Source organism: Rhizobium sp. P2_G9 (assembly GCF_056403475.1).
The window spans coordinates 55,441-111,477 of the sequence record NZ_JBFUFK010000020.1; the positions used below are offsets into that span (position 1 = coordinate 55,441).

General features: G+C 60.8%; 55 protein-coding genes and 1 pseudogene (1 of these 56 only partly in view). 27 read left to right on the plus strand and 29 right to left on the minus strand.

The window, feature by feature from the left end:
• A protein-coding gene (locus AC1DYF_RS18015; protein WP_477878120.1) for a LysR family transcriptional regulator crosses the window boundary here: on the plus strand, positions 1-655 show its 3' portion. It extends 329 nt beyond the left edge of the window; only the last 655 of its 984 coding nucleotides appear in the window; its start codon lies beyond the left edge, outside the window; the stop codon is at positions 653-655.
• A gap of 289 nt (positions 656-944) precedes the next feature.
• Here the strand turns inward: AC1DYF_RS18015 and AC1DYF_RS18020 are convergent, their stop codons facing one another.
• Together AC1DYF_RS18020 and AC1DYF_RS18025 are read right to left on the minus strand one after the other, a co-directional pair.
• On the minus strand, positions 945-2,177 hold the full coding sequence (locus AC1DYF_RS18020) for an ATP-dependent helicase (protein ID WP_477878121.1): 1,233 nt from the start codon (positions 2,175-2,177) through the stop codon (positions 945-947).
• 50 nt (positions 2,178-2,227) lie between these two features.
• On the minus strand, positions 2,228-4,045 hold the full coding sequence (locus AC1DYF_RS18025; RefSeq protein WP_477878122.1) for an ATP-dependent nuclease: 1,818 nt from the start codon (positions 4,043-4,045) through the stop codon (positions 2,228-2,230).
• 369 nt (positions 4,046-4,414) lie between these two features.
• Here AC1DYF_RS18025 and AC1DYF_RS18030 point away from each other — a divergent pair, with 369 nt between their 5' ends.
• A complete protein-coding gene (locus AC1DYF_RS18030) occupies positions 4,415-5,047 on the plus strand; it encodes a tyrosine-type recombinase/integrase (RefSeq protein WP_477878123.1) in 633 nt (210 codons plus the stop codon).
• A 318-nt stretch (positions 5,048-5,365) separates the two neighbouring features.
• The gene (locus AC1DYF_RS18035) at positions 5,366-7,735 is read left to right on the plus strand and encodes a YecA family protein (RefSeq protein ID WP_477878124.1); all 2,370 of its coding nucleotides are present in this window, start codon (positions 5,366-5,368) and stop codon (positions 7,733-7,735) included.
• A 371-nt stretch (positions 7,736-8,106) separates the two neighbouring features.
• Here the strand turns inward: AC1DYF_RS18035 and AC1DYF_RS18040 are convergent.
• The 4 genes and pseudogenes from AC1DYF_RS18040 to AC1DYF_RS18055 all read right to left on the minus strand — a co-directional run.
• A pseudogene (locus AC1DYF_RS18040) lies at positions 8,107-8,224 on the minus strand (GFA family protein); the annotation flags it as partial.
• Between the two features lie 238 nt (positions 8,225-8,462).
• Positions 8,463-10,076 carry an IS66 family transposase gene (tnpC, locus tag AC1DYF_RS18045; RefSeq protein ID WP_477878125.1) on the minus strand — a complete coding sequence of 538 codons (1,614 nt, stop codon included), beginning with the start codon at positions 10,074-10,076 and terminating at the stop codon, positions 8,463-8,465.
• 75 nt (positions 10,077-10,151) lie between these two features.
• A complete protein-coding gene (tnpB, locus tag AC1DYF_RS18050; protein WP_477878126.1) occupies positions 10,152-10,496 on the minus strand; it encodes an IS66 family insertion sequence element accessory protein TnpB in 345 nt (114 codons plus the stop codon).
• On the minus strand, positions 10,493-10,900 hold the full coding sequence (locus AC1DYF_RS18055) for a transposase (protein WP_477878127.1): 408 nt from the start codon (positions 10,898-10,900) through the stop codon (positions 10,493-10,495). Before AC1DYF_RS18055 ends, tnpB begins: the two co-directional genes overlap by 4 nt.
• Positions 10,901-10,939: 39 nt before the next feature.
• On the opposite strand from AC1DYF_RS18055, the gene AC1DYF_RS18060 reads away from it, so the two are divergent.
• From AC1DYF_RS18060 to AC1DYF_RS18085, 6 genes are all read left to right on the plus strand, one after another.
• Positions 10,940-11,449, plus strand: a complete 510-nt coding sequence (locus AC1DYF_RS18060; RefSeq protein ID WP_477878128.1) for a 2'-5' RNA ligase family protein — start codon at positions 10,940-10,942, stop codon at positions 11,447-11,449.
• 455 nt (positions 11,450-11,904) lie between these two features.
• Complete coding sequence (locus tag AC1DYF_RS18065) at positions 11,905-13,305, plus strand: gluzincin family metallopeptidase (protein WP_477878129.1); 1,401 nt, start codon at positions 11,905-11,907, stop codon at positions 13,303-13,305.
• 26 nt (positions 13,306-13,331) lie between these two features.
• On the plus strand, positions 13,332-13,937 hold the full coding sequence (locus tag AC1DYF_RS18070; RefSeq protein ID WP_477878130.1) for a nuclear transport factor 2 family protein: 606 nt from the start codon (positions 13,332-13,334) through the stop codon (positions 13,935-13,937).
• Entirely contained in the window at positions 13,874-16,036 is a 2,163-nt protein-coding gene (locus tag AC1DYF_RS18075; protein ID WP_477878131.1) for a hypothetical protein, read from the plus strand. The genes AC1DYF_RS18070 and AC1DYF_RS18075 overlap by 64 nt, the downstream gene beginning before the upstream one ends.
• Before the next feature lie 233 nt (positions 16,037-16,269).
• Positions 16,270-19,434, plus strand: coding sequence for an adenylate/guanylate cyclase domain-containing protein (locus AC1DYF_RS18080; protein WP_477878132.1), 3,165 nt, complete (start codon positions 16,270-16,272; stop codon positions 19,432-19,434).
• 146 nt (positions 19,435-19,580) lie between these two features.
• A complete protein-coding gene (locus tag AC1DYF_RS18085) occupies positions 19,581-20,339 on the plus strand; it encodes an SDR family oxidoreductase (protein WP_477878133.1) in 759 nt (252 codons plus the stop codon).
• Positions 20,340-20,417: 78 nt separating this feature from the next.
• On the opposite strand, the gene AC1DYF_RS18090 is transcribed toward AC1DYF_RS18085, so the two are convergent.
• The 4 genes from AC1DYF_RS18090 to AC1DYF_RS18105 all read right to left on the minus strand — a co-directional run bounded on the left by AC1DYF_RS18090 (position 20,418) and on the right by AC1DYF_RS18105 (position 24,286).
• Positions 20,418-21,368, minus strand: coding sequence for a GlxA family transcriptional regulator (locus tag AC1DYF_RS18090; RefSeq protein ID WP_477878134.1), 951 nt, complete (start codon positions 21,366-21,368; stop codon positions 20,418-20,420).
• 55 nt (positions 21,369-21,423) lie between these two features.
• Positions 21,424-22,650 carry an MFS transporter gene (locus AC1DYF_RS18095; protein ID WP_477878135.1) on the minus strand — a complete coding sequence of 409 codons (1,227 nt, stop codon included), beginning with the start codon at positions 22,648-22,650 and terminating at the stop codon, positions 21,424-21,426.
• 11 nt (positions 22,651-22,661) lie between these two features.
• Positions 22,662-23,696 (minus strand): type I glyceraldehyde-3-phosphate dehydrogenase, encoded by a 1,035-nt coding sequence (gene gap / locus AC1DYF_RS18100; protein WP_477878136.1) that lies wholly within the window; start codon positions 23,694-23,696, stop codon positions 22,662-22,664.
• 191 nt (positions 23,697-23,887) lie between these two features.
• Positions 23,888-24,286: a RidA family protein gene (locus tag AC1DYF_RS18105; RefSeq protein ID WP_477878137.1), complete on the minus strand. Its 399-nt coding sequence runs from the start codon at positions 24,284-24,286 to the stop codon at positions 23,888-23,890.
• A gap of 156 nt (positions 24,287-24,442) precedes the next feature.
• Here AC1DYF_RS18105 and AC1DYF_RS18110 point away from each other — a divergent pair, with 156 nt between their 5' ends.
• Positions 24,443-25,036: a TetR/AcrR family transcriptional regulator gene (locus AC1DYF_RS18110; RefSeq protein WP_477878138.1), complete on the plus strand. Its 594-nt coding sequence runs from the start codon at positions 24,443-24,445 to the stop codon at positions 25,034-25,036.
• 91 nt (positions 25,037-25,127) lie between these two features.
• Here the strand turns inward: AC1DYF_RS18110 and AC1DYF_RS18115 are convergent, their stop codons facing one another.
• The gene (locus tag AC1DYF_RS18115; RefSeq protein WP_477878139.1) at positions 25,128-25,985 is read right to left on the minus strand and encodes a helix-turn-helix domain-containing protein; all 858 of its coding nucleotides are present in this window, start codon (positions 25,983-25,985) and stop codon (positions 25,128-25,130) included.
• A 127-nt stretch (positions 25,986-26,112) separates the two neighbouring features.
• On the opposite strand from AC1DYF_RS18115, the gene AC1DYF_RS18120 reads away from it, so the two are divergent.
• Positions 26,113-27,051 carry a phytanoyl-CoA dioxygenase family protein gene (locus tag AC1DYF_RS18120; RefSeq protein ID WP_477878140.1) on the plus strand — a complete coding sequence of 313 codons (939 nt, stop codon included), beginning with the start codon at positions 26,113-26,115 and terminating at the stop codon, positions 27,049-27,051.
• Between the two features lie 307 nt (positions 27,052-27,358).
• Here the strand turns inward: AC1DYF_RS18120 and AC1DYF_RS18125 are convergent, their stop codons facing one another.
• On the minus strand, positions 27,359-28,063 hold the full coding sequence (locus AC1DYF_RS18125) for an SDR family oxidoreductase (RefSeq protein WP_477878141.1): 705 nt from the start codon (positions 28,061-28,063) through the stop codon (positions 27,359-27,361).
• Positions 28,064-28,189: 126 nt separating this feature from the next.
• On the opposite strand from AC1DYF_RS18125, the gene gcvA reads away from it, so the two are divergent.
• Positions 28,190-29,068, plus strand: coding sequence for a transcriptional regulator GcvA (gene gcvA / locus AC1DYF_RS18130; protein WP_477878142.1), 879 nt, complete (start codon positions 28,190-28,192; stop codon positions 29,066-29,068).
• Positions 29,069-29,074: 6 nt separating this feature from the next.
• Here gcvA and AC1DYF_RS18135 read toward each other — a convergent pair whose 3' ends face one another.
• On the minus strand, positions 29,075-29,644 hold the full coding sequence (locus tag AC1DYF_RS18135; RefSeq protein ID WP_477878143.1) for a pyridoxamine 5'-phosphate oxidase family protein: 570 nt from the start codon (positions 29,642-29,644) through the stop codon (positions 29,075-29,077).
• A gap of 279 nt (positions 29,645-29,923) precedes the next feature.
• Here AC1DYF_RS18135 and AC1DYF_RS18140 point away from each other — a divergent pair, with 279 nt between their 5' ends.
• Both AC1DYF_RS18140 and AC1DYF_RS18145 read left to right on the plus strand, forming a co-directional pair.
• A complete protein-coding gene (locus AC1DYF_RS18140) occupies positions 29,924-30,160 on the plus strand; it encodes a hypothetical protein (RefSeq protein ID WP_477878182.1) in 237 nt (78 codons plus the stop codon).
• Between the two features lie 228 nt (positions 30,161-30,388).
• Positions 30,389-30,934: an isochorismatase family protein gene (locus AC1DYF_RS18145; protein WP_477878144.1), complete on the plus strand. Its 546-nt coding sequence runs from the start codon at positions 30,389-30,391 to the stop codon at positions 30,932-30,934.
• 93 nt (positions 30,935-31,027) lie between these two features.
• Here the strand turns inward: AC1DYF_RS18145 and AC1DYF_RS18150 are convergent, their stop codons facing one another.
• Together AC1DYF_RS18150 and AC1DYF_RS18155 are read right to left on the minus strand one after the other, a co-directional pair.
• Entirely contained in the window at positions 31,028-31,504 is a 477-nt protein-coding gene (locus AC1DYF_RS18150) for an SRPBCC family protein (protein ID WP_477878145.1), read from the minus strand.
• A complete protein-coding gene (locus AC1DYF_RS18155; RefSeq protein WP_477878146.1) occupies positions 31,488-31,859 on the minus strand; it encodes an ArsR/SmtB family transcription factor in 372 nt (123 codons plus the stop codon). The genes AC1DYF_RS18150 and AC1DYF_RS18155 overlap by 17 nt, the downstream gene beginning before the upstream one ends.
• A gap of 146 nt (positions 31,860-32,005) precedes the next feature.
• Between AC1DYF_RS18155 and AC1DYF_RS18160 the strand changes: the two genes are divergently transcribed.
• Positions 32,006-32,647, plus strand: a complete 642-nt coding sequence (locus tag AC1DYF_RS18160) for a dihydrofolate reductase family protein (protein ID WP_477878147.1) — start codon at positions 32,006-32,008, stop codon at positions 32,645-32,647.
• Positions 32,648-32,696: 49 nt separating this feature from the next.
• Here the strand turns inward: AC1DYF_RS18160 and AC1DYF_RS18165 are convergent, their stop codons facing one another.
• From AC1DYF_RS18165 to AC1DYF_RS18190, 6 genes are all read right to left on the minus strand, one after another.
• Entirely contained in the window at positions 32,697-32,987 is a 291-nt protein-coding gene (locus AC1DYF_RS18165) for a hypothetical protein (RefSeq protein WP_477878148.1), read from the minus strand.
• A 116-nt stretch (positions 32,988-33,103) separates the two neighbouring features.
• Positions 33,104-34,318 (minus strand): arsenite efflux MFS transporter ArsK, encoded by a 1,215-nt coding sequence (gene arsK, locus AC1DYF_RS18170; protein ID WP_477878149.1) that lies wholly within the window; start codon positions 34,316-34,318, stop codon positions 33,104-33,106.
• Between the two features lie 4 nt (positions 34,319-34,322).
• Positions 34,323-34,754, minus strand: coding sequence for an arsenate reductase (glutaredoxin) (gene arsC / locus AC1DYF_RS18175; RefSeq protein ID WP_477878150.1), 432 nt, complete (start codon positions 34,752-34,754; stop codon positions 34,323-34,325).
• Complete coding sequence (locus AC1DYF_RS18180; RefSeq protein WP_477878151.1) at positions 34,751-35,452, minus strand: aquaporin; 702 nt, start codon at positions 35,450-35,452, stop codon at positions 34,751-34,753. The genes arsC and AC1DYF_RS18180 overlap by 4 nt, the downstream gene beginning before the upstream one ends.
• The gene (gene arsN2 / locus AC1DYF_RS18185; protein ID WP_477878152.1) at positions 35,449-35,889 is read right to left on the minus strand and encodes an arsenic resistance N-acetyltransferase ArsN2; all 441 of its coding nucleotides are present in this window, start codon (positions 35,887-35,889) and stop codon (positions 35,449-35,451) included. Before arsN2 ends, AC1DYF_RS18180 begins: the two co-directional genes overlap by 4 nt.
• Positions 35,890-35,966: 77 nt before the next feature.
• Positions 35,967-36,323 (minus strand): ArsR/SmtB family transcription factor, encoded by a 357-nt coding sequence (locus AC1DYF_RS18190; RefSeq protein WP_477878153.1) that lies wholly within the window; start codon positions 36,321-36,323, stop codon positions 35,967-35,969.
• 42 nt (positions 36,324-36,365) lie between these two features.
• On the opposite strand from AC1DYF_RS18190, the gene AC1DYF_RS18195 reads away from it, so the two are divergent.
• Positions 36,366-36,911 (plus strand): DUF6428 family protein, encoded by a 546-nt coding sequence (locus tag AC1DYF_RS18195; RefSeq protein ID WP_477878154.1) that lies wholly within the window; start codon positions 36,366-36,368, stop codon positions 36,909-36,911.
• 143 nt (positions 36,912-37,054) lie between these two features.
• Here the strand turns inward: AC1DYF_RS18195 and AC1DYF_RS18200 are convergent, their stop codons facing one another.
• Both AC1DYF_RS18200 and AC1DYF_RS18205 read right to left on the minus strand, forming a co-directional pair.
• Entirely contained in the window at positions 37,055-37,723 is a 669-nt protein-coding gene (locus AC1DYF_RS18200; RefSeq protein WP_477878155.1) for a GNAT family N-acetyltransferase, read from the minus strand.
• A 112-nt stretch (positions 37,724-37,835) separates the two neighbouring features.
• Positions 37,836-38,633 (minus strand): AraC family transcriptional regulator, encoded by a 798-nt coding sequence (locus AC1DYF_RS18205; RefSeq protein ID WP_477878156.1) that lies wholly within the window; start codon positions 38,631-38,633, stop codon positions 37,836-37,838.
• A gap of 86 nt (positions 38,634-38,719) precedes the next feature.
• Here AC1DYF_RS18205 and AC1DYF_RS18210 point away from each other — a divergent pair, with 86 nt between their 5' ends.
• Positions 38,720-39,148 carry a cupin domain-containing protein gene (locus AC1DYF_RS18210; protein WP_477878157.1) on the plus strand — a complete coding sequence of 143 codons (429 nt, stop codon included), beginning with the start codon at positions 38,720-38,722 and terminating at the stop codon, positions 39,146-39,148.
• A 43-nt stretch (positions 39,149-39,191) separates the two neighbouring features.
• Here AC1DYF_RS18210 and AC1DYF_RS18215 read toward each other — a convergent pair whose 3' ends face one another.
• On the minus strand, positions 39,192-39,920 hold the full coding sequence (locus AC1DYF_RS18215) for an SDR family oxidoreductase (protein WP_477878158.1): 729 nt from the start codon (positions 39,918-39,920) through the stop codon (positions 39,192-39,194).
• 124 nt (positions 39,921-40,044) lie between these two features.
• Positions 40,045-40,671, minus strand: a complete 627-nt coding sequence (locus tag AC1DYF_RS18220; protein ID WP_477878159.1) for a TetR/AcrR family transcriptional regulator — start codon at positions 40,669-40,671, stop codon at positions 40,045-40,047.
• Between the two features lie 163 nt (positions 40,672-40,834).
• On the opposite strand from AC1DYF_RS18220, the gene AC1DYF_RS18225 reads away from it, so the two are divergent.
• The 3 genes from AC1DYF_RS18225 to AC1DYF_RS18235 all read left to right on the plus strand — a co-directional run bounded on the left by AC1DYF_RS18225 (position 40,835) and on the right by AC1DYF_RS18235 (position 44,771).
• Entirely contained in the window at positions 40,835-42,505 is a 1,671-nt protein-coding gene (locus AC1DYF_RS18225; protein ID WP_477878160.1) for a choline dehydrogenase, read from the plus strand.
• A gap of 67 nt (positions 42,506-42,572) precedes the next feature.
• Positions 42,573-43,514 (plus strand): choline ABC transporter substrate-binding protein, encoded by a 942-nt coding sequence (choX, locus tag AC1DYF_RS18230; protein WP_477878161.1) that lies wholly within the window; start codon positions 42,573-42,575, stop codon positions 43,512-43,514.
• Positions 43,515-43,706: 192 nt separating this feature from the next.
• Positions 43,707-44,771 carry an FAD-binding oxidoreductase gene (locus AC1DYF_RS18235; RefSeq protein ID WP_477878162.1) on the plus strand — a complete coding sequence of 355 codons (1,065 nt, stop codon included), beginning with the start codon at positions 43,707-43,709 and terminating at the stop codon, positions 44,769-44,771.
• 8 nt (positions 44,772-44,779) lie between these two features.
• Here AC1DYF_RS18235 and AC1DYF_RS18240 read toward each other — a convergent pair whose 3' ends face one another.
• A complete protein-coding gene (locus tag AC1DYF_RS18240; protein ID WP_477878163.1) occupies positions 44,780-45,631 on the minus strand; it encodes a LysR family transcriptional regulator in 852 nt (283 codons plus the stop codon).
• A 172-nt stretch (positions 45,632-45,803) separates the two neighbouring features.
• On the opposite strand from AC1DYF_RS18240, the gene AC1DYF_RS18245 reads away from it, so the two are divergent.
• Genes AC1DYF_RS18245 through AC1DYF_RS18255 form a run of 3 tightly spaced genes read left to right on the plus strand, consistent with a single transcriptional unit; the run spans position 45,804 to position 47,924 of the window.
• Positions 45,804-46,889, plus strand: a complete 1,086-nt coding sequence (locus AC1DYF_RS18245) for an amidohydrolase family protein (protein ID WP_477878164.1) — start codon at positions 45,804-45,806, stop codon at positions 46,887-46,889.
• Positions 46,889-47,260 carry a Rieske (2Fe-2S) protein gene (locus tag AC1DYF_RS18250; protein WP_477878165.1) on the plus strand — a complete coding sequence of 124 codons (372 nt, stop codon included), beginning with the start codon at positions 46,889-46,891 and terminating at the stop codon, positions 47,258-47,260. Before AC1DYF_RS18245 ends, AC1DYF_RS18250 begins: the two co-directional genes overlap by 1 nt.
• Before the next feature lie 28 nt (positions 47,261-47,288).
• On the plus strand, positions 47,289-47,924 hold the full coding sequence (locus AC1DYF_RS18255) for an HD domain-containing protein (RefSeq protein WP_477878166.1): 636 nt from the start codon (positions 47,289-47,291) through the stop codon (positions 47,922-47,924).
• A 203-nt stretch (positions 47,925-48,127) separates the two neighbouring features.
• Here the strand turns inward: AC1DYF_RS18255 and AC1DYF_RS18260 are convergent, their stop codons facing one another.
• Both AC1DYF_RS18260 and plsY read right to left on the minus strand, forming a co-directional pair.
• Positions 48,128-49,681, minus strand: a complete 1,554-nt coding sequence (locus tag AC1DYF_RS18260; RefSeq protein WP_477878183.1) for a methionine--tRNA ligase — start codon at positions 49,679-49,681, stop codon at positions 48,128-48,130.
• Between the two features lie 321 nt (positions 49,682-50,002).
• Positions 50,003-50,683 (minus strand): glycerol-3-phosphate 1-O-acyltransferase PlsY, encoded by a 681-nt coding sequence (gene plsY, locus AC1DYF_RS18265; RefSeq protein WP_477878184.1) that lies wholly within the window; start codon positions 50,681-50,683, stop codon positions 50,003-50,005.
• A 200-nt stretch (positions 50,684-50,883) separates the two neighbouring features.
• Here plsY and AC1DYF_RS18270 point away from each other — a divergent pair, with 200 nt between their 5' ends.
• Positions 50,884-51,423: a P-loop NTPase family protein gene (locus AC1DYF_RS18270; RefSeq protein ID WP_477878167.1), complete on the plus strand. Its 540-nt coding sequence runs from the start codon at positions 50,884-50,886 to the stop codon at positions 51,421-51,423.
• Positions 51,424-51,600: 177 nt separating this feature from the next.
• Here the strand turns inward: AC1DYF_RS18270 and AC1DYF_RS18275 are convergent, their stop codons facing one another.
• Entirely contained in the window at positions 51,601-52,770 is a 1,170-nt protein-coding gene (locus AC1DYF_RS18275; RefSeq protein WP_477878168.1) for a calcium-binding protein, read from the minus strand.
• A gap of 311 nt (positions 52,771-53,081) precedes the next feature.
• On the opposite strand from AC1DYF_RS18275, the gene AC1DYF_RS18280 reads away from it, so the two are divergent.
• The 3 genes from AC1DYF_RS18280 to AC1DYF_RS18290 all read left to right on the plus strand — a co-directional run bounded on the left by AC1DYF_RS18280 (position 53,082) and on the right by AC1DYF_RS18290 (position 55,982).
• Positions 53,082-54,347, plus strand: coding sequence for an adenylate/guanylate cyclase domain-containing protein (locus tag AC1DYF_RS18280; RefSeq protein ID WP_477878169.1), 1,266 nt, complete (start codon positions 53,082-53,084; stop codon positions 54,345-54,347).
• A gap of 151 nt (positions 54,348-54,498) precedes the next feature.
• The gene (locus AC1DYF_RS18285; RefSeq protein WP_477878170.1) at positions 54,499-54,807 is read left to right on the plus strand and encodes a hypothetical protein; all 309 of its coding nucleotides are present in this window, start codon (positions 54,499-54,501) and stop codon (positions 54,805-54,807) included.
• Between the two features lie 155 nt (positions 54,808-54,962).
• Entirely contained in the window at positions 54,963-55,982 is a 1,020-nt protein-coding gene (locus AC1DYF_RS18290) for an NAD(P)H-dependent flavin oxidoreductase (RefSeq protein ID WP_477878171.1), read from the plus strand.
• Positions 55,983-56,037 lie beyond the last annotated feature (55 nt).

The following is a 56,037-nucleotide window of genomic DNA, read 5'->3' on the forward strand; positions in this document are numbered from 1 at the left end:
GCTTCCCGGCCTGCTGGCTAACCTGGAACAGCGGGCGCCGGGCATCTCGCTGCGCTATACGGACTCGCTCAATCCTCAGACCATGGACGACCTGCGAGAAGCCAGGCTGGATCTGATCTTGTTGCCTGTGGGCAATTTTCCGCCCTGGGCCGATTGGCGATCGATTTTTCATGCCAGTTACGTTGTCGTTGCGCGGCAGGACCATCCGGTTCTACGCCAGCACGATGTTACGCCAGCGGCGGCGATGCCCGTTGAATTGTATTGCAGTCTGCGTCACGCCGCGTTCCGCGTCATCGAGACGGTACCCGATCGAGAAACTGCCGCACTTGCTGCACTGGGCCTGCAACGCGAGGTCGTCCTGTCGGTGCCGACCTTTGCGGCCGTCTGGCGGTCCGTGGCCGCGACAAACCTCGTCGGGATTGTACCGCGCCGGATGGCCCAGAAAGTGGCCGCCGCAGAAGGTCTTGCCATTCACCCACTGCCCTTTGCCTTGCCGCCAACGCTGTTGGCAATGACTTGGCACCGGCGCAATTCCGCCTCTCGTGCACACGCCTGGCTGCGCGATCAGCTCTGCGAAATACTCGCACCGCTTGATGATCTTGAACAGGCCAGCGTCGGCAGCGCGGTTTTGGAAAGCGCTGGTAATCTCGATTGATGACGGGCGGGGTTTGCGTCCCGTAACCGGCGCTTTGGAACGGTCGCTCTCAACGCTTGGAAACCGAAAACCGGCCGTCAGTTTCCGGCCATTCGGGCCTTCAGACCGTTTCTGGCCCATTGCGGACATAGAAGGTTGAATCACTCAAAGACTGCTTCGCGCCTCCTTGTCAGCCGTTCAGCGAAATCGTTCCCGATCCCGTAAGCTGCCGTTCATTGATGCGCTCAACGAACTCGACTTAAACCGCCGATTCGGAAACCCAGTTCGAAAAGCAGCAAGTCCTTGCGCGTTAGACAGCCGGCGGCGTCGGCGCGAATGGGGCACCGTCCAGCAACTGCTGCGCTTGGACGAGAACGGTGCAGCTGCGACGTGCCCGCGTGATTGCATTATAGAGCAGCCGTCGCCGTTGATCATCACCGTTAGGGACTCGATGCGGCCAGATCACGACCACATGATCAAACTCACGGTTCTTGGCCTGATGGATTGTCATCGCGGATAATAGTGGATCGCGCCGACCACCGAACTGCCGTCGCCGCGTTACCAATCGTTCGACCTGAGCACGGACTTCGGCTGCTGCTATGTGCGTAATGCCCGAACTGCGCTCTTTGTGCTTGAGCCAATCCCTCGCCCGCAGGAGTATTGGATCGTCACGACACTCATGCAGCGTAGCGATCGCCTCGTGAATCTGACACTGGCCAGCAAGGGCAACGCGGTTCCAAATGTCGTCGAGATCCTCGGCGTCGCTATTTTCCCAACGGATGGTGAAGGGGCCGCTTTGCTGACGCCCAATCGGTCCCGCAGCAACGCGGGCTACGGCGGCTGCGGCAGGTCCACCACGGGACGGCGTCAGGACTGCTAGAGTTCCACCATTTCGCCGAAACCGCACAGCATTGGCTAACCACGTGGCCATTAATGACAAGCTTGGCGCTGCAGTGAGACGAAATTCACGACCTCCATCTGGAATGGACAATCCTTGTCGGACAGCGTCGGCAGCGGCAAGCAACTGAGCAATGTTCGTCCGTCGATTCCCTTGCAGCGCTATAGGCGGCGCGTTCTCGGCCAGCCATGCTTGAATAGGAACGGGACGAAGCTCAGGCGCTAGACACTGGAATTCGTCAAACGCTAGGATCACGGTAACCGTGGCCGAAAGGGCTGAAACGATAGCACTACGGTTGACGCACAGGTCCTGTGCCTCGTCGACAATCATGATCGGGAAGGAAGATTTCACCCATTGCGCCACGATTGGGATAGCGACGAGCCTCGCGGCGATCGCGCAGCAGGCATCAAAATCATGTTCCGGAGGCACGGGAAACCCCAGATGGGCGATCAACCTGCGCCAGCGTTGGATCAGGCGCCAGGCAAATCCATCCAAGACGACCGCTTCGTAGCGCCCCCGGAGCGGCTCGATGATCGAGAGGCGGCTTTCCAGCCTACGCCGGGAGCCGTGCATAAACGTTACCGCAAGCACGCGCTGATGAGATTTTAGCGGTTCGCGTTCAAGGGTACCGACAAGTTCGTCCATGAGCCGATGCGTCTTGCCGCAACCTGCCGGTCCCTCAAAAGCGTTCATCGTCACGGCACGAACACCATGATCGGCACCGCCTGCCCCTGGTTTTGACGGATGAAGTGGGCAGTAGGATTTCCACAGGCTACGTCGGCAATGCTCTGAAGGATTTGCGCTGCTCGATTTCTGCAGGCAACCCGGCGGGCCAGCGCGTTGGCGATCGACTCGTGAGCGATCCGATCGTCTTTCAGTCCGTTTGGCTCAGCGCCGCTTCGTTTTGCCTTTAGGCGAGTGATCAGCGTTAAGAGGTCACCGGGAGCAGCTGGGAGATCGGCATTGAGAATGGCTAGCACCGCCGCTTCGTCCGCCTGTATTGTCAACGCGATAGCATCCTCAATCGTCCAGCCATCGGGCCAGCGCAGGATCGCCCCGCAGGTTTGATCCCGAACGAGAGCGGCCGAATAACCGTGTCCAGCATGGTCCCCGTCGACGAGGGCGATGACGTGGGGATGCGCGCGAGACAGGCAGGCGCATGTCACTTCGACGCACGAGTCATGGGTCGGGATGACGCCGATGTGGCTTCCGAAGGAGCAATTGATTTCACCGCCGTCGCCCAGTTCGACCACTCGCAAGAGCAGATCAAGCCATTCGAAATCGAAGCGGCCTTCTGGCACAAGCACCCGGTCGCTCATCATCGCTGCGACCGTTTCGATTCGATTGATCTGAAAAAGCTTACGAACGCCGTTGGAGGCGTCGGCGACGAGGGGCGCCTTGAGAAGAGGCTTTGCACCGAGGGAACCTGCATCATTGCGAACCATGAGAAGCGAGGTCGGCTCGCAGTAAGCAGAGATGAGAGGCGAATGGGTCGTGACGATCGTCTGGGTGGAAAGTGCTTGGAGCCGGGCCAGGATTCTGCGCTGCACGCTTGGTGGCAAATGCAACTCCGGCTCCTCGAGCGCCATCATGAAACTGCCACCCTCTTCAATTCGCTTTTGCGCGAAATGGAGGAGGAGAAAGAGGCTTTGCAGCGAGATAAGCCCATTTCCTTGCCGCTTCGATGGAACCGGCAACTGGGCCGCATTCGAGAAATGTGGTACGGTCGCTTCGAGGACGCCGACGCTGTCAGTTGATGTGAGGCGGAGGCGCAGTGCGGAGACGCCATCACCCATGAGGCGGGACATTTCGTCGTTGACCGCATCGACGATTGGCTTGAAACGCGGATCCTCGTCGAGCTTGTTTTCAGGATCGCGTAAGCGATCGCGCTCCTCCAGGACGGTATCCGATGGCATACCATCGGCTGATCGAACAACCCGTCGGAACAGTTCGGAGCCGAACGACAGCATCCGGTCCCACGTCCGGCTAGCGGGCATGATGAACAGCCCGAGTTCCCGAATGAGTTTGGGTGAAACAGAAACAAAGCTTTCTTCGCCGAACACGTCGATATCGTCCGCATCGGCAAAATGCCGCGCGGTCTCAACCTCAAGGGAGTCACGATCGAAACGAGCTGAAAAGATGATTTGGCACGCCAGAGTCTGAGCGTCGTTCGCCCGCTCCGGGACGATGCCTTCCGTCGTAGGGTCAAACCAGAAAGGCACCCCACGCCCATCGCGAAACCAGTCCGGATGATTGGCGGGGTCTTCGGTTCCAAATCCGATAACCGTTGCCACTATCTTGAGACGGTCGTTCGCGGCAGGATCGGAGCCAAAGAAATCGTGCTCCGTTAACGACCGGACCAGGCGGTCTCGTCCGAGGACTAAGGCCAGTGCCTCTACTACGGTCGTCTTGCCGCTGTTGTTGGCACCGATCAAAACCGAGTGGTCCCCGAAAACCACCTTTCCCGACCTGATCCCCCTAAAATTTTCAATTTCGAGAAGCGCTATTCTCATAATGCCCCTTCCCCGTATGGCGAACAGCTGTTTGCTCGGACGGCCTCGATGCTCTCTCCACGCGGCAAGTTGCTGAATAGATCGTCGGACATCACGTAAGTCTATCCGGGTTCTTCATGCTTGGGTATCAAATGTTGCTTTTGCTCCACTAAGCGAGTTGTCGCCGAGGCGGAAGTGCTGCTATCTTGTCTCTGTCCATTTCAGATGGTCGGCACCGGATAGCCACATCTCACTTCATACGCAGCCGAACTGCTGCTGATGTCCGCTTTTGGCTATCCTCCATAGGAATTCAGACTTGCGGCTAGCGGCGCCCTGACCTTGAATTTGCGCGTTCTTCCAGCGGCCAATTGTGGTCAAAGGAGAACTCAAATGGGTATCGCACAATATGATCCTGCTGCAATGGGGCGGCCCGCGTGGAACGCCGGCAGGAAGGTCGGCGTGAAGAAGCCGTTGAAACAGCGGCAGATTTGGGCAATTCGTTTCTTTCTCGATAGAGAGGGGCGCATGCGAGACCGAGCGTTGTTCGATCTCGCGATCGACAGCAAACTACGAGGCTGTGATCTTGTAAAAATCAAGATTGGAACCCTCGTTACGGGCCAGGAGGTCCGAACACGAGCAATGGTCACCCAGCAGAAGACCGGACGCCCTGTACAGTTCGAGATTACGGCGGAGGTCAGGGCAAGTCTGCTCGCATGGCTCCAGCGAAGAGGCGGTACGATAGATGACTTCGCATTTCCGAGCCGCGTCGATCATGATGATCATCTCAGCACCCGCCAGTACGCTAGGCTGGTCGATGAGTGGGTCACCGCGGTTGGGTTGCGTTGTGAAGACTACGGCACACACTCTCTTCGACGCACGAAGGCTGCAATGATCTACAAGGCCACCGGAAATCTTCGTGCGATCCAGATCTTGCTCGGTCATACCAAAATTGAGAACACAGTCAGGTACCTGGGTGTTGACATCGAGGATGCGCTGGAACTGGCGGAGCACACTGAAATTTGAAAGTACGCGGCTTCGTGCCAACGGGGCCGCGCATTTTCCCATAAACAGCATTGCGCGCCCTCATTTCTGTTGCTTGCGCTGCACTCGACTGTTCCGGAAAGCGGAATCTGAGAACGAAAGCACGTAGCCCGTCGGCTTGTGGTCACGCCTTCTATCGAGACCTAAATTTGTTCGTCGCGCAAGGCGATGGGTTGAGTCCTGAGCAAGTGCAAGGCTGCGAAGGCAAACGCTGTTAGACAGCACTTCTAGAAATCGCCCATTTCAATGTGAGAGGCCCGAGTAGGCCCGAAGTGTACCTGTTGGGGAGTAGTCAACGTTTTGGGCAACATCATGATACAAAACCAAGCCGACGAAGAGAAGCGTAGGGAACTCGCAGCGTCCTTAGTGAAGGATATGGAAGCTACTGCCGCACGCATGCGCGAACTTATTGTCGGCATGCCCCCGCACGACCTTCTTGGCTACATTTATGCGCAGCACATGATGAAGGCGATGTCGGAGCAGAACGTCACGAAGGAGGAGCGTGAGACCCAGGGGCCGGATGACCTCATCAATCAGAACCAGTTTCTTCTCGAATATATCCACGCCGTGCTGGCCACAGACCCTGTACCGGACAAGGTTGAATTCAGTGAAGAGAAATGTGCCGAGCTGTTTGAGCTAGGCAGCAAGCTTAGGGAACAGGCGATGTTTTACGCGATGGCCAGCTCCGCCGACAAGAAGGAAGGAGCATTCGGCCCAAATACCGCTGACATAGAATTTCACGCAAAGTCTAGCTGGGTTCTGCTTCGTGGCAATCGCTACCAAGTCCTTGAAGGTGAGTTCTACCGTTATGTCCTTGAACCGCATGACGAGGTCCTGAAAGAGATTTACGGGGTAGGGGCGAGGGAGGTGGCGGCAGGCTTTCAGGCCATGGCCGACGCCGCCCGCACGGGACAAGCTTCTGCCATCGAAGAAATGATGAACCAGTTTCAGGCGGCACGTGCCTTTGCGGCAGCACAAGCAAAGCCGCTCGAAGAGGTCATGGAAGATTGGGTCGCGGGAAACAAGAAACAGTCGAAAGCGGTCGGGCAAGCCATAGAGGACATGCTGCGTGGTGGCGTAGCCAATGTTAGCCGTCATACCGACCTGCCACAGGAACTTCTAGCTGACTTGGCCTATGAACGAGGCGAGGACAGTGAGTTTTTCGCGGCTGGCGATCACTCTGGCACGCCATATCGTACGCTCCCCGTCCGCAAAAAACCGCTGATCAAGCTGGGATCGGACTATTTCGCCGTCGACCCATGCTTTACCCGCGACGCCGGGTATCGCGCGCTCTTATTCAACCTCTTGCAGCGTAAACCTGTCTACAAGATCGAGTTCAATGAGCGCCAAAAGGCAATGAGCGAAGCCGCCTTCGCCGACATTCTCAGCACCCAGTTGCCCGGCGCCAAGGTTTTGCAGGAGGTTTATTACAAGGACGCCGTCAGCAAGCAATGGTCGGAGAACGACACCCTCATTCTCATTGATGACGTTCTGTATCTGGTCGAGGCAAAAGCAGGCGCCGCAGCGACCATCGCGTCACCAGCCTTGGACTTCGGGCGTCATGCTCAGTCGGTGCAGGACCTAGTCATAAAGGCTTACAAGCAATGCGAGCGCTTCTTCAATTACCTGAACACCGCCGATGAAGTGCCACTCTTCCATTTGATTGACGGCAAGTACGTGGAGTGCGCGCGCGTGCGCCGTGCTGACTACCGTGTAATGCTACCCATCGGGCTTACGGTTGAATCGTTCACTCCGCTTTCCGCATTCTGTAAGGAACTGCCCGAAATCGTGCCGTTGCTCGGGAAACACGCTTTCATTTCCCTTTCGATCGATGACCTGTTCGTCCTTAGGCGTTTCCTACCGACACCGGGCGAGTTCGCGCACTACATGGAAGTTCGCCAGGCCGTGGCTGGCTTGCGTAGCGCCCACCTGTTCGACGAAATGGACCATCTGGGCGCCTATTTGAAGAAAAACCGCGTCGATGTAGAGATGACCGAACAGCTCAAGAAAGACGCTGACTTCGTTATGTGGGATGGCATGAGCTTTGACGTTGACCGAAGCTTCGAGAGTGAAAGCTGGGAGACTGATCAACGTCCGACACAAGAATATCCCGACGAAATGCTCAGACTCCTGCGGGCTTTCGACGTGACGCGCAAGGCCGGCTGGCTTCGCGCGGACAGTTACCTCAGGAATCTGGGTAGCGAAGGTCGCAATGAGTTGGCAGGGATGCTTGTTGACCTTCGCAATTCATTGAAACAACACGACGGACGCTACTTCATTTATGGTCAGGAAGTGGAAACACCTTTCTTCATATGGCTCCACCGATCCGGTGGCATCATTGACTGGAAGAAGGTGAACGACAAGGCGAGTTCAGCGGCGGTGATGACATCTGCCGCGGCGGTGACCGGGTTGATGATCGAAACTACAGCAGGTGGCAATTACAAGGCGGCCTTCACCTTCCCAATCACTCGACCCGCTAGTCGCACGGAGGCCAACGCGCACATTTTTGATGACGCCGAACGCATGCAGCAACGTGCTAATAACTTCCTGCGTAGTCAGAGAGCAGCGCCGCAAAAGATACAGCCTGCAGTCGGCAACCCTAAAATAGGTCGAAACGACCCGTGCCCCTGTAAGAGCGGGTTGAAATACAAGAAGTGCCACGGCCGATAATGAGGAGGCGGTACGGCGTTCGATGGAAGGCAAATTGAAGGCGTGGTCGGCCGCTCTAGCTTCCAACTGACCTGGCTGTGGTTTGCGCCGTATGGAAGCAAGAGAGCACGGCGATAGACCATACACAGGCAATGCCTACGGCATCTTTCGCCTTCTCATATTCCAGGAGCGGGCTCGTAGTTGGCTGTTTCCAAGTGGTATCTCCCGTTCGGGAATGGAAAGAGGATTCAGTTCGTATCTTCGGCCGAATCCGGCCGGCTCCGGAACGACCACTATCAAAGGTTCCTTCACAAAAGCCGTCATTCCGCTGTCGGCCCGAAATCAGTCACTTCTCTGGACGGAGCCGATGTCCGCTCCTGCCGAGAAGCGGCCTAGAACCAGAGGTCACCCATGCATCGCCCCTTTTGCCGGAAGCTCTTGCCATGTATCGAGGCCGTCGAAATGGTCGATCGGCAGATCGCAAACCTCTTCCGGCGGCGCAAGTCGCAGTCGAGAAGAGACATCGGGAACCGTTCCAACAATCAGGAGGCAGCGCAGAAGGAAGGGCTCGCCGTATTTTAGCTGCGTGATTTTACGCAGACGACCGACGCCGAACCATGAGATCCAGTGCGTCGCATTCATCGGTTGCATGAAGAATGCTGACGACTAAGTTTGTGATGCCGCAAACAGGGAGCCGCCCGCAATGTCGTATGGGATCAGCATCAAATGTCTCAATGACAGTAAGCGGTTAGCTGACGGCGTCAGGCTTGAAGTTCCATGGCATAAGCGCGTCGAGCTCGGATACTGGCCAGCCTTTAGCGATGCGGGTTAATGTCTGGGAGAGCCAGCCGAGCGGATCGACGTTGTTCATTTTGGCTGTCTGGAGAAGCGTGGCCAGTGTTGCCCACGTCCGTCCACCGCCCTCGCTGCCGGCGAATAGACTGTTCTTTCTCGTAATTGTTTGAGGCCTGATCGCGCGCTCGACGATATTGGAGTCAATTTCGATGCGACCGTCCGTCAGGAAGCGCTCCAGTGCTTCGCGCCGAGTGAGCGCGTAGCGGATCGCGTCAGCGGTCTTGGACTTGCCAGAGATCTTGTCCAATTCCTTCTGCCAAAGATCAAAGAGGCGGGAGACGATGGTTGCAGATTTTTCCTGACGCAGCATGGAACGGCTGTCGGCATTCCGACCGCGGACATCATCCTCGATGCGCCACAGCTCGGTCATCGCGATGATCGTGTCCGTTGCAGCCTTCGACACGCCGCTGATGTGCAGGTCGTAAAACTTGCGGCGTAGATGTGCCCAGCACCCTGCGAGCTGGATCGTTTCATTGCTGCCGACACGCGTCTTGGCGAGATTGGTATAGGCCGAGTAGCCGTCGACCTGCAGGATGCCGCTGAATCCGGCGAGATGACGCGCCACGCAATCAGCGCCCCTGCTGTCCTCAAAACGATAGGCCACCATCGGCGGACTGGTTCCACCATAGGGGCGATCATCGCGAGCATAAGCCCAAAGCCAGGCCTTCGTCGTTTTCCCCGAACCGGGCGCAAGAGTGGGTAAGGTGGTTTCGTCGGCGAAGATCCGTTCGCTCTCCTTGACGCGCTCCAGGATGTAATCGGCGCATATCTGCAGCTCCAAGCCCAGATGCCCCATCCACTGGGCCATCAGCGATCGGCTGATCTCGACACCGTCGCGTAGATAGATTGCCTCCTGCCGGTAAAGCGGAAGACCGTCGGCATATTTGGAAACGGCGATATAGGCGAGCAGCCGCTCCGTCGGCAGGCCGCTTTCGATGATGTGGGCCGGTGCCAAAGCCTGGAGCACGCCATCGCTGCCCCGGAAGGCATATTTGGGGCGACGCGTCACGATGACCCTGAACTTCGGCGGCACGACATCCAGTCGTTCGCAGCGATCCTCACCGATCAGGACCTTTTCCAGCCCCTCGCAGCCGGCCGGGATCTCCGGCTCGATCACTTCCTCTATGCGTTCGAGATGAGCGGCAAAACCCTTGCGCGGACGTGGTGCCCGCTTCGGCTTGTCTTTGGTCGCATGATCAAGCTCGCGCTGGATTGCCGAAAGGCCGGTCTCGATTTCCTCGAAGGCAAAGGACACCTGTTCGTCATTGACGCCAACGCGCAGTCGTTCGGAACGGGTGCCATGTTGGGTGCGCTGCAGAACCTTCAGGATCGATGTGAGGTTGGCAATCCTCTCGTTGGCATTCTTCTCCACCGCCTCCAGCCGGGCGATCTCAGCTTCAGCGACCTTCAGCCGCACTTCTTTCGCAGCCTGCTCGCGCGCCATCGCGAGAACCATCGCTTTGAACGCGTCAACATCGTCCGGCAGGTCGTGAAGGGGCAAATCCATGGCAACGAGTAGAGCACAAAAACAGCTGTTTTCCCAACCGTTACAGCGCCATGATTCATCTTGCCGCAGGCGCTGTCAGCCCGTCAGCAAAGGTCGCCTGACCTTGGTCGGGCGGATCTTTTTCCAATCCATTCCGGCCAACAATGCCATCAGCTGAGAATGGTCCAGACGTATCCGTGCCGCCGATATGCCCGGCCAGCAGAAGCCCTGATCTTCGAGCGTTTTCGAATAAAGGCAGACACCACTGCCATCCCACCAGACAATACGAATACGGTCGGCCCGTTTCGACCGGAAGACGTAAAGCGCGCCATTGAAGGGATCGAGACCGCCATCCCGCACCAGCGCCATCAACGACGCGGCCCCCTTRCGGAAGTCGACCGGCTGGCACGACATATAGACCACCACACCCGAAGCKATCATGCCTTGCGAACCGCCTGCAGAACCTTCACCAGATGATCGGAGTCGAAATCGCCGCCGATGCGCACCACCATATCTGCAATGACAATATCGACAGAACTGCTGCTTGCCGTTTCAACACGCGCGAACTTGATCTGCTTGCCCGTTCCCTCCGTCAGGGGCGCAACAATTCCCGACGCCAGCGCCTTGCGACGCCACCCATAAAGCTGTGAGGGATCCAAGCCTTCAGATCGGGCAACCGCCGAGACATTCGCCCCAGGCGCAAGCGTCGCGGCGACGATCCGCGCCTTTTCGTCTTCCGACCACTCACGCGGCTTGCGCCGTCTGCGCACCGGCTCCGCCGTCAAAACCTCAAAGGCTCGAGGGGGATTCACACTGTCGCTCATAGAATTCTCCGCATGATTCATGCAGATCATCGCCCATCAGCAGTCCGAAAAATACGTGGGATGGCCTACGCGCTTACCAATGACACGGCATCCCCCATTGTGAAGCTATGGGACGAGGCAAGCGCCTTTGAGTCAATCGCATCGATGAAGGCTTTGAACTATCCGCCACATCTCACCCTGGCTGTCTTTCCAAATGATCCCGGTCAAATCGGTGACATGGTGAAAGACATATTCGCTTCCCAGCCCAGCTTATCCATCCCCTTCGAAGCGGTCAGCTATTTTGTCGGTGATTTCCTGGTGCTCTGGGCTAAACCGCGTCACTGTGATGTTCTGCGCGATCTTCACCACAGACTGCACCGGACCTTCGATCCTGCGACTTGTCACGAGCATTATCGTGTGGATCGTTGGGTTCCCCACTGCAGCCTTGCGACCAAGGTGCCAAGCTCAAGGGCAAATGCAGCCATGGAGTGGGCAAGACAGAAACGATTGGAATTCGCGGTCGAGTTCGACGCCACGGACTTCGTCCAGTTTCCGCCAGTGGTGATACAACAAGAATACCGATTGCGGTGAGAAGGCGGCCTGCAGCACCACGCCATCCTCCTCCGCCAATCGTGTGGCGTGATTGTTGGTATTCCGACGTGGCGGCCATCGTCCTGGCAACATCTCGGGCATCCTCGCTTATGTCTCAGCGATTCCACCGCTGGGACAGTCACTGATCCCTCCTTTTCCCAAGCGCGTGGTTGAGGAAGGGAACCAGCCCCAGTCCATGCGCGGCTAATTCGACAAACCCATTTAAAGTTGCGCAAAACTATGATAGGCTTTCGCGAGGGGTTGGGTCTTCTTTGTGTAAACAAGTGCCCGATAGCGGAATGAGTGAATGACCTGCTCGACTCCTTTCGCCGGTAATCCTGCAGCACCCGGATTTCAGCATCGCCTTCATGCCATTCATGCATCGAACATGTGGACGACGGTCGGACCGAGAGGCGTCATTGTGCCTCCGTCCGCGCAGCGCGCAGGAGGGTGTCTTGGCAGAGCAAATCATGATCTGGGAGAACGATCCTGCTTCGAGCGGGCTGGTGAGTGCGGACAAGCCGAAAATTGACCAGCCGCCGTTCAAGTTCTTTTTTCCGCCGCCGCATTTCATTCCCGACCCCGATCCGGCAACGCCGAATTTCAGATACTGGAATGCTGCGGAAGCACTGCGTCGCGGCGCCGATTTCTGGCAGCCGGCGGTCGTCGTGGCGCCCGGCACGACGTGGTTTACCGGTCCGGTGCTCGAAGTCAGGCTGGATGTCGGCCTCGATTGGAACTCGGACTATGACAGGCAGGCACTCAACTTTTACCACGGCGAAGTGGATCAGGAACATCTGATCTATGCATCAGGCAGCGCCGACCTGCTTTGCCATGAACTCGGCCATGCAATGCTCGACGTCGTCCAGCAGCAACTTTGGCACACTGCCAATCAAGAGGTCGACGCCTTTCACGAATCCTTCGGAGACATAAGCGCGATCCTGTGCGCGCTCCAGGTCCCGACATTTCGAAACTCGATAATGGCGAGCACGGGGGGAGCAATATTCAGCGATTCAGCATTGTCGCGTATTGCCGAGCAGTTCGGAACAGCGCTCCACCCACTGTCTCCCGCAGATGCGGCTCCCGACTGCCTGCGCAATGCATATAATTTATTCCACTACACGCCGCCTGGAAGCCTGGGCTCGCCGGGCCTGACCTCCGAACCTCATTCCTTCTCACGGATCTTCACCGGCGCCGTCTTCGAAATTCTCGCCGGCATGCTGGCCGTTCATGCTCCAGCGACAGCAGATGATTTACGCGATGTCACGATGGAGCTGCGTGACATCATTGTCGCAGCGGCGAGACATGCTCCTCCGGTTCCGCAATATTATGCGTCGGTCGCAGCAAAAATGATGCTGGCTGCGAGAGAGCTCAATGTGGCCTATGCCTTGGTCTTCCGGGACATATTCGTCGGACGTTCGATCCTCTCATCCGCATCGGCGAATGCCGTCTTGTCGTCGCCGACGCCGGAGGAAGACACAGGCTTTGCCGAAGAGATCGTGGAAGATGATGGCGCGCCGACAGTCGCCCCGCTCGCGGCCGATGCTTATGGCCTGACTGAGCCGCTCTATGTCGAAATGCCGGTCGCTGTGAACGCAACCATTGCAAGGAGCGCGGCCTCGAACAAGAATTCATTTACCCCGCCGAGCCCCGAGGAGGCGGCCAAGGCATTCGTGGATCGACTGTTCCTGAGAGGCCTCGTCGATTACGGCGATGCCGACGTCAAGGATGACAAGGGCGGCAAGGTCCCGGACAGGCCCTCGCCTTTGCAAGCGACCCACCGCATCGAACGTATCGGTGGCAAGCTTCGCCTGAAGAGAGTTCTCATTCATTGCAGCCGCTGCCTGGCTGTCTGACGTCATTGTCAAAGAGGGAGGATCCCATGTCGCCTGAAAGCTGGAAGCTTCTTGTCTGCCGCGCCAAATCCATGGCCTCGGTGATTGGCGTCGGCATTTGCATCGCATTCGCGTCTGCACAGCAATCCTGGGCAGTTCAGTGCGTGAACAACCCCGACATAACCTGGCTGGCGACCGCGAACGACCCGGATGCCGCGGACGAGCGTGCCATCAGGAAATTGATAAGCACATATGACTGGGCACTGGACGATCACAAGGCACAGCAATTGGAGGGGCTTTTCGCCGACAATGTCTACTATGAACTGTGCAATGCCGCCGGCGATCAGCTTGTACAGGAAATCGGCGAGGAGCAGCTGAGCACCTATCTGAACGGCTATTTCAACGCATTTGTGCGCGATGGGACCCAGGCGCGGCACATCGAGAGCAACACGTTGCTCGATCTGGTGGATGCAAATACCGTGCGGGGCAAAACGACTGTCGTCGTGACCCTTCAACATCCTGATATAGAGACGCCTGTGCTGGATTACACCGGTGTGTTGAGAACCGAGTTCACGAAGGTGGACAATGTGTGGAAGTTCTCGAAAATCACCCTCATCACCGACGGTCCCCGGCTCCAGTTGCGGGCGCGATAACGACCTGGAGCACGGCCGTGAGGACCATTGGCCGGCTCTTCGCGATCATGATCATGGTTTTTGCTCCCGCGGGCGCGCCGATCCCGGGGGAGCAATTGGCTGGCCAGGCAGCCGAACCCTATCCCCTGGCTGCGATCCGGCGCATCAGCGGACCGGCCTGTGACAAGGAGCCCCGTTGTGACAGGACGACCGGCTGCCTTGCGCCGATACGGCCACAGGGGACCGTCGCCGAGGTGCTGCCGGATGACGAGGCGCACGACCGGTATCTTCGCGATCTGGAGATTTTCCGGCGATGCCGGCAATTGTCGCAATTGTCGGCAACGGCGAAAGGCGATGATCTCCGTCTGATTGACTTTCGTGCTCCCGGGCTCGAAGTGTTCAACTTTGCTGAGATCGCCCAGCGCTGGAACGGTGCCTTTCTATGGGCGCCGGCGTCGGCGAGTGTCGACACGATCACCAGATTCGGAGACGAGGTCCGCGCCACCCTGGGCCCAATCCCCGAGGGTGACTGTTCGAACGACGACGCCCGAACCCTGACCCTGCAGGTCGACGGCAATCTTGTCGACCTCAAGCCGAACCCAGGCAAGCAAGGTCATCCCCTTGAGTTCGAGCATCGGGATGCAGCAGGCAATGTCGTCAAATGGACGCGAGCGATTGCGCAATGCGACAAGCCTTCCCTGGCCGGAAGCGCGACATATTGCGGGTTTAATTCCCGTCTGAGCCGTGTCGAGAGGGGCAATGTGGAATGGCTGTTCTTCTGCCGCAAATCGAACGCCAGCGGCGACATCGCTCCGACGCCCTACTGGCAGCGTTCAAATCCCAGATTTGCCCTGCTGGGGGTCATGGGTTTCAACCGGCAAACCGGCGAGACAGCCTTTTTTGACGGCCGCAAGGATCGTGACGAGTTCGATTGGTCCGAGAAGTTCGTGGCCCCCGGAGGGGCCTCCTACGACGATCGCAAGGGCCGCGAGGCCGCCGCGGCGCTCTACGATCCCACTTTCCGCATCGAGTGTTCCGCATGCCATGATGACAAGAGCGCATTCGTGATCACGCCCAGCATCCAGCAGGCGCGCGTGGGTTTCGCCGGCAATCAGAATCCGCAGGCCCCGGGTTTCAGCCTTGGCGCTTTCCTGCCGGAAACACAGCGACATAGGTCGACACCGTTCCGCATCATCGGATCGGCCTATACCGGCACGTACCGGGTCAGCCTCGAACGGGCCAGGACGGTCCGCGACCCGACGGGCAACTGCACCGAGTGCCATACGCTGACGACCCAGGTCACTGGCCAGCGCTTTGCTGCCGATGCGGTGGCACAGGCTCCGACAATCGAACAACCTAGCAGGTCGCAGCTCCTTCGGCTGAGGGCGGAACAGGACAAGTTGCAGGACATTGCCGCGCACCGGACAGCATGGGCAAGCCGCGCCGGCCGCGGGAAAATCCACCCCTGGATGGTGCCGATCGAGGGCAACAGCCTGTCGACGCCGGCGCCGGAAATCAGTCCTGACGACTGGCGCGTGCTGAGCAACTGCCTTTGGGGTGCGGGCGGAGCTGAATGTGACTACGAACCCCTTTACACCCCCTGCCCCGCACCTGGCCTCGCCCAACAGGGCGATATCTCCGAACCCGTCGATTTCTCTGTCAGGGTGCTGTCGACCGCGCCCGCGGATTTGCAGGCGGATCGAATGCTTCGGCTGAACTGGAAGTATCTCAACGCTTACGGCGCTGTTGCGCAACGCGATGATGTCCGCTTCAATGTTGCCGTGACACCCACGGATATTCCGATCTCGCGCGCAGTTCCGCCGGCCAAGGCCTATCCGGGCCTGGAGGACGCCAAGGATACGAATTTCGTCGCCATTGCGGATGACGTCGGAACCTCCGGTACGGCTATGCTCATTCGCGACGTGTCCTACTTCGGACACAAGAGATTCACCGACCCCATGCCGACGACCGACTTGCGGGCGTTCCAGCTTGATCTGCCGGCGAAATGCAACCGCCGCTACCTGGTTCGCTTGCTCCCCAAGCGGTTTTGCTTCGACCAGAATCTCATCGCCTATGGACGAACGGACTACCTGCGCTACGCAGATGTTTCGTGCCGTTGAGAGGAGGCCTGGAGGTGGTGCCCTCCGGTGTTCAAATGGCACACAAGCGAAGGTCGCGTGAAAAGCTTGCACTATCTTGCTGGCCTAAAAGCCATTTTGGCGCCCGGAGCCAGCAAAAGCACGGCGAGAAGAACCCATAGCCGACAATTTTCTGGATATTTCCTACTTCTAATGTAGCCTATGAAAATACGAAAGCATGCTCTAGAACCTTCGTTGCCCCGTGAAGGAGCAGCATGAGTGACATCGGCAAGTGGCTGACGGAGATAGGACTTGCGCAGCTGGCGCAAACTTTCGCTCGCGCCCAGATTGATGTCGACAGCCTCAAGCTCCTGACCAATGAAGACCTGCGCGAGTTGCGGATACCGCTGGGCCCCAGGCGCAAACTGCTTGCCGCCGTCGCGGCGATGACGCCGGCGCCGGCCGACGATCTGAGGCAGCAACCCGAGCGCCGTCAACTGACAATCCTGTTCTGTGACATGGTGGGTTCCACCGAATATGCAACGCGGCTGGATCCGGAAGACTTCAGCGAGCTCACTCAAAGATATCTTAATCGATGCAACGGGCTTGCCAGGTCTCACGGCGGCTTCGTCGCGAACTATATCGGAGACTCGCTGCAGGTCCTGTTCGGCTATCCGGTCGCCGAAGAAAACGACGCGGAGCGGGCGATAACGCTCGCGCTCGATCTTGTCGAGGCGGTCCCACAGATAGAGGCGCCTGATGGCAGTCGGCCGAATGTCCGGATCGGAATTGCCACCGGGCTCGTCGTCGTCGGTGATGTCAAAGGGGCGCCGGAGGGCGTCTCCACCGTGGCTTTCGGTCCCATACCCAATCTCGCGCAGCGGCTGGAGACAGTGGCGGAACCGAAAGCGATCCTTGTCGACCCGAACACCTACGCGTCCGCCTATCGTGCCTTCGAGTTCCGAGATCTCGGCCTCATCGCCTTGAAGGGCTTCAAGGAGCCGGTTCATGTTCGATGCGCCACCAAGGCGCTGCCGCGCGGCGGCAGGTTCACGAGGACGGGCCTTACGCCGCTCGTCGGGCGTGAGGATGAAATCCGAAAAATTCTCGCGCTCAGCCAACAGGTCGCTGCGGACCGTTGCCCGCGCTGGCTGCTGGTTTGCGGAGAGCCGGGGATCGGCAAGTCGCGGCTCTTGTTCGAAGTTGCCGGCAAGCTGCCGACGGCAAAGACGATGACAGCGCAATGCTCCCTGGCGCACGCCAACAGCGCTCTTTTCCCTTTTCTGCAGCTTCTCAGGCAAGAGTGTGCCATATCGGATGCACTGCCGATGGCCGAAGCAATGCAGAGGTTGGAAGAATTTCTAACCGCCGGCACGGTGCCGCTGTCTCACGCCGTGCCGATCCTGGCACGTTTGCTGGCCGTCCACCAAACGGATTATCCGCCTTCGGACCTGACATCCACCGAGCAGCAGACGACCATACGCAAGGTGTTCGTCGAATGGCTGCGCCATCTCACCCGCCAGGGTCCGCTGCTGCTTGCGATCGAAGACGCACAATGGATGGACCCTTCCACCAGCAGCCTCCTCAGGGCGCTGAACGAGGAAAGTGAGGATTTTGCTGTTCTTGTCCTGGTCACATCGCGCCAGGAAAAGCTCAAATTCGGTGCTCAGCGACCACATATGGATGTGATGCGGATTGGGCGTCTGACGCGTGAACAGGCGAGCGCTCTGGCTGAAAGCGTCGCTCCAGGTGTCAAGCTCGCATCGGACGTGGCACGGTCTCTGCTGGGAAAAGCGGAGGGGGTGCCGCTCTATGTGGAAGAACTGGTAAAGTATGCCGTGGAGTTGACAAGCGCGCGCGACGCTTCCCAGAGCTCGCACGATCTTCCGATAGAGGTTCCCAACAACCTGCAATCGGCGCTGCTTGCCAGGCTCGACAAATTGGGTGAAGGCAAGAAAATCGCCCAGGTGGCCGCCGTCATCGGCCGGGAATTCGACGTCAACACACTCGCGCGGGTTACCGATATTTCCGTCGACGCATTGAGGCCGCAGCTGGAACGCCTGACGGAAGTCGGACTGATCGCCCCGCAGCCGTTCGCGGACTGGCCAAGATACGCTTTCACCCACGTGCTGTTGCAGGAGGCCGCCTGCGGGGCAATGCTGCGGCACAGCCGCCGGCAACTGCATGCGCGTGTCGCCGACATGATCGAGGAAACCGAGCCGAAGACGGCACATGAACACCCCGAGGTGTTGGCGCAGCACCTGGATGAAGCGGGGCAGTTCGAGCGTGCGGCGGATCACTGGCTCGCTGCCGGAATCAAGGTCGGACAGACATGGGCGAAGGTCGAGGCGGCGAACATGTTCGCCAAGGGCCTGGAATGCCTCGCCAAGCTGCCGCCGTCGCCCCATCGCGACCGCAGGGAACTTCGGCTGGAGCTCGAACGGGGCGACGTGCTCTATGCGACTTACGGATATGTGACGCGCGAGGGAAGTGACGCCTACCGAAACGTGATGAGGCTCAGCGAAGCATTGGGCGACGCCGAGGCGGCTATTCGCGCACTCGACGGATTGTTCGGCACGGCATTCAATTCTGCCCGCTTCAGCGATGCGGAATGGGCGAGCAATCAGCTCCTCAGCATCGGCAAGGAACGGCAGAACATCAAGGCTCTGGTTCTCGGGACGCAGTTCCTCGGCATGTGCTCCTTCTCGCGCGGGCGGTTCAAGGAGGCCAGATCATATTTGAATGAGGCACTGGCGCACCAATCGCATACAGACGAGGTGGGAAGTGATTTTCCCAGCATGTCGATGATCTACATGTCGTGGACGCTGCAGCTCCTGGGAGAAGAAGACGAGGCGCTGGCGCTCTACCTGAAGGCCTTGGCGCAGGCGCGCCTGCAGACGGACTATCGCCTTGCGGCGTGCCTCGGCAACGGCTGTATCCTCATGGGCCTTCGGCACGACACGAGAATGCTCGAGGAGATGATCGCCGAACTGATGCTGGTCGCGAAAAGAAACGGATTCCAGCTCTGGCTCAATATGGCGTCGTTCTTTCAGGGCTGGATGCTGGTCATGACACGCCAGGATGCATCCGGCCTGCAGCAGATGCGCAATATCTGCGACAATATGGGTGAACAGGAGATCGACAAGACCTGTTACCTGGGGGTTCTTGCGGAGAGTTTTTTGCGCATGGGACGGGTGGCGGAAGCATTGCAGACCGTGGACGGCGCGCTCGCTCTGGCAGAGAAGACCGGAGAGCGCTACTTCCTCGCCGAGCTCTTGCGATTGAGCGGAGAACTGAAGTCGACCGCCGAGATATCGGAGGCCCGGTCGGTGCTGCGCAAGGCGGTTGCCATCGCGCGCAAACAGGGCGCGAAGACCTGGGAGGTTCGGGCGCTGCAAACGCTTGGCGCGTTGGACGCAGCAGCCACGCAAGTGAAATGAACGGGAATGCCGTGCAAGATGCCACCATGTGAGTGTGGCATCAGCCAACCACGACCGCTGACGCGCAAAGCCCCTCCTCCAGGAATCGGGTGGCAGCCAACCGGTGATCGCTCTACCCCTCTCCCGGCACAGATCAGGAGATGGATATGGAACTCGCAAGCAAAACGATCATCGTCACCGGAGCCTCGAGCGGCATTGGCGCCGCGGCGGCAAGGCTTTTCGCCGAGGAGGGCGCGAATGTCGTGCTGGGCGCGCGGCGTTCTGAGGAACTGCGCACGCTCGCCGAGGAGATCGCCACTGGGGGCGGCCACGCCGTCTTCCTCGCCGGCGATGTTCGGGAGGATGGCTATGCGCAGGCGCTGACCGCGCTCGCCATCGACACCTTCGGACGCCTGGACGGCGCGTTCAACAATGTCGGCTCGGTGGGAGAGATGGGCACGATCCCGGATATGTCGATCGACAATTGGAACAGCGTGCTCTCGACCAATCTGACAAGCGCCTTCTGGGCGGCAAAGGCGCAGGTGCCGGTGATGAAGCAACAGGGCGGCGGCTCGATCGTCTTCACCTCCTCCTTCGTCGGCTTCAGCAATGCCGGCATGCCCGGCATGGGCGCCTATGCGGCGTCGAAGGCAGGGCTGAACGGCCTGGTGCAATCGCTGGCCGCCGAACATGCCGCCGACGGCATCCGCATCAACGCGCTTCTGCCGGGAGGCACGATCACGCCCGCAAGCGGCGAAGGAAATCCTGCGGTTCTGGAATTCATCGCCGGCCTGCACCCGATGAAAAGGATGGCGTCCGCCGCAGAAATCGCCCAGGCAGCACTCTTCCTGCTCTCCGACCGCTCGCAATTCATGACCGGCAGCCCGATGATCGTCGACGGCGGCATGTCCGTGCGGCTTCTGTAGGGCGAGAGGACCGGTGACGGGCGGCTTGCGGGCGGCCCGTTTCGGCCGGCGTGGGGCGAAACGGCGACGCGCCTTGCACTATGCCGTGACTGCACGCGCCTGGCGTCTGACATTCTGCGGCGGCTGGCCAAAAATGCGGACAAAGGCGCGCCGCATGCGTTCCGGGTCGGCAAATCCGACCTCTCTGGCGATCAGTTCGATCGGTTCGTTGCTATCTTCAATCCGGGCGCGGGCCGCCTCCGCACGCAAGCGCTCGACCGCCTTGGCGGGCGTTTCGCCGGTTTCGAGCAGGAAACTGCGCCCGAACTGACGCGGACTGAGGCAGGCAATTTCCGCCAGCCGGTCGACGGACAGCCTCTCCTCGAGATGCTCGCGCGCATAGCTGAGCGCCGCCCTGATGCGGTCGGAGGATGGCTCTATGTCGAGCAGGGCGGAAAATTGCGATTGGCCGCCCTGGCGCCGATGATAGACGACGAGGTCGCGCGCCACCGCACGGGAAACCTCCCTGCCGAGATCGTCCTCGATCAGGGCGAGCGACAGATCGATGCCGGAAGAGATGCCCGCCGATGTCCATACGGCGCCGGACCTGACGAATATCCGGTCGCCTTCGACGCGAATGCCGGGAAAAAGCCGCTGCAGCGTCGCCGCATAGCGCCAATGGGTCGTCGCCGGCCGCTGGTCGAGCAAGCCCGCCGCCGCAAGAATGAAAGCGCCGGTGCAGACGCTTGCGATCCGCCGCGCGGATTGCGCGTGCCGGGCGGCGATCTCTGCCACGTCACCGATCGGCTCGGGCGGCACGCATCGGCCGCCGGCGAAGATCAGGGTATCGAATGTGAATTGATCGACCGGCATCGTCATGACATCCACGCCCACGGAACTGCAGACCAGACCGCCATGCTGCGAGACCGCGCATATGTGATAGCTATCGCTGCCCGACACCCGGCCAGCGGCCTGAAACGCTGCCAGCGGGCCGGCGAGATCGAGCATCTGAAAGCCGGGAAAAACGAAAATTCCGATCGTTCTGGCCATATCCGCCATCCTTCCGGCGACCGCGCTCAGCATCGCGACTACCGATCTGTTGACCTCAGGAAAGTGCGGGCACGGTGCCCCGCGCTTTCCGCTCATCCATGATCCAATATAGGGTCAATGCCACCGCAATGACGATCACGGGAAGAGAAAGCAGGTTCAATTGCGCCCAGCCGAACCATTCCAGCATCGGGCCCGCGGCAAGCGAGGCGAGCGCGGTGGCCGCGGAGCGTATCAGTTCCGCCACGCCCTGGACCTTGGCTCTCTCGCTCGGCCTATAGGAGCGGGCGAGAAGCGTCGTGCCGCCAACGAACATAAAATTCCAACCGATACCGAGACAGAGGAGCGCCACATAGAACGCGGTCACGCTGGTCGAGGTCACCGCCATGACCGCGCACATCGCTGTCAGCACCATGCCCGACATCAGGATCGACGCCAGCCCAAAACGCTTGATCAACGCGCCGGCAAACAGGGACGGTGCATACATGCCGACAAGGTGCCATTGAATCATCCCGGCGCCATCCTCGATGCTGTGCCCACAACTGACAGCCGCGAGCGGTGCCGCCGTCATCAAGAGCATCATCACCACGCCGCCGATCACATTGTTGGCGACCGCCGCCCATGAAATCGGCTGCATCAATACGGCCGCTACGGGGCGCGGTTTCTCTTCAGCGGCGCCGACCCCTGTCGCGTCGGGAGCGTGATCCGTGAAAGCGAACATGAACACCAATGCCGAAGCGATTCCGAGCGCGGAAACCATCACATAGGAACCGGCAAACATTGCCGAGAGAAGGTCCTTGCTCCATGCGGCCAAAGCAGGACCCAGGATGGCTGCGAGCACGCCGCCGGCAAGGACGAAGGAAATCGCCCTGGCCTTGTCCTCCAGCGCAACCGTGTCGGCGGCGGCAAGGCGATAATATTGGGCGAAAGCCTGAAACACGCCGACACAGGCCGTTCCGAGGCAGAATACCCAGAAATTGTCATGCATGACCGACCAGACGGAAATCGCCCCGCCTGCGGCGCAGGTCAGCGCACCGAGAAGAAAGCCTGCGCGACGGCCGACGCGCTGCATCAGCAGTGACGCAAACAGCGTCACCACCGCGCCGGCAACCGTGATCAGCGCGAATGGCAGGGTCGCCAGCGATTTTATCGGCGCGAGCTGATATCCGGTCAGACCTGTCAGCGTGAGATCGATGGAAAGGGCCGCCGTATAGAGGCCCTGGCATATCGCCAGGACTAGCGTGCTTCGGTTCGGCAGGGTGAGGTCGCGGGACAGCCAGCGCATATCGGCCCCTCTCATGCAGGCTGCAGGAAGGCGGCCGGCATGCGGCCGAACGCCACCGCATTGTCCAGCAGCCGGTTGGCGAAACCCCATTCATTGTCGTACCAGGCGTAGACGGTCGCATGCGAGCCGCCGATGACCTTGGTCAGGGTCGTGTCGAAAATGGCGGACGCATCGTCGTGGATGAAGTCGCTCGAAACCAGCGGCAGGTCGTTGATCTTGAGCATGCGCCTGAGTGGCCCGTCGGACGCCTCGCGCATCATGGTATTGATCTCGTCAGCCGAGGTCGGGCGCGCCGTGGTGAAGCTGACGATCAGCAGGCAGACATCCATCGTCGGCACCCGGATCGAGAAACCATCCATCCGGCCTTCCAATTCCGGCAACACAAGCCCGATCGCCGACGCCGCCCCGGTCTTCGTCGGAATGATCGACGCCATCGCCGACCGTGCCCGGCGTGGGTCGGCATGATAGACATCCGTCAGCACCTGGTCGTTGGTGACGGCGTGCACCGTGGTCATGGTTCCGGCGACAATACCGATCCGCTCGTGCAGCGGCTTGGCGACCACAGCCAGGCAGTTGGTCGTGCACGAGCCGATTGCGATGACGCGGTGATCCGCCTGCAATACGTGATCGTTCACGCCGCGGACGATCGTCGCGTCGACATCGCGACCTGCCGGGGCGGAGATGATCACGCGCTTGGCGCCGGCGACAAGATGGGCGGACGCGCCGTCGCGGCTGGCAAACCGCCCGGTGCATTCGAGGATCACGTCGATGTCCATCTCGGCCCAGGGCAATTTCGACGGATCGCGCTCCGCCAGGACCCGGATCGCATCGCCGTTGACGACAAGCGCATCGCCCCGCACGGCAACCTCGCCTCCGAACTTGCCGTGGGTTGTGTCGAAGGCAGTCAGATGAGCGTTGATCTCGGCGCTGGCAAGATCGTTGACGGCCACGACCTCGATCTCCCCTCGCCTGCCGGTCTCATAGAGGGCTCGAAGCGCGTTTCTTCCTATGCGGCCGTAACCGTTGATCGCCACTCGCAAAACCATGGGAGTTCCCTTTCAGATGATGAAAGGGGTTTAGGGTTTTACGGTCATGGCGTAAACGACATTATTCCCTCGTTTTCAGACATGCCTGGTCGCGGAGGACACCCCATCTTCGCAAAGCTGTTCCTCGGCTTGGCTTACAGGCCGCTCGCGCGACAGGCTATGGCGATCTCCCACGGCAGGGTTTGGCGCTCTCAATTTATTGCCGGAATGCGGGCGATGACTTTTATTTCAAAGTCAAAACCGGCGAGCCAGTTTACGCCAAGCGCAGTCCAATTCGGGTAGGGCGGCTTACCGAAAATCTCTTCCTTGACAGCCATGATCGTTCCGAACTGGTTTTCAGGGTCGGTGTGGAAAGTGGTGATGTCGACGATATCGTCCATCGTGCACCCCCCTGCGCTCAGCGTCGCGTTCAGATTTTCAAAAGCCAGCCGTACTTGGCGTTCGAAATCGGGCTCGGGTGTTCCATCGGAACGGCTGCCAACCTGTCCGGACACAAACAGCAGATCACCAGATCTAATAGCGGCGGAATAGCCGTGCTCTTCGTAAAGAATGTGCCTGTTGGCGGGAAAGATTGCTTCGCGCTGGGTCATTTTGATCTCTCTTTGTCATGAGCAACGAGCGATGAGAAGCGGAGTAATGCTTCACAAGCGCGCCTCAAGTTGACATACGGTACGTATGTGGATTACTCGACATACGTACCGTATGTCAATCCCATATACGCACCGTATATGAATTTGAAGGATTGAATGGCGAAGACACGCAGCGAAACGATGCAGGAAAACCGCGGCAAGTTGATAGCGGCTGCACGAAAGGCTTTTGCCGAAAAAGGGTATTCCGCAGCGTCAATGGACGAGCTGACAGCTGACGCCGGTCTGACGCGAGGCGCGCTTTACCACAACTTCGGCGACAAAAGCGGGCTCCTGGCCGCGGTTGTCGAGCAGATCGACACCGAAATGGCAGCACGTGCCAAAGAGATTGGTGCGCGGGCGGGTAACGAATGGCTGGGCCTGCTGGCCGAGGGTGCGGCCTATATCGAGATGGCGCTAAATCCGGAAGTCCAACGCATCGTTCTGCTCGATGGACCTGCGGTATTGGGGGACCCATCGCAGTGGCCCAGCCAGAACAGTTGTCTACAGGTGACCAAGAGCACTGTGGAGCGCCTTATAGCACACGGCGTCCTCAAACCGCTTGACGTCGAGGCGGTGGCCCGACTGCTGAGCGGCGCGGCTCTCAACGCTGCTCTCTGGATTGCGGCGAGCGAAAACCCGCAAAGCGTGCTGCCGAAGGCTGTCGAGGCTTTTCATGCCTTGGCGGCAGGTTTCCTTTTACAGCGTTTGTGATCCACCAGGCCAAAGTGACACTTCCAGACTGAGACTACAGCGTCGCTGCATACGCGTTGAAGCGACACCCTTCACCAACACGGAGGCATGCCTACGTCCTGAAAGATGCCCTGTAGTCGCGCGGCGCCATGCCTCTCAAGGCACGAAACTGTCGATTGAAGTTGGCGAGATTGTCGTAGCCGACATCCGCTGCGATCCGGGTGATCGGCTGCTCGGTTCCGGACAGGCGGGCGCAGGCATCGCCGATGCGCAACCGCGTGACATAGGCGGAAACGGTCGTGTTCGTGTGCTTGGAAAACATCCGGTGCAGGCCGGATTGGCTCAGCGCCGCGAGGTCGGCGAGATCGCGCATCCGTATCGGCCGGGCATAGTGCTGGTGCAGGTGCAGCAGCACGCGGTCGATGCGCGAACGGCTGTCTGCTGTTGGCTGAGGTGCGACGGTCGACAGCGGCTCCGCGTGCTTGTGCTCGGCGAGATCGAGGAGCATGCGCAGCACAACCATCAGCCGTGCGGCCGGGTCAAGCATCAATGCGTGCTCGAACCGTGACGTCAGCGCGCGCCCGGCCTCCGGCCCGAAGGACAATCCCGGCGCGGCCTTGGCGAAAAGTTTCCGGACCGAGGCAAATTCCACCGTGCTTCCGAGAAAACCGTCGATCCAGTCCTGGCGGAACCAGAAGACCAGCGCCCGGTGCGGCTGGCTGTCGTCCAGCTTCATGCGCGATGACCAGGTATGCGGCAGGTTCGGCCCGACGAGCACGAGGTCGCCATGCTCATAGGTGCCGACATGGTCACCGATGAAGCGCTGGCCGCGGGAATTGAGCGTCAGCGTCAATTCATATTCGGGATGATGGTGCCATTCGAACGGGATCGCCGCGTCGAGCCGGCGGTTGAGCGTCGACAGCGACGAATCCGGCGTCACCGGCAGTTTTTCGAGATAGGGTCTCAGCATGCTCCAACAGCCCGTATGACGCCAGAATAGTATCAGTTTTATCCCGGAGAAGACAAGAATGGCGGCGCAAAAGTTCTATCCTTCCATCATCGCCTGATCGACAGGTAGACCTCAACGGGAGAGCACCATGGACGCCGCGCGCACCATCCTTCGCGACAGTCATCCGACCGCCAAAGCCGCCACGCAGTTGAAGGACATCCAGAAAGCATTGCCGCTGCGCGTGCTGTCCCAGACCGATTGGCAGCATTGGGTGACCAAGGGCTATGTCATCGTCCGCCAGGTGGTGCCGTCGGCCAATGTCGAGCGGCTCGTCGACCTGCTCTGGGCCTTCGACGAGAAGGACCCCGAGGACGCCTCGACCTGGTATGCGCCGCAGCGCCGCGAGCACAAGATGAAAGAGCTCAACAATACCGGCATGCTGGAAATCTATAACCACCAATATCTCTGGGACAACAGGATGGAGCGCCGCGTCTACGACACCTTCGTCGACATCTGGGATCGCGAGGACCTCTGGGTGACCATCGACCGCGCCAATCTCAACCCGCCGAAGAAGCTCAAAGGCAATCCCAACGGCTTCATCCATTGGGACGTCGACACCTCGATCCGGCCGCTGCCGATCGGCGTGCAGGGCGTGCTGAGCCTGAAGAAACAGGACGGCGATGTCGGCGGCTTCCAATGCGTGCCGTATCTGTTCGAGCATTTCGACGAATGGGTCAAAACCCAGCCCGATGACCGCGACCCGATGCATCCGAATATGACCGGCCTCTCCGTCGTCAATATCGACATGGAGCCGGGCGACCTGATGATCTTCAACTCGCTGCTGGCCCACGGCGTCCGCCCGAACCATTCCGACAGCCGGGTGCGCATGGCGCAATATATCTCCATGCATCCGGCCGAGTTCGACAATGAAGCCGAGCGGTTGGAGCGCATCCGGCTATGGCGCGAACTGGACCATCCGCAGCGCGATGCCTTTCCGGGCGATCCGCGGGAGTGGGAGAAGAAGAATGCCGGGGTGGCTGAGCTTTCGCCGCTAGGCGAGAAACTGCTTGGGCTGAAGGCCTGGTGATTGAGCGGATCGAGACGTCCGCAGAGAGGCGGCGTCCATTTGGCCGATATTGGCCCATTGCGGACGAGTGAGTCGTCCGCAATGGCGTTTGTGTGGGCGGTCAACCGTCAGCCAGTCGAACATCCCCGACCTTGACGCGGCTACCGGAGATGGTCGGCGCCTTCCGGTCTGGATCAGGACGACACCGCCGAGGATCAGGCCCAGCGTGCGAGTGCGGCATAGGCGCGGTACATTGTCTTGTTCTTTTGTCCGCGCGTACGACGCTCTCTCGAAAAGCATGGATCCGCACGAATGATCTCCTGACCCGTCAGACGGAGCGCATCAGGCCGCCGTCGACCTTGAGGCTTTGTCCGGTGATGTAGCTCGCGCCGTCAGAGGCGAGGAAGGCGATCGTGGCGGCCACCTCGGCGCTGGTGCCGTAGCGTTTCATCGGCACGCTATCGCGCCGCGCGTCGGTCTGCGGCAGGCTGTCGATCCAGCCCGGCAGCACGTTGTTGATACGGATATTGTCGCCCGCATAGGTGTCGGCATAGACCTTGGTGTAGGCGGCAAGGCCGGCGCGGAAGACGGCCGAGGTCGGGAACATCGGCGTCGGCTCGAACACCCAGGCCGTCGAGATATTGACGATCGAACCGGATTTCTGCGCCTGCATGATCGGCGTCACCAGGCGCACCGGGCGGATGACGTTCATCAGATAGACATCCATGCCCGCGTGCCACTGCTCGTCGGTGATTTCGATGATCGGCGCGCGCGGTCCGTGGCCGGCGCTGTTGACGAGGACATCGACGCGGCCCCATTTCTCGACCGTCGCATCGACAAGGCGCTTGAGATCGTCGTTCGACTGGTTGGACCCGGTCACGCCGATACCGCCCAATTCCCTGGCGAGCGCCTCGCCTTTGCCCGACGAGGACAGGATCGCGACCTTGTAGCCATCCGTCGCAAGGCGCCTGGCGGCTTCCGCGCCCATGCCGCTGCCGCCAGCCGTGATGATCGCAACTTTTTCTACTGCCATGGTCGTTTCCTCTTCGGTGTTGTCTCGATTGATCGATTGTGATCATTCAAATATCATGGCCGTCGCGCGAGGGTCGCATGAGTTCTGCTTTCGTCTTCCTGTAGAAAAACTATTGCCAAGTATCCCATGCCCGGAAACCTTCCTTCACTGAACGGCCTCAAGGCCTTCGACGCCGCGGCCCGTCACCTGAGCTTTAGGCTGGCGGCCGAGGAACTCGGCGTCACCCAGGGCGCGGTCGCCCAGCATGTGCGAGGTCTGGAGGCTGAACTGGGCGTCAAGCTGTTCGAACGTCTGCCGAAGGCGCTGGCACTGACCGGAGAAGGCCGGAGCTATATCGCCGATGTCAGCCGGGCATTCGAGCTGATCTCGAACGCGACGGCGAATCTCAAGCCTCAGCCCGTCAAGCTGACGGTCAGCACCACCCCGACATTCGCATCGAAATGGCTGATCCCGCGCTTGCCGGACTTCACCGAACGGCATCCCGGCGTCGATCTCCATATCCTCGCCACGGATCGCATTTCCAATTTCCAGGCGGATGGCGTCGATCTGGCGATACGGTACGGCAAGCCGCCCTTCGGACCCGGCCTCGCCGCCGAACTGCTGTTCGAGCAGGAGATCGTCGCTGTGTGCAGCCCGCACCTGGTTCCGGAAGGTCAGGAGCCGGAGAATACGGAGGCCCTGGCCCGATACACGCTTCTCCACGACACCCATAACTTCTGGCCGGAATTCATCGACAAATATCTCGGCGGCGGCGAACAGGCGTGGTTCAAGGGGATCAGCTTCAGCCACACATCGCATGCCATCGAGGCGGCCATCGCCGGACAGGGCATCGCGCTCGCGACAAGGAGTTTCGTGTCGCTCGACATCCAGCAGGGACGGCTGAGCCAGGTGTTCGATCAGTCGCTGCATGCACGCGCGGACTTCTATTGCGTATGGCCGCGGTACCGGAAATCGGAGGCGGTGGAGAGGCTCCGGGGATGGATGCGGTCACGGGTCGCGGCGTGACGCCATTCATGGCGCGAGCCGGGTTCCGTGCCAGCCCTCGGACAAGCGGACGAAGGCATGTCTGCGATGTGGCTCGGCCGAGAGATCAAGCCACTCGATACGGGCGAGCGTGACGGCAACAAGCGCGAAACGGTCGTATGGATCGGCCGACGCGTCCGCTGTCGCATTGCCGCCCAAGGCAGCGCCGTGCTCATCGAGCCCGGTGCCCGGCGCGAGCGGCGCGTCGAACAGGACCAACGTCCTGTTTCGCAGCGCTTCCCAAACGCTTCGCTTCTCGGCCTCGTCTTCGACGATGGCAGCCGTCCCGGAAAGGCGGAGTTGCGTCGAGCCGGCACCGTCGAATCCCACCAGCGAGACCCGGGGATCGCGCCGTATCTCGGCGACTTTTGGCGAGCGCAGGTCGGTGACGAAGGACAGCGTGCCGGCGCGGACGTCGCATCTTCTGAGCACCACCGTGCGGAGCTCGGGAGCGCCGTCCAGCCCGATGGTCGCCAGTTGCAGAAAATTGAATGGCGAGCGGCTCCGCGCTGCGGCTTCGAGTTGCGACCAGGCATGCTGAAGAAGGGTTGTTGTCATCACTCGCTCCATAACCCCTCACTGTTCCGAGATGTCGATGAAGTCAAGGTCCGTGAGCCGCGGCATCGTGGCTTGCGGGTCGTCCGCTGTCGGCGCGAAGCTGCCGTGGCGTCTCGACCGGAAGAGGCCGGCTCCCGCTGTTCTGCTTCTGGTGCCTCATCTTCGCAAGCCAATGCAATGCTCCAATCCATCGTCACCCATTGACGTGGGCATTTTTCAGCACAATAGGGTCAAGCCGAAAAATGTGCTAACCGCCAGCCGAACAACAACAGGAGTGTCATAGTGAGCGAACCGACCGTAGCCGATGCAACAAACCGCATTTATGAATCGCTCCAGGCGGACAATGCCGACATCGACATGCATATCGCGACTCTCAAGGCAGCGTTGACGCAAGCGGGTTTGAAAGAGGCCGTATTCGACCCGGCCAGGCTCGTGCAGAACAACCGGTCCGGCCGGAAGCTGATGCAGGCCTACTTTCGGCAGCGGGGCGTGACGGTGAAATTCTCGGCTTCGTAACGACTTCCTCAGACGTCAGATGGGCAGCAGCAGACGACGGGGAACATGCCGGGAATGCTCGCCGAGGCGATCAGCGCGTCCCGGAGCATTCGGCAGCCAAGGGTAAATGAAGTCTGCAATTGACACATTGCAACTGGAGGCGTTCGGCCGACTTTGGCCCTATCCGGTCATTCCTGCCCATGATACGCGTCGCGCCTGACAAACAGACATCATGAGGCACGGGAAAACATGAAAGCGGCGCTTGTCATTATCGATATGCAGATGTTGATGCAGCATCGCCTCGATGCCGGAAGAGATCACGTCAACGGTGAAGCGCCGAATGCGGTTGCCGCTTTGGCTGCTGCGGCCCGCGAGACAGGCCGAAGCGTGATCCATGTGCGCCACGCCGAGCCCGATCCGGCATCGCCCATGCACCATGGCGCACCGGATCAAAAGGTCATGCCCTGCGCGGAAGCGATTGGCGATGAACCGATTTTCGTCAAGCGGACGTCATCGCCCTTTGCCTCCACCGACCTGGAAAAACACCTCCGCAACAACGGCATCGACACGCTCTTCGTGACGGGCGCTGTCGCCGGCTTCTGCGTCAATACGACCGTTCGCGTCGGGTGTGACCTCGGCTTCAAGATGATCGTCGTTCATGACGCCGTCCTGGGATTCGACATGCCGTCTGAAAACCTGTCGGCGCGCACCATTTTCGATGTCACGATGGCGCATCTGAAGTCTGATTTCGCCGAGATTGTCGACAGTTCCTCCGTCATCGATGAATGGCGCTGAGTCCCGAATGGCGCATTGCGAATAGGACGAACCGCAGCTTCTGGCCGATCGAGGCCACTCGCAAATCGAGTGAGCCCACGCTCGGCCGATCTCTCACCCATCCAGCCACGCCTCCAGCCCGGCCAGCGTCTGCAGGCCGTATTCCACCGCGCCGAAGCCGATGACCTCCTGGCGCCGTTCGCGGCTGGGGTGGAGCTGGCGTAGCGTCAGCACCGTCTTGCCGTCGGCCTGTTCATCAAAGGTCACCGTGGCGCGGAAGCGATGGGGGTCGTCAGGGTCGGGCGTGCCATAATCCATGACGATCCGCTCGTTCGGCACGATTTCCAGGAAGCGCATGAGGTTGGGGAAGCGCTGTTCCTTGCCCTCGAACACGCCCACCATGTCGAACCGCCAGATCCCGCCCTCGCGGATATCGGCCTCGTGGCTCTCGATCGTGAGGCCGGCCGGACCATACCACTCGGCCAGCGCGCGTGGGTCCATCCAGGCGGCAAAGACTTTTGCGCGCGGGTGGTTCAAGAGCTTGACSAGCACGATTTCGCGATCGAGCGACCAATCAAACAGGTTCGCCATGTCCTTCACCATCCTCCTCGGCCCCGTTCAATTCGGGCCTATCCAAATAGACTTCCAGGCGATCCAGTCGCGCCGTCCAGCGTCGGCGCTCCGCTTCCATCCAGTCCGCCGCCTCGTCGAAGCGCGCCTCGACCAGCCGGCACCAGCGGCTGCGCCCGCGCTTTTCGCTGGCGATCAGTCCGCAATCTTCCAGCACCTTCAGATGCTGGGCGAAGGAGGGCAGCGCCATGCCGAAGGGCTCGGCGAGCACGCTGACCGGCACTTCGCCGTCAGCCAGCCGCGACACCACCGCGCGGCGGGTCGGGTCGCTGAGCGCATGAAAGGCAAGATCGAGCGGGGTCGAATGATAAGGCATAGGACTTATTAAAACGCATTTTGGCGTAGGTCAAGGAAAGAAAGGCACTTGCCTTAGTGTTTCGCTCCGGATATGAAGGTACTTGCCTTACTATCCGGCCGCCCGACATCGAGGCGGTTATGCAACCACACACAAGGAGGACTGCCATGGCTGTTCGTGTCGATCTGATACTCTCGCTCGACGGTTTCGCGACAACGACGGACCAGACGCCGGAAAACCCGTTCGGCGAGGACTGGTCGCGTCTCGTCGGCGCCTATGTTGCCACCAAAACGTTCCGCGAGCGCGTGTTCAAGGATACGACCGGTGCCGGCACGACAGGCATCGACGATGACTACGCGCGGGAATATTTCGAAAATATCGGCGCCGAGATCATGGGCGCCGGCATGTTCGGCCTGCACAATTTTCCCGACGATCCGAACTGGCGCGGCTGGTGGGGCGACGAGCCGCCATTCCGCTGCCCGGTCTTCGTACTGACCCACAAACCACGGCCCTCGCTGGACATGGCCGGCGGCACGACGTTCCATTTCCTCGACACCTCGCCGGCCGATGCGCTCGAGCGCGCTGTCGCCGTGGCCGGCGGCAAGGATGTGCGGGTGGGCGGCGGTCCGACCGTCGTGGGCGACTTCCTCAAGGCGGGCCTTGTCGATCGCCTCCATGTCGCCATCACGCCGATCCTGCTCGGGCGCGGCATCCGCCTGTGGGACGATCTGCGCGGCCTGGAGGCTGGCCACACGGTCAAGTCGGAGACGGCGGAGAGTGGGACTATTCACCTGACGTTCCAGCGGTAAGGGAGAGGAGACAGCGCATCTCCGGCGGCCATGTTTGGCCGCCGGTGCCTCAGATGCGCGGATCTCCGATTTCAGTCCAATCGAAGACGATGCCGATGTCGCCGGTCGGGCCGGCGAGCAGCGTTTCGTAGACATGCACGGCATCGACGGGAGAGACGGTACGCGAGGTCAGGCGCGCTACGTTCATTCGCCCCCGGCGCAGGTAGTCGAAGAAAAGCGTCGTCATCTCTGCTGCCGACCAGGGGCCGAACGGTGTCGCCTGCCCAGGACGTGTCAGGCCGTGAACGCCGAGCATGGACAGGGTGTCGCCGACGACGCGCGGTCCTGAGCATGTCGACACTGATGGCACGGGCCGAGATCAAGCAGGGGCGGCTGTTGCCCGCGGCCGGGCAGCCGGCCTCGGATGGATGGAGATCGGCGTCGGGCCGAAACATTTCGTCGACCCCAGGGGTGGGCTCAGATCGTCCGTGTATAGGGTGCGCTGGCTCGAGCCTGCGACAGCCTGAGCGCCACGGGGATGGCGATAAAGGCCGCCACCGCGGCCATACCGACGGCCGCAACGAGCCAGAGCGACGATACGACACCGACCGACGACAGCGATGCCGACATCGCAAACGGCGCAACCGCCGCCGGCACCTGCTTGGCGAAGGTCGACCATCCGATCAGCTTGCCGTAACCCCGCCGACCGAACAGTTCCAGCGGCAGCGTGCCGCCGACAATGCTGGTCAACCCGGAGCCGAGACCGGCTGCCACGGCGAACAGCACGGCCCCGGCAAACCATGGTGAGGTCCAGAGCAGGATGGCCAGGCCGATCGGCAGCAGCGACGCCGCGATCACCGCGAGCCATGCCTGCGACAGTCCGCGCCCGAAGAACAGGTTGACGAGGCGGCTCGCCAACTGCGCCGGGCCGAAGAGTGTCGCGACAATGAGTCCCGACGCGCCGAGGCCCAGCGCCTGGGTCAGCGGCACCAGTTGCGCCAGCACGGCGGAAAGCGCGTAGCCCTCGATGGCGAAGCCGGCAAGCATCAGGCCGAACAGGAGCATATTGCCCGGCGGCGGCAGCTCGCCCTCGGTTGCCGGTTCCGGATTTGCAAGGATTGTCGGGATCGTCAGGCGCGACAGCGCCAGATGCAGCGGAAAGCAGATGACGAGGTTGGCGGCGGCGAAAGCCATGAATATCGCGCGCCATGTGAGGAAGGTGTGCAGCCATGCGGTCAGCGGCCAGAACAAGGTCGAGGCGAAGCCGGCGATCAGCGTCAGGTGGACGATGGAGGCACTTGCGGTCCTGCCGCCGGCCTGCACGATCGCCGTGAACGCCGTGGCGTAGAGCACGGTCGCCGCCACCGCCTGCATGGCGATCAGCGACAGCGCGAGAGTAATGGGACCGGGGGATGCGGCGGCCAAGGCGAGTGTCAGCGCGGCGGCGGCCGATCCGCCGGCCATCATCCGGCCGGCGCCGAACCGGTCAGCCAGGCGCCCCGCGGCCGGCGCCAGGAAGCTGCCGATCAGAAGCGCCAAAGAGAAGGCTCCGAACACCCATGCATTCGATTTGCCGAGATCCCGCGCCATATCGGCGGCGAGGATGCTGAAGGCATAATAGAGCGTGCCGTAGCCGACGATCTGGGTCGTGCCCAGCCCGGCCAGCGCCCAGAGCGGAAGTTTTCGGTCCATCCGTTCAGGCGACCCGCTTGCCTTGGGCGTCGAGCACGCGCTCGCCATCCTCCTTGATGAATTCCGAGGTGAACATCTCGGCCGGGATGACGTCGAGCACGGCCTCGGACGGCCGCGACAGGCGCGTGCCCAGGGGCGTGACGACGAACGGCCGGTTGATCAGGATGGGCGTCGCCAGCATGGCATCCATGAGCTCGCCATCGGTCAAAGCCGGGTTGTCGAGGCCGAGCTCGGCGTAGGGCGTGCCCTTTTCACGGATCGCCTCGCGCACCGTCAGCCCGGCATCGGCGATCATCTTCGCCAGCTCTCCGCGCGAGGGCGGGGTCTTGAGATATTCGACCACGGTCGGCTCGATGCCGGCGTGGCGGATGATTGCCAGCGTGTTGCGCGACGTGCCGCAATCAGGGTTGTGGTAGATGGTGACGGGGAAGCTCATGGTGTGCTTTCGAGGTTTTTGAGGGAGGATGGGGAGGCGGATTCGGCCAGCAGCCAGCCCGCCACCACCATGGCCAGCAGGGCGCCGAGGGTTTCCGCGACGATGAAGCCGGGCAGGTCGAGCGGGCGAATGCCGGCGAATGTGTTGGAGAAGGCGCGGGCGATGGCCACGGCCGGGTTGGCAAAAGAGGTCGAGGCGGTGAACCAGTAGGCGGCGGTGATGTAGAGGCCGACGAGCCACGGAATGGCCTCGCCCCTGAACCGCAGCCCCAAAAGGATGGTCATCAAAAGGCCAAAGGTGGCGACCGCTTCCGCGAGCCATTGGCCCGTTCCGGTGCGGGCTGTCAGCGAGAGCTGCAGCAGCGGCAGCTCGAACATGGCATGCGCCAGCCAGGTGCCGAAAATACCGCCGAGGACCTGTGCCAGCATATAGGCGCCGGCCTCGGCTGCCGTCAGCTGGCGGCGAAGGGAGAAGACCAGCGTCACGACGGGATTGAAATGCGCGCCCGAAATCGGCCCCAACAGGGTGATCAGGACCATCAGCATGGCGCCGGTGGGGATGGTGTTGCCGAGCAGCGAGACGGCGGTGTCGTGGCTGAGCCTGGCAGCCATGATGCCCGAGCCGACCACAGTGGCAACGAGCGTGGCGGTGCCGAGCAATTCCGCGCCCAGCCGGCGCGAGAGATCGAACGTGTTCATCCTGCCAGCTCCCGGCTCATCAAGGCGGCCGAGGACGGGCACAGACCCGCCGCCTGGCGCGTTTGCAGGATCGCCGCGGGCGCATCGGTTCGGTCGATCCGGGCGAAGCCCAGCCGCTCGAAGAACGATGCAGCACTCGTGGTCAGCAGGTAAGCCTGCCGTGCCCCTGCGGCATAGGCCTTGCCCAGCAACATCGATGTGGCGGCTTGCCCATCGCCGTGGCGACGCCGGTCCGGATGGATGACCAGCGAGCGCAGCAACATGTTTGCGCCATAGAGTTCAAAGCCGCCGAAGCCAACGGTTTCCGGCCCGTCGACGATGCGGAAGAAGGTCCGGCCGCCCTCACCGAGGTCATCGACCGGCAGGCCTTCCGCCGCCAGGGCCGCGCGGAAATCCGGCTCGGTGCCGGTGATGGGTTCGAGCAGAAGCGCAACCATTCAGGCCACCTCGGGGGTTCGGCGGCTGGTGCCATCCGGGGCACCTGGCCCCTGGGTCTCGCTGGTGAAGCGGTCGTTCATGGTGTCAGTTCCTTCGTGGCAGTTGAACAGCAGGCGGAGACTTCGCGGGCCGGTGCACAGATCCCGGGATGGCCGGCGCAGCAGTCCTCCATCAGAAAGCGGACCAGTGCTCCGAGCGCGTCGAAGCTCGCGGTATAGATGATCGAGCGGGAGGCCCGCTGTTGCGTGACCAGACCGGCCCGCTCCAGTTCCTTGAGGTGGAACGAGACATTGGTGGCGGAGACGCCGACTTTTTCCGCGATCGATCCGGCCGCCATGCCGTCCGGCCCGGCGATCACCAGCGCCCGGACGATCCTGAGCCTCGTTTCCTGCGACAATGCGCCGAATGACAAGAGGGCTTGACGTTCTTCCATATTTCAACAATCCTAAAAGTATCGAAATAAGGAATAGCGCAAATGGAAATGGTTCTCAATAGCCAATCGGCACCTGACGGCAGCCAATCGGCGCCTGACGGCATCGACCTCGGCCTGCTGCTCGCGGCGCTGGACGCCAATCCCGATGCCCCGCTGGTCTTCTCCTATGACGGCAGCGACATCAGGCCGGGCTATCACATCACCGAGGTCAAGGCCGGGCAGTTCTCGGCACTCGACTGCGGCGCCAATCCGGAAGCCTGGTCAGAGATTTTCGTGCAGCTCTGGGACATAGACGAAGACGCCCGCACGCATATGGCCGCGAAAAAGTTCGCGTCAATCGTCCGCAAGGTATCGGAGCATGTTGCGCTCGACGGTTCCGCCAGGCTGACCTTCGAGGTCAGCGACGGCGTGGCGCCGATGCAACTGCACAAGGCGGCTTCGCCCACCCTCAGCGACGGCGTCCTGCACGTGGCCCTCGATGCGCGCCCGGCGAGCTGCAAGCCTCGCGACCGCTGGCTGGCCGAGACGGCTCAGCAGACATCGGCCTGCTGCGGGCCATCGGTGGCGGGAGCGAGGTGCTGCGGCTGAGAGTGCCAGCTGTTGGTGCCAGGATGTGCATCGTCCGCCATGGCAAGCGTGGTCGCATGCAGCACCATCGCCGCTCCCAGGTCTTGCCCTATCCTGCCGCCGACCGACGGTCCGCGAGAGACCGTCGCCACTCCCTCCCCGCGCTAGGCACCTGGGATTGACAGTCTCGTCTTCTGTCGTCCGTCACCGTCGAAATTCTCCGGGGCGAGCCAGCGCAGATATTCCTGCCTGATCTCCGGCCAGTCCTCGCTGGTCATTGCGAACCACGCCGTGTCGCGATTTTGGCCCTTGGCCACCATGTGGTTTCGAAACACGCCCTCGAAGCGGAATCCAAACCGGATCGCCGCCTTCTTGGAGGGTTCGTTCAGGTTGTTGCATTTCCATTCGAAGCGGCGATAGCCAAGTTCGTCGAACACATATTGGGCGAAGAGGAAGAGCGCCTCGGTGCAGACGGTGCTTCTCGCTATCGCCGGACCCCACAAAATGTTGCCGATCTCGATCACGCCATGGGTGGCATCGATCCGCATCAAGGCCTGACGACCCTCGGCGGTGTTGGTTCTCTTGTCGATGACGGCAAAGAACATCGGATCATCCGCAGAAGACGCTTTCTCGAGCCAGTCGTAAAAATCCCGGTCGCTGGATGGCGTCGATTCGAACAGATAGCGAAAACGATCATCCGCGCCGGGCGCCTTTGCCGATCGCAGCAATTGCTCACCGTGCTGCGCCGGGTTCAAAGGCTCCAGGCGCGCGTAACGCCCTTCCAGGGGTTTTCGCGCCGGCTTTGCCACGCCTGTCCAGGTCGAAAGATCCATATTTCTGGTCACCTCATTCCGATAACGATCATCGCAAGCTTGTTTGCGGATGCGCATATGAGACCGATCGGCCTGTCCGGTCTTGCCAACTGTTGTCGCCAATCAGACAGGATTATTGGCTTGGGGCTGCTCCGGCGCTCAATGACCGCGCCTGGCCGGGTGTCATGCCGAAAAATTCCCGGAATGCCACGCCGAAGGCAGGCACACTGTTGAATCCGGCGATCGCCGCGGCTTTGGACGGTGTTGCTCCAACGCTCAAGGCGCTCAGCGCCTCCGTCAGGCGCGCCTGCTGCCGCCATTGGCGAAAGCTGAGGCCGGTTTCGGCGCGGAAGAGCCGCGCCAATGTCCGGCTCGACGCATTGCCGACCTCGGTCCATTCCTCCAGGCCGCGATTGTCGTTGGGCCGATCGCGCAGAACGGTCACGACGCGTCTGAGCCGCGCATCTCGGGGAAGAGGCAGATCGAGCGGCATGGTGGTGGATTTTTCGATCTCGCTGATCACCAGTTCGGCGAGATGATGGCCGCGTCCGTTCGGGTTCCAGTCCAGCGGCTCCGCACAGACCGCGACGATCAATTCCCGAAGCAGCGGCGTCACGACGATGACCCTGGACCGGCTGCCGAGCCGCTCCGTCGCATCCTCCCGCAGGAAGAGTTCACGCATCGCCACAGGTCCGTCCATCCGCACCGCATGTTCCACATCGGCCGGCAGCAGCAGCGCCGTTGTCGGCGGCACCACATAGTTCGAGCCACGGGTTTCGACGCGCATGACGCCGGAAATCGCATAGACCAATTGCGCCCGCGGATGGCTGTGGAAGCCGGTCGCCAGGCCGGACGGATAGTCATGCGCGAAACCGACGATCGGTCGCTCAGCCGTCTCGAACGGCAAGATCTCGGCCTGTCTGGTTGGCAACAGGAATTGTCCAGATGTTTCCATTCGGCAAGTGTAGGCTTTTGTCTGCATCTTGCAAGGATGCGGTTCCAAACGAGGTGGGAAAGATGAGCACCGGGCTTTTCAAGGAAATCGGATATGTGACGGCGGATCAACTGGTGGACGGACCGATCACACCAGGACAAAACCGCCGCAAGGCGCTCGAGGCCGGGAACCTCTGGGTCGGCCAATGCCATGTCACGGCGCTGGCGGCGCCCAGCCAATGGCATCATCACCAGGAATTCGACAGCGTCATGTATATGCTCTCCGGCCGCATTCGCGTCGACTTCGGCGAGAATGGCGAAAAGTCCTTCGAGATCGGCAAAGGCGATTATGCCTATTTCCCCCGCCGCGCCATCCACCGCTGCCAGATCATCGAAGGCGGAGACGATGTCCACTATGTCTTCGTGCGGGTGGGTGAAGGCGAGACGGTCGTCAATGTCGACGGCCCCGGCGCCTTCGCGCCAGAGGTCACACCGCAATCCAAGGTCGCCTGAGAACGGAGCGGCCCGATGGACCAGCCTTCAGGCGCCCTTCGGGCTAGAGATCGAAATTGGTCGGCATCATCACGACATCCCGGATCGTCATGCCACGCGGCCGCGTCAGCATGAACAGGATCACTTCCGCGACCTCGGCGGCCTCCAGCAGGCTGCCGGAATCCTTGGCCTCCTGGAGTTTTTCGGCAGGCCAGTCCGCCAGCAGCGAGGTGATCACCGGCCCCGGTGAGATCGAGCCGACGCGGATGCCGTGTTTGAACACCTGACGCCGCGTCGTCTGGACAAAACAATTGATCGCCCATTTCGATGACGCATAGACGGGCTCCCAAGGGGTCGGGTAGTGCGCGGCGAGCGAACTGGTGACGATGATATCGCCCGATCCTCGCTCGATCATGTGCGGAAGTACGTCGTGGACGTTCTTCATGACGACGTTGACATTGAGGGTCAGCATCCTGTCCATCGCCGCAGTGTCATTGTCGACCAGGTCACCGCCGACATAAGACCCCGCATTGGCGTGAAAAATGTCGAGCCGGCCAGCCGCTTCCAGTATCTTCGGCGCCAAAGTGGCGCAATCCCTGGCGTCAAGAAGGTCGATCACCAGCGGGATGATGGCTGGGCCATGCTTTTCACGCGCCCGGTCCAGCGCCGCCTTGTCGCGATCGATCACCACCACTTGCGCACCGGCGGCCAGCATCGCCTCAGTGCTTGCAAGCCCGATGCCCGACGCCGCCCCGGTGACGGCCGCAACCTTGCCTTCCAGCTGTTTCGCCATTTCGATTTCCTCCCATGCTTCGCTCGTGGGCATGACGGTAAGTCCTGCTGCCCGGACGCACAACCCGGTTGTTGGAAATGAATGTCTGTGCGGTCAAGATAGACGCGATAGCCGCTTCGGATATCTAGGCCGGTCGCCCGCCGTTCAACACCTTGTCGACCGCCTCGGCGACGATCGCCCGTTGATGCTCCGGCGTCCAATACTTCTCGTCCAGCAGTGCATAGACCAGAATTCCATCGCACTGCACCAGCAAGGCATCGGCGATCCGGCGGGCATCCTTGAGCGAATGTCCCAGCAGCCTTATCCACTTCACGTGCTTGTCGCGCATGAAGGTGTGGATATTCTGGTGGATCGCCTGGAGTTCCGGTGACGTCTGAGTCAAGGCCCAGAAAGCGAGCCAGACGGAAAGCTGACGGCGACGAGACGGGTCGATGGGCAGGAAGGCCTCGAGGCACGCGGTGATCTCGTCGCGGTCCAGTGTCGTCGGCCAGCGGATTTCCTTCTTGGATTTGTCCCAGGCGTATTCGACGGCGGCCTGCACCATGGCAGCGCGGCTCGGAAAGTGGTGCGTTATCAGGCCGATGGTCGCACCAGCACGCTCGGCCACCTTGCGCATGCTGAGATTGGCGACGCCTTCGTCGGCGATGRCGTCGCAGACGGCATCGACGATGCGCCTGATCGGATCGTCCTCTTGCAGCTTCGCGTTCGCCTTCTTCTGCAGCATCGCCTGTCCAAAAGTCCCCGTTTCCATCCCTCAATAACTTTCCCGTCGCCCCCAGGCAAAGCGATAATGATTCGATCAGCCAGTTGACCACACACATAACACTTGTTATGCGTATAATAACGATCGTTATCTATCACCATAACACTTGTTATGGAAGTCCTGCCGCTGGACGGTTTCGAGGAGTGATGACATGCCGAACGCGTCGAAGCATCCGCTGGAACAGTCCTACGATTACATCGTCGTGGGTGCCGGCTCCGCAGGTTGCGTGATCGCCAATCGTCTGTCGGCAGACCCTGATGCCAGGGTCCTGGTGCTCGAAGCGGGCGTCCGCGACCGCAGCCTTTTCATCCACATGCCCGCCGGCGTCTACAAAGTCTGGAACGACCCGAAACTCAACTGGAACTATGCGAGCGCGCCGGAAGGCGAGATGGATGGCCGGGAAATCCCGGTGCCGCGCGGCAAGGTCCTCGGCGGCAGCTCGTCGATCAACTCCATGGTCTATCTGAGAGGGCACCCATCCGACTACGATCGCTGGGCGAGCGAGTTCGGTCTGCCGGCCTGGGATTACGCCCACTGTCTCCCCTATTTCAAGAAGGCCGAGCGCAACCAGCGCGGAGAGAACCCCTGGCACGGCGGCTCCGGTCCGCTTGGCGTCAGCAAGGGCTCCTCGGCGAGCATATTGTACGATGCCTTCGTCGCCGCTGGCGACGAGGCCGGCATCGGCACTTCCGACGACCTCAATGGCTATAAGCCCGAAGGGCTCGGCCATTACGACAGCACGAAATGGAACGGCCGCCGCTGTTCCGCCGCGGTCGCTTACCTCCATCCCGCGGCCGCGCGGCCGAATCTGACGATCGTCACCGAAGCACTGGTCGAGAAAGTTGTCATCGAAGCCGGGCGCGCGCGATCGATCATCGTCCGTCACGGCGGCGGGCAGTACATCGTTCGTGCGGACCGCGAGATCGTGCTGAGCGGGGGAGCGATCAACTCGCCGCAATTGCTGATGTTGTCCGGGATCGGTCCGGCTCAATCGCTTCGGCGCATTGGCATCGAGGTCCATGCCGACGTCCCGGGTGTCGGGCAGAACCTCCAGGACCATATCGATCTGGTGATGCAATGGAGTTGCCCCAAGGCGGTCACGCTGAAGCACCTCGCCAATCCGTTGATCAAGGCCTTCGTCGGCGCGCGCTGGCTGCTCAACAGAAGCGGCCCGGTCGCGTCAAACATCTGGGAGGCTGGCGGGCTCGTGCGGACCGAGAGCGGCCTGCCGGCTCCGAATATCCAATACCATTTCGCCCCCGTGGCAATGCGCTATGTCGGCAATGCCATCCGGCTCGAGCAGGGTTTCCAAATGCATGTGAGCCAGCTCAGGCAGGACGCCCGCGGTCACATTGAACTGGCGAGCGCCGATCCGTCGAGGCCACCACGCATCGTCTTCAATTTCCTGCGGACGGAGAAGGACAAGCGAGAACTCGTCGACGGTGTCTTGATGGCGCGCCATATCGTCAACCAACCGGCGCTGCGTGAATTCCTGGGCAAGGAACTGGTTCCCGGCCCGTCCGCGGAGACCCGGGAGGACATCCTGCGCTTCGTCCAGAGCTTGAGCGAGACGGAGTTCCATCCGAGCTGCTCTTGCCGGATGGGCACAGACGATCTCGCCGTGGTCGACACCGATCTCAAGGTCAGGGGCGTGGACGGACTTCGGGTCGTCGACGCCTCGGTCATGCCGAACGTGATCAGTTCGAACCTCAACGCCACCGTGATCATGATGGCCGAAAAGGCCGCCGACAGCATAAGCGGGATTCCGGCCCTCAAACCGGAACGTCCGCGCTTCTTCTTCGACGAGAAGCACGTCGCCTGAGACCACGAGGTCTCGGACCCGGCTTCCCATCGCTGCGCATGCCAAGCTCAACAAAAAGGGAACCGAAATGCTGAAATATCTCTTCGCCGCGGGCATCAGCCTGCTTTCTATCACACCTTCGATTGCTCAGGCCGCCGAGCCCCAGAGCTGCAAACAGGTCCGCTTTTCGGACGTCGGCTGGACGGACATCACGTCGACGACGTCGATCTCGTCGATCATACTCGGGGCGCTGGGATACGAGCCGCGCAGCATCATGCTCTCCATCCCGGTGACCTATGCAAGCCTCAAGCGCAAGGACATCGACGTCTATCTCGGTGACTGGGAGCCTGCCATGGTGCAGGACCGCAAGCCCTATATCGAGGACAAGTCGATCACCGTGGTCGGCCCCAATCTCGAAGGCGCGAAATACACGCTTGCGGTGCCGAAGGCTGCGTTCGATGCCGGCGTCAAGGATTTTGCCGACCTGCAGAAATTTGCCGACAAATTCGACCGGAAGATTTACGGCATCGAGCCGGGAAGCACGGGCAACAACATGATCCAGGCAATGATCGACAAAAACCAGTTCGGCCTGAAGGGATGGAGACTGATCGAATCCTCCGAACAGGCCATGCTCACCCAGGTCGACCGCGAGATCAGGCAGGATGGCTGGATCGTCTTCCTCGGATGGGAACCTCATCCGATGAACACGAAATACAAGATGTCCTACCTCTCGGGCGGCGATGCTACCTTCGGCCCGAACTACGGTGGCGCGACTGTTTACACCAACATCCGCTCCGACTTCGTCACACAATGCCCGAATGCGACCCGGTTCCTGCAGAACCTGAAGTTCTCGCTGAAAATGGAAAACGAGATCATGGACGCCATCCTCAATCACGGCGCCGAGCCCAAAAAAGCCGCAGCCGCCTGGCTCAAGGCGCATCCGGACGTCGTCAAACCATGGCTCGACGGCGTGACGACATTCGACGGCAAACCCGCGCTTGACGCCGTCGAAAGCGCCGTGAAGGGCTGATGTCGAATTCGGGAACTGGCGCTCGGAGAATTGGCGAGCGCCGGTTCCTCCGCAGTGACCGCGAAGCCGCAGACCCGAGCACGTCGCCTCGCACTCTTCTGATCGGGATTTCCGATCTATCAGGCCGATGCAACAGGATCACCTGGTCCGGCGGGTTTTGCTATGGATGGAGCCTCGGCAGGAGAACCCACGATGCTCACCAAGTCCCCTTTTCGATACGACCTCGCGATCGCCAACCGGCAGCCCTTCCATCGTGGAGGCCCGGCGACGCTGGTCTGCAAGGCGGTCATAGCCGAGACGCATGACACGAAGACGTTCGTTTTCGAGGATAGCCGAAACCGGGGCTTCGATTTCAAGCCCGGCCAGTACGCCACATTCAAGTTCCAGATCGACGGGAAGATCTATCCGAGGGCCTATTCTCTCTCCTCGACGCCGACCCGGCCGCACAATGTCTCCATCACCGTCAAACGTGCCCCCGGTGGTACGGTGTCGAATTGGCTGAACGACACGGTCCGGCCCGGAATGGAGATCGACATCCTCGATATCGGCGGGCGCTTCAACTCCCTGGACATTCCGGCCCGCAAGCCTCTGTTCCTGTCCGGCGGCTCGGGCATCACACCGGTCATGTCGATGCTGCAGTTCATCATCGACACGTCAGATGATGCCGACGTGGCCTTCGTCCATTTCGCCCGTACCCCGAAAGACATCATTTTCCGGGACCAACTGGAATTCATCGCCAGGCGCTTCGCCAACGTCGCGGTGCACCTAGTGGTGGCTGACGATTGCGGCGATTCCGGCTTCACCGGAGCCAGGGGCGAGATCAGCGCTTCGCTCATGCGTGCGTTGGTCTCCGATCTCGACAAGCGTGAAATCTTCATGTGCGGTCCGGAAGGCTTCATGAAAGCCGCCCGCGCCATCGCCCCGGAACTCGGCGTCATCGCGGTTCATGAAGAGAGTTTTGGCGAAAAGGTGGTGGTCGAGGACGAGGGCGATGAGGGCGGCGCGGTCAGCTTTTCGCTTTCGGGGATGACGGGACAGTGCCGGCCGGGAGAGACCGTTCTCGAGGCGGCGCTGAATGCCGGGGTATGGATCAACAGTTCCTGTCAACAGGGCGTGTGCGGCAGTTGCCGGATCAAGATCACCAAGGGCCAGGTCAGCATGAACCACCTGGGCGGAATTTCCGACGACGAGACGGCGGAAGGCTATGCGCTCGCCTGCTGCAGCAGGCCCTTGGGTCCGGTCACGGTGGAGGCCTGAAGCGGCACCTATTGCGAGGCCGTCAGACTTTTAAGCGCCTTGAGCAGCCGGAGATGGGTGTGCGAATGACGGTTCCGCACATGCACAGCCGAGTAGATCGGATGCGAGATGATCGGCGCGTCCTCCACCACCTCCACGATACCTTCCTGCTTGAGCTTTTGCGCGATTGACGCCGTGACGAAGGCGGTGCCCCCGCGGGTTCTGAGAAGCGAGCTGATCGCGCCCCCATGGCCTGTCGAAATCGGGCTCGCATCGAGTTCCGGCAGCATCTGCTTGTGGGCCTGGTCGAAGGCGGCGGAATAGTTCGCCCGGATATAGTCCGAAGATTTGACCTCGGCGAGCGCGATCCGCCGCGTGCTCACCATCAGGAAGCGTTCCTCCGCCACCTGCTCGTAATGCATGTCGGGAAAGTGCTGCGGGGAATAGAGCACCGCGAGGTCGAGGCTCCCGGTCGTCAGGTCCAGGATCATCTGGTTGGAATAATCGATCTCGACATAGATCGCGAGTTTCGGCATTGCCGTGCGCGCCCAGTCGAGCCATTTGGTCAGCAGGTCCTCGTATAGCTCGACATGGACGCCGATCCGGATCAGGCGATCGAATTTTCCCACAGCCTGGATTTCCCGCCGCGCGTCGAGCCATCTGAGCTTCACCGCCCTGGCATGGGCCTCGAACCGGATTCCCGCCGCGGTCGGCTCGGTGCCGCTCTTGTTGCGGACGAACAATTGCTTTTCCAGAAGCCCTTCGAGCGCCCGAATGCGGCTCGACACCGTGGATTGGGTAATGCCCAGCCGCTCCGCCGTCTTGTTGAAGCTGCGGGTTTCGATGAGGTCGAGAAAGGTATCGAGAAGTTCGATCTGCATGGTCGTCGTCGCTTGTTGGTCTCAGTCGCCACCTTGTCCCGAGGGTTCATTCTCCGCAATCCGTCATCGGGTTTTTCGATCAATGTCGGGTCGTCCGTCGCGTAGCCGGAGCGGGACGGACCGTGCATTCTTCTCCCATATTCTTGCATGATCCCGAGGAGGATGGCATTCGATGTTCATAGTCGACACAGACGTTCACAATTACTGGTCAACCGCCGAGGTTCTCCTCCCCTACCTGGAGCCCTATTGGAAGGACTTCCTCGTCCGCGGCGAAAAACCCGGCCCCACCGGCAGCTTCCCGCACGGTCATCGTCCTTTTCTGCATCCCGAAGGCTTCTCGCGCCACGACATCAAGCCGGAGACCGAGGAGGACAACTATCTCGTCATGAAGGAGAAGCACCTCGATCACTACGGCATCGACGTCGCGATCCTGACATCTGACGAACCGCTCGAAGCCTCGACGCTCGCCAATCCCTATTATGCCAACGCCTTGGTAAAAGCCTATAACGATTACATGATCGACTGGTGGCTGCCCAAGGACAGCCGGTTCAAGGGATCGATCGTCATCTCGCCCACCGATCCGCATGGCGCCGCCGCCGAAATCCGCAGGCTCGGCCACCATCCCGATATCGTCCAGGTGCTTGCGAGTCATGGCTCCCAGCGGCCCTATGGCGATCCATTCTACCATCCGATCTTCGAGGCCTGTGCCGAGGTCGGTCTGCCCTTCGCCATTCATCTCGGCGGCCAGGGCGGCGTCAATTACAACGCCGTCGCCAGCGGCTTCACTACCTTCTATTGGGAGACGCATGCGCTGCTGAGCCAGCCCGCGATGACCCATGTCGCCAGCATGATTTCGCACGGCGTGTTTGAAAAATATCCCGGCCTCTACATGGTCGTGATCGAATGCGGCGTCTGTTGGGTGCCGTCGTTGATGTGGCGGCTCGACGCCAATTTCAAAGCGCTGCGGAAGGAGACCCCTTGGCTGAAAATGCTTCCCTCCGAATATTGCCGCAGGAACATCCGCTTCAGCACCCAGCCGCTCGAGCAGCCGGCCAATGTCAAGCACCTCTGGGAGACGCTGGAGCATATGGACGGCCAGAACACGCTGCTCTTCGCCTCCGACTATCCGCACTGGGATTTCGACGCGCCGACCAACCTCCACATTCCCCCGGCTTGGCGCGAGAAGGTCCTCGGCCTGAACGCACTTGAAGTCTACAAGCGCATCAAGGCTCCGGCCTCCATAGGGAGGGCCGCGTGATGTCGGCCGAGACCAGCAAACGGGCATTCGCCTGCAAGGTCGGAGACGTCGGTCCCGCGAGCCCCAAAATCGTCAAGGTCGGCCCGATGAGCATCGGCATTTTCGAGCTCGAGGATGGCTATGCCGCGATGCTCAACGTCTGTCCCCACCGGGCCGGCCAGCTCTGTGAGGGGCCGGTCTGCGGAACGGCGCGCAAAACCGACCGGACCGAGTTCGTCTACGATCGCCCCGGACAGATCGTCCGCTGCGCCTGGCATGGATGGGAGTTCGACATCAAATCGGGCACCTGCCTCGTCGACGAAAAGCTCAAGGCGCGGACCTTTCCCGTCCATGTCGAACACGATGAAATCTATGTCGAGCTCGCGCGCTGACGCGAGCCCCGATCAACGGAGAAGTTATATGCAAACGGTCAAATTTACCCAGATGAAGGACGGCGACGCCGAGGACTATGCCTTCCTCACCACCCACGAGGTCGAATATGCCGCGGGCACGGCCGACCGGCTGTTGGACGCCATGGTCGAGCTCGACACGTCGCTCTCGGGCTACAAGATCACCCGCCTCGGCCATTCGCTTCAGGCGGCAACCCGCGCCTGGAAAGACGGCGCCGACATGGATTGGATTGTCTGCGCTCTGCTGCACGACATCGGGGATATCTACGCCCCGTACAATCACGATGAATATGCGGCCGCCATCCTGCGTCCCTTCGTGCGCGAGCAATGTTCCTGGGTGGTCGAAAAGCATGGCGACTTCCAGCTCCTCTATTATGGCGCGCATGTCGGGGCCAATCCAAACAAGCGCGACGGCTATCGGGACAGCCAGTATTTCGACGACTGCGCGACATTCTGCGAGAAATGGGACCAATCCAGTTTCGACCCCGATTTCGCAACACTGCCGCTGGATTTCTTTGCACCCATGGTGCGCGAAGTGTTTGCGCGCAAAAGCTATGATCCGGACGTCGTGCGGACCGGGCAAAGGCAGGCGCTCTCCGACGCCGCGGTTGCCGCGGTCCGGAGATCACCTGTCAACATGGCTTGACGAAACCATCTCTCCGCCCGGTCTTCCTTCACGCGGCGCTTGCTTGCCCCACCCCTGGGGCAGGCTTCGTGGGTGTTCCGCGCCCGATAGCAGACTTGACTGCGTTCAGGCATGACCGCTTTTGATGGCGCGAAGCTGCCGGGTTCTGGGCCGCTCTTGGCTCCGAAGATCAACCACGTCGCACCGGCCACGTTCCACGCTTCTCAGGCCGATATTCTTCGCGGAAACAGAACCGCCTCGGGTGCCGTTCTTGCCCCGTCCACAATCGGCGGCTCGCGGTAGAGCGCGGGCAGTGGAATTCCAAGTTTCTCGTGCAGTTCAACAGCTGACCTCGGCAGGAAGGGAAGCAGACAACGCGCGACGGTCGCCAGGCCGAAGACCTGTTCGGAAAGCGTTGATCCGAGACGATCGGCGGTCGCTTGCCGGTCTGCGGATGGCAGATCGCCAAGCAGCGCCGCGGCATCCAGCCAGGGTGTAAGCCGTGCAAATTGCCTGTTGGCGTGACCGACAAAGGCGAAGATATCGGAGAGGCCGACATGAAGCTCAAAGGTCTCGAAGGATTTGGCCACTTTTGCAGGAAGCTGTGCCGCCTCGCGGACAAACGCGCTGTCCGGCAGTTGCGGAACGATCCCTCCGAGGGCCGTCGAGAGCAAGACGAGCACCCGGTTGGCAAGGTTCCCGAGCTGTCCCCCGAGTTCTCCTGACCATGCAGCGTCGAGACGCGCTTCCGAAAAATCGCCATCGTCTCCGGAGCGGATGTGGCGGAGCAGGTAGTAGCGGAGCGCATCCGGCGTCTTGTAGGCTTGTATGATGCGGTCTGGATCGATGCCATTGCCCGATGATTTGCCGATTTTCTTCCCGTCCACCGTGACATAGCCATGCACGAGGATCGACGTCGGAAGAGGCAGGCCTGCCGAGAGCAGAATGGCTGGCCAGTAAATGGCGTGGAACTTTGAAATGCCTTTCCCGACCACATGAATGCGCTCGCCCTCCCCCTGCCAGCAACGCCGGAAGAGCTGATCATCCGTGGCATAGCCCAGCCCCGTCAGATAGTTGGCGAGGGCGTCGAACCAGACATAAACGACGTCGTCTCCGTCCGGGACGGGAACGTCCCAGCCCCGGGCGCGCTCGGCGCTGCGTGACACGCTGATATCCGACAATCCGCGCCGCAGAAAGGCGAGTATTTCGTTGCGCCGATGCGCCGGAACGATCCGAAGCTCGCCTGTCTCCACCAGCGCACATATCCGGTCGCCGTAACGCGACAACCGGAAAAACCAGTTCTCCTCTTTCACGCTTTCGAGAGCCGCTCCATGCTCCGGGCATCGCCCATGATCGAGCTCCGATGGCTCGTAGAACTGCTCGCAGCCGACGCAATAGAGGCCCTCGTAAGCCTTGCGATAGAGGTCACCGTTTGCGGCGCATGCCTGCCACAATGCGTGGACGCTGGGCACGTGCCTCGGATCGCGCGAGGTACGCACGAACGCGTCGTTGGAGATATCGAGCTCGTCGCCAAGCCGTTCGAACCTGTCCGCATTGGCATTGACGAAATCTCTGACAGGCAGGCTAGCCGCGTCCGCCGACCTGACATTCTTCAGGCTGTTGTCATCGGTTCCACACTGGAACCGGACGCCATGCCCGAGAAGACGGAAGTGACGCGCATAGGCGTCCGCCTGGACAAGCTCGAGCGCGAATCCCACATGGGGCCGCGCATTGACGTAGGGGATCGAGGTCGTGATGTAGATGTCTGACTTGCTCATCGGCTTCTCCTTTCGAAGGCAAAGTGCCCACGAGGCGGATCGACCCATGAAAAGACCGCCTCGAGGGCGGTCGCTTGGTGCAGTATGGATGCACGAAACCCGCCACGCTATCTGCGCGGCATCATCATCACGGAGGTGTTGATCAGGTTCCTGTCCATGACTTTTGGTAGCATCCAAGGTCGCCTCGATCAAGCTCGCCTTTTCAAACAGGTTTCTGTCCGGCTCTCGGTGCAGGGCTGCCGCAAGATCTTGGTCGCTTTCGGCGCGAACAGGACATTCTCGCATGTTGTTCATTGGCCCGAAGTCAACGGTCGCCTGGAATTATTGGCTCGACCGCGATCCCGGACCGCTCTGTCCCAGCCGCGGTTCCGCCCCGGCCAGCAGCCGCTGAATGTTGGCGCGATGGCGTACGATGACGTACAGGGCTCCGACAACCACCAGCAACCGATAGGCCGGYGGGTGATCGAGGCCGAAGACCAAGGCGACGGCAGTCAAGGCCGCGAGAATCGAGCCAAGCGAGACGATGCGGAAAACTGCCAGCGCAACGCCCCAGACCACCGCGGCGCCCAACCCGACGGGCGGCGACATGGCCAATAAGACGCCGAGTCCCGTGGCTGCGGATTTTCCGCCTGTGAACTTCAGCCAGATCGAACGACCATGCCCCAGCAACACCGCCAGCCCGGACAAGCAAACCGTCCAAGGCACCAGGTTTTGCAGATCGAGATTCTGCGGCGGCGTGAACGCGGGCTGTGCAGAGAGCCAGGGATAATACCAGCGCGCAAAGACGATCGCCGCCGCACCTTTCGACACATCGACCAGCAGCACGAAAAGTGCAGGCCATTTGCCCAGAATGCGCAGCACGTTGGTCGCCCCGGTCGATTTGGAGCCGTGCTCACGGATATCGATGCCGCCAAGCAGCTTGCCGGCCAGGTAGCCGGTCGGCGTGGAGCCGAGGAGATAGGCAATCAGCAGTCCAACCGCACTTGCTATCCAAAACATCATCGCGCTTACTTTTCCCCACGGACCGTCATCGACCTTGCACTCTGCCAGACGCACCCAAGCTTTTTCAAAGTCAAGCGCCTCTGCTTTACCGCAAATTGCTCGCTCTGACGGAGAACTCCAACGGCTTCCCATCATTGAGCGTTGACAACGCCACTCAGTCCGGCCAAGGGAAACCACCTCAACATACCGAACGGTGTCCCATGCTGCCTTTGCACGCGCTTGGCGAGCGCATCGTCGTTCTCGGCCCGTCCAATGCCGGCAAGTCAACCCTGGCGGTCGCCCTTGCCGAAAAACTCGGTTTTCCGGCCGTCCATCTCGATCAGCTTCACCATCTGCCGCATACGGATTGGCAGCAGCGTCCGGAAGCAGAGTTCGCAGCACTCCATGATGCGGCAATTCTGGGTGAGCGATGGGTGATGGAGGGCAATTATTCGCGCCTGATGCCGCAGCGTTTCGCGCGTGCGACCGGCGCCATCCTGATCAGTTCGCACCATTGGCTGCGGTTTTTCCGCTACCTCAAGCGCACGCTCATCAATCGCACGGATCGTGCCGGACATCTCGAAGGCGCCCAGGACAGCATCAAATGGGAGATGGTCCACTGGATCCTGGTGAAGACCCGCAACAGCGGCGTCGAATATGCAAAGATTCTCGAGGATTCCGGCTTGCCGATGATCGAATGCCGCACGGCGGAAGCGCTCGACGACCTTTACCGGGATTGGGATTTGCCGGCGCGCCGGTAGGGAACCCCGGAAATCTTTGGCGACATCGGAAATCGGCGCGAAACGGAAACCTTTCAGCATACAGCCTCGCGGCCATTGCAGGCGGCTGAAGCGGCTGCCGAGGTTCAGCGCTCCATGAACAGAGCGATGAAACTCGGCTTGGACTGGATCGGTCGCGCGTCACTTTTAGCGCAGGGTTCAGAACGCGAAATCCCCGGCGGTCAGGTCGGCCTTGTGCATGTTGTGGATCGTGATCTCATCGCCGCCCAGCAGTTTTACCACGAGATCGTCGCCGGACTGTTTCACCGCGATATCCTTGAAGGAGTCGATGCCCTTATAGGTTTGCAGCACGATTTGGTCGCTGCCGTCCTCGAAATCGGTGATCACGTCCTTGCCGCCACCGGCATGGAAAACGAAATGGTCCGCGTCCGAGCCACCCGTCAGGCGATCCCGGCCATGGCCGCCGTCCAGCCAGTCCGCGCCGCTTGCACCGTCGATCTTGTTGTTGCCGGCATTGCCGTAGAGGAATTCGCCGCCTTGGTTTCCGGTGAGATTGATGTTGCCCTTGCCCATCAGCCGGCCCGATTCGAACTCCTGATCGAGGGTCCAGGAGACGAATGTCTTGACCGTGTCGAAGCCGCCGCCAGCCGACTCCCGGAGATCATAGTCCGCGGATTTGATCACGTAGAGATCGTCATCGCCGCCGCCCTGTATCGCGCCGCTGACATGGCCTCCTTTGTCGATGAAGCGATCTTCGCCCAGTCCCATGTTGATGTTCGACCGGATCTGCCCGAAATTGATGACGCTGTCATCGCCCTGGCCGCTCGATATCGCTGAACTCGAACTGTTGAGCTGCCCCTTGTTAACGAGCGTGGATGTCGACCCGGCATCGCTGTACATGTGTACCGTGCCGTTGATCGTGCCGGAATTCTCCAGCCTGAGATCGGAGCCTTGCAGRGAGACGCCATTCCCGCCCATGGTGGTCAGGACACCCGTATTCTCGAGGGTGATGTGGTCTCCATCCATTTCCACCGCTTGACCCTCACCGGCCGCGACCATGCCGTCGTTGTGGAACAGGCTCCCGTCACCGGCGATCATGAACCCGGCGGACCCGCCGCGCATAAAGCCTGTTGCGCCGATATGGACCTGAATCGCAGGGGCCGGCTGCCCCTGTTGACCATAGCGGAATATCGAATCCTCCGAATAAAGAGCGCCGCCCAACTCAAACGTCAGGCCCTCCGTTGCGTCGAGGTCGAACATGTAGCCGCTGTTAATATATCTGTTCGAAGCGTCATCAAGCACATAGGTCGTATTGGCGGTTGCGGTGGTCATCGGAAGGTCCGAGTAGTCGAGATATTCGGTGGCCACGTCTGTTCTCCGTGTATGAGCCTGCTGTGGACGAACCTCTATTCATCGACTGTTTCGCCGAAACTTCCCCTCGCTGCCTTCTTTGTTTCAATTGTTTCAGAAGGCCCGGCTTCCGGATATCCCGCATCCTCTGCCGCGGCGTTGCTCAACCGGCAAAGTTGGAGTATCTTTCTAGAGGCGGAAGACTCCCGAGGAACGGTGGGCTGCTTGCGCAGGTGAGGCCGACATCAGGCCTCATGTTGTGAGAGGCAGGAGCGGGACCGATCTGAGCCGTCGGGCGCTTTGGACCTTTGTGCGATGGGAGTGCCGGCATGGACTTTCCCGTACCCGACAACGAAGTTGAACGCTTGGCCGCGGTGCGCGCATATAACGTCTACGGCACAGACCCTGAAGCCGGATTCGACGATCTGACCGATCTCGCCGCCTCGATTGCCAATGTACCGATTGCGATCGTCAACATCGTCGGCGACACCAAGATATGGCTGAAATCCCGTCACGGTGTTCCTCCCGATTTGGCGGAAGTCCCTCGCGCCGGCGTCTGCTGCAGCCATGCGGTCTGCCGCAGCGACCTCTTGGTGGTGCCCGACACCATCGCAGACAATCGCTTCAGCTGGATGCCGTTCATCGCAACCGAACCTTTCATCCGCTTTTATGCCGGCATGCCGCTGATAGACTCGGGCGGCCGCGCGCTGGGAACGCTTTGCATCATGGATGTCACGCCGCGCGAACTCGGCTTCGAGGCCGCCGAAGGCATCCGGCGCATCGCGCGCCAAACCACCGCCCAGCTCGAACTGCGCCTGAAGATCGCCGAGCTTGTGCGGTCGCAGCAGGATCTGGCGGCCGAGAAGCAGCGCTCCGATGACCTGCTCCTCAACATCCTGCCCCGCAACATCGCCGCGGAATTGACCGAGAAGGGCTCGGTCGAGCCGCGCCACCATCCGTCCGCGACGATCCTGTTCACCGATTTCGTCGACTTCACCACATCCGCCGCCGAACTCTCTCCGCGGGAATTGGTCGATGACCTCGATATGTACTTTTCGGAGTTCGACAACATTGTCGCGCGGCATGGGCTGGAGAAACTGAAGACCATCGGCGATTCCTATATGTGCATCGGCGGTCTGACGCAGGGCCAGAAGCACCACGCTGTCGGCAGCTGCCTCGCCGCGCTTGAGATCAGGCGCTTCGTGATGGGCTCGAACAAGCGCTGGGTCGCCGCCGGCGAGCGGCCCTGGCACCTGCGCGTCGGCCTGCACAGCGGCAGCGTGATGTCCGGCGTCGTGGGAAAGAAGAAGTTCACCTACGATGTCTGGGGCGACGCGGTGAATATTGCATCGCGAATGGAGAGCACCGACGAAGCCGACCACGTCAACATTTCCGAAAGCACGTATCAACAGGTCAAGCCCTATTTCGACTGCACGGCACGGGGTGCCCTGGAAGTAAAAAACAGGGGCAAAATGACGATGTATTTCCTTGACCGCTTGAAACCGGAATATGCGGCGGACACGGCCGGTGTGGAGGCAAACGAGCGCTTGAAAAGCGCACTGGCCGGGACGTCCGTGCCCTGGTCGCTGCACTGAACACGTCTGGGGCTGGGAATCCTGTCGACTGAAAAATCGCGGGCATTTGCTGAAGAGTGCCGCTTGATGACCGCAGTTGGCGCGAAGCAGCCTGGACGTCCTGACCATTCCTGGCCCATTGCCATCATCGGCTTCGACGTTAAGATGGCAGATGACGGACAACAGAGAATGCAACTTGCGCCAAACCATGACGCTGAACGTCAATCCGTATCTATCTGTTGAACAATGGGCGAAGGTCGGGGACGTCTATCGCAGCATGGATGGCTGGATCGAAGGCACCCAGATGCCCTGCTGGTATGGTTCCGACGAAGACGCCAAGCACATCTGGGCATCGGTCGAACCAGGCGGCCTTGTCTTCGGAGGCAATGTCGAGCCTGATCTTTGGACAGCTTGGATGACTGTCATTTGTGCGAGGCTTACGCTGACACTTGGGACGCCGGTGCACGACGCCACTATGTAAGGACGGCACCGCTCAGCCATGTCTGCAAATGGCGCCAAGCGACGCGGGCAGTCTGACCGCTATTGGCCCATTGCGGACATTGGCCAACCAAGATCATTGCCTTTCTCCGTTTTGATGCGTCTTATGGTGCAGTAGGCTTTCGGCGGAGGTTCCCGATGACCAATTCCTCTTCAGGATTGCGTACGCGTCTGACAGATTTGCTCGGTTGTGATTATCCGATCATCCAGTCCGGTATGGGCGGCCCGGGTCGCTCCGAGCTTTGTGCTGCCGTCAGCGCCGCCGGCGCTTTTGGCTGCATCGGCATGGTGAAGGAGAAGCCGGACCTGATCCATCGCGAGATCGACTCGGTCAGAACCAGAACCAATCGGCCTTTCGGCGTCAACATTGTTCCTTCCGTCACCGACCCACATCTTCTTGAAGAGCAACTCGACGTCTGCTTCTCCGCGCAAGTCAAAGCCATGGTGTTTTTCTGGGATGTGCGACCGGACATGATCGAGCGCGCCCATAAGGCGGGGAGCCTCGTCCTCTATCAGGTCGGGAGCGTCGCCGATGCGATCGCGGCCGAACGAGCGGGTGCTGACGCGATCATTTGCCAGGGGTTCGAAGCCGGCGGGCATGTGCGCGGCAAGGTGACCTCCATGGTGCTGCTTCCGCAAGTGACCGCCGCCGTCTCCGTGCCCGTCGCGGGGGCCGGCGGTTTCGGGTCGGGTGCCAGCCTCGTCGCGGCGCTTGCCCTGGGTGCCGAGGGAATTCACTGCGGAACCGCGTTTCTGGCGACCCACGAATCCTATGCACATGACTATCACAAGCAGCGTGTGATCGATGCCAGTTCGGAGGATGCGATCTATTCCGATGTCTTCGCGATTGGCTGGCCGCCGCAGTCGCCCGTCAGGACGATCGAAAACAGCGTCACCAAAGAGTACGCCGGCAATCTTCTCGGGCATGGGCCTGACGATTTTACGCTCGAGGCGATCGCGGAGGATCAGGGTGAGCCAGTCTACCGCTACAGCACGTATTCGCCGCTCAAGAACATGACGGGAGACATGGAAGCGTTGGCGCTCTATGCCGGCCAGGTCGGCGGTGCGATCAAGGAGATTCGTCCGGCGGGTGACGTTGTGCGCGACATGATCGACGAAGCTGGACGCGTGCTCACCCGCTTGCATTCGCTGGGATAGTGCGCGAGGCCAGGCCTATCGAACCCGGCCATGCCGCGATTGGCAACACCTGTGG

What these genes read in the sequence shown, in the direction of transcription:
- AC1DYF_RS18020 (WP_477878121.1), bottom strand. Translation starts at nt 2,177, where the DNA reads ATGGACGAACTTGTCGGTACCCTTGAACGCGAACCGCTAAAATCTCAT.
- AC1DYF_RS18025 (WP_477878122.1), bottom strand. Translation starts at nt 4,045, where the DNA reads ATGAGAATAGCGCTTCTCGAAATTGAAAATTTTAGGGGGATCAGGTCG.
- AC1DYF_RS18030 (WP_477878123.1), top strand. Translation starts at nt 4,415, where the DNA reads ATGGGTATCGCACAATATGATCCTGCTGCAATGGGGCGGCCCGCGTGG.
- tnpC (WP_477878125.1), bottom strand. Translation starts at nt 10,076, where the DNA reads ATGGATTTGCCCCTTCACGACCTGCCGGACGATGTTGACGCGTTCAAA.
- AC1DYF_RS18055 (WP_477878127.1), bottom strand. Translation starts at nt 10,900, where the DNA reads ATGAATCATGCGGAGAATTCTATGAGCGACAGTGTGAATCCCCCTCGA.
- AC1DYF_RS18060 (WP_477878128.1), top strand. Translation starts at nt 10,940, where the DNA reads ATGGCCTACGCGCTTACCAATGACACGGCATCCCCCATTGTGAAGCTA.
- AC1DYF_RS18070 (WP_477878130.1), top strand. Translation starts at nt 13,332, where the DNA reads ATGTCGCCTGAAAGCTGGAAGCTTCTTGTCTGCCGCGCCAAATCCATG.
- AC1DYF_RS18080 (WP_477878132.1), top strand. Translation starts at nt 16,270, where the DNA reads ATGAGTGACATCGGCAAGTGGCTGACGGAGATAGGACTTGCGCAGCTG.
- AC1DYF_RS18085 (WP_477878133.1), top strand. Translation starts at nt 19,581, where the DNA reads ATGGAACTCGCAAGCAAAACGATCATCGTCACCGGAGCCTCGAGCGGC.
- AC1DYF_RS18090 (WP_477878134.1), bottom strand. Translation starts at nt 21,368, where the DNA reads ATGGCCAGAACGATCGGAATTTTCGTTTTTCCCGGCTTTCAGATGCTC.
- AC1DYF_RS18095 (WP_477878135.1), bottom strand. Translation starts at nt 22,650, where the DNA reads ATGCGCTGGCTGTCCCGCGACCTCACCCTGCCGAACCGAAGCACGCTA.
- gap (WP_477878136.1), bottom strand. Translation starts at nt 23,696, where the DNA reads ATGGTTTTGCGAGTGGCGATCAACGGTTACGGCCGCATAGGAAGAAAC.
- AC1DYF_RS18105 (WP_477878137.1), bottom strand. Translation starts at nt 24,286, where the DNA reads ATGACCCAGCGCGAAGCAATCTTTCCCGCCAACAGGCACATTCTTTAC.
- AC1DYF_RS18110 (WP_477878138.1), top strand. Translation starts at nt 24,443, where the DNA reads ATGGCGAAGACACGCAGCGAAACGATGCAGGAAAACCGCGGCAAGTTG.
- AC1DYF_RS18115 (WP_477878139.1), bottom strand. Translation starts at nt 25,985, where the DNA reads ATGCTGAGACCCTATCTCGAAAAACTGCCGGTGACGCCGGATTCGTCG.
- AC1DYF_RS18120 (WP_477878140.1), top strand. Translation starts at nt 26,113, where the DNA reads ATGGACGCCGCGCGCACCATCCTTCGCGACAGTCATCCGACCGCCAAA.
- AC1DYF_RS18125 (WP_477878141.1), bottom strand. Translation starts at nt 28,063, where the DNA reads ATGGCAGTAGAAAAAGTTGCGATCATCACGGCTGGCGGCAGCGGCATG.
- gcvA (WP_477878142.1), top strand. Translation starts at nt 28,190, where the DNA reads ATGCCCGGAAACCTTCCTTCACTGAACGGCCTCAAGGCCTTCGACGCC.
- AC1DYF_RS18135 (WP_477878143.1), bottom strand. Translation starts at nt 29,644, where the DNA reads ATGACAACAACCCTTCTTCAGCATGCCTGGTCGCAACTCGAAGCCGCA.
- AC1DYF_RS18145 (WP_477878144.1), top strand. Translation starts at nt 30,389, where the DNA reads ATGAAAGCGGCGCTTGTCATTATCGATATGCAGATGTTGATGCAGCAT.
- AC1DYF_RS18155 (WP_477878146.1), bottom strand. Translation starts at nt 31,859, where the DNA reads ATGCCTTATCATTCGACCCCGCTCGATCTTGCCTTTCATGCGCTCAGC.
- AC1DYF_RS18160 (WP_477878147.1), top strand. Translation starts at nt 32,006, where the DNA reads ATGGCTGTTCGTGTCGATCTGATACTCTCGCTCGACGGTTTCGCGACA.
- arsK (WP_477878149.1), bottom strand. Translation starts at nt 34,318, where the DNA reads ATGGACCGAAAACTTCCGCTCTGGGCGCTGGCCGGGCTGGGCACGACC.
- arsC (WP_477878150.1), bottom strand. Translation starts at nt 34,754, where the DNA reads ATGAGCTTCCCCGTCACCATCTACCACAACCCTGATTGCGGCACGTCG.
- AC1DYF_RS18180 (WP_477878151.1), bottom strand. Translation starts at nt 35,452, where the DNA reads ATGAACACGTTCGATCTCTCGCGCCGGCTGGGCGCGGAATTGCTCGGC.
- arsN2 (WP_477878152.1), bottom strand. Translation starts at nt 35,889, where the DNA reads ATGGTTGCGCTTCTGCTCGAACCCATCACCGGCACCGAGCCGGATTTC.
- AC1DYF_RS18190 (WP_477878153.1), bottom strand. Translation starts at nt 36,323, where the DNA reads ATGGAAGAACGTCAAGCCCTCTTGTCATTCGGCGCATTGTCGCAGGAA.
- AC1DYF_RS18195 (WP_477878154.1), top strand. Translation starts at nt 36,366, where the DNA reads ATGGAAATGGTTCTCAATAGCCAATCGGCACCTGACGGCAGCCAATCG.
- AC1DYF_RS18200 (WP_477878155.1), bottom strand. Translation starts at nt 37,723, where the DNA reads ATGGATCTTTCGACCTGGACAGGCGTGGCAAAGCCGGCGCGAAAACCC.
- AC1DYF_RS18210 (WP_477878157.1), top strand. Translation starts at nt 38,720, where the DNA reads ATGAGCACCGGGCTTTTCAAGGAAATCGGATATGTGACGGCGGATCAA.
- AC1DYF_RS18215 (WP_477878158.1), bottom strand. Translation starts at nt 39,920, where the DNA reads ATGGCGAAACAGCTGGAAGGCAAGGTTGCGGCCGTCACCGGGGCGGCG.
- AC1DYF_RS18225 (WP_477878160.1), top strand. Translation starts at nt 40,835, where the DNA reads ATGCCGAACGCGTCGAAGCATCCGCTGGAACAGTCCTACGATTACATC.
- choX (WP_477878161.1), top strand. Translation starts at nt 42,573, where the DNA reads ATGCTGAAATATCTCTTCGCCGCGGGCATCAGCCTGCTTTCTATCACA.
- AC1DYF_RS18235 (WP_477878162.1), top strand. Translation starts at nt 43,707, where the DNA reads ATGCTCACCAAGTCCCCTTTTCGATACGACCTCGCGATCGCCAACCGG.
- AC1DYF_RS18240 (WP_477878163.1), bottom strand. Translation starts at nt 45,631, where the DNA reads ATGCAGATCGAACTTCTCGATACCTTTCTCGACCTCATCGAAACCCGC.
- AC1DYF_RS18245 (WP_477878164.1), top strand. Translation starts at nt 45,804, where the DNA reads ATGTTCATAGTCGACACAGACGTTCACAATTACTGGTCAACCGCCGAG.
- AC1DYF_RS18250 (WP_477878165.1), top strand. Translation starts at nt 46,889, where the DNA reads ATGTCGGCCGAGACCAGCAAACGGGCATTCGCCTGCAAGGTCGGAGAC.
- AC1DYF_RS18255 (WP_477878166.1), top strand. Translation starts at nt 47,289, where the DNA reads ATGCAAACGGTCAAATTTACCCAGATGAAGGACGGCGACGCCGAGGAC.
- AC1DYF_RS18260 (WP_477878183.1), bottom strand. Translation starts at nt 49,681, where the DNA reads ATGAGCAAGTCAGACATCTACATCACGACCTCGATCCCCTACGTCAAT.
- AC1DYF_RS18270 (WP_477878167.1), top strand. Translation starts at nt 50,884, where the DNA reads ATGCTGCCTTTGCACGCGCTTGGCGAGCGCATCGTCGTTCTCGGCCCG.
- AC1DYF_RS18280 (WP_477878169.1), top strand. Translation starts at nt 53,082, where the DNA reads ATGGACTTTCCCGTACCCGACAACGAAGTTGAACGCTTGGCCGCGGTG.
- AC1DYF_RS18285 (WP_477878170.1), top strand. Translation starts at nt 54,499, where the DNA reads ATGACGGACAACAGAGAATGCAACTTGCGCCAAACCATGACGCTGAAC.
- AC1DYF_RS18290 (WP_477878171.1), top strand. Translation starts at nt 54,963, where the DNA reads ATGACCAATTCCTCTTCAGGATTGCGTACGCGTCTGACAGATTTGCTC.